This is a genomic window from Nocardioides sp. T2.26MG-1, assembly GCF_950101795.1.
Classification (GTDB): Bacteria; Actinomycetota; Actinomycetes; order Propionibacteriales; family Nocardioidaceae; genus Nocardioides.
Map to the genome: position 1 here is coordinate 1 of NZ_CATNLZ010000035.1, position 55,657 is coordinate 55,657.

Below are 55,657 nucleotides of genomic sequence, written 5' to 3' on the forward strand. Positions count from 1 at the left end.
GGATTGGAGAGGACGTCGGCCATGACGACCACGGTAAAGTGAGCAAATGCTCATGTTCTACTCGCGTTCTGGACGACGCTGATGGCCGACCGGCGCAGCCCGGTGCAGGTCCGCTCCCGGGCCATGGTCGACCGGATCCTCCAGGCGGCCACGCGGGTCCTCGCGGAGCGCGGGTACGCCGGCCTCAGCACCAACCGGGTCGCGGCCGTGGCCGGGGTCAGCGTGGGCTCGCTCTACCGCTACTTCGGCGACAAGGACGACCTGGTGCGCGAGCTCCGGGTCCGCAGCACCCAGGACATCCTCGGCGACCTCACCGCGGCGATGTCGGACGCGGTCACACTGCCCACCCGCGATGCGATCCGCCAGGTGCTCGCCACCCTGGTCGCGGCGCTCCAGCGGCATCACGCGCTCACCTCGGCGCTGGTCAACGAGGTGCCGCTCGGCGCCCAGAGCAATGTGCTGCCCGAGGTCGAGCAGCAGCTGGGGCAGTTCACCCGGATGTTCGTGGCGGTGCATGCCCCGCACCTGACCCCGGCGGAGGCCGAGGCGCGCATCTACCTGGCCCTCGGCGTCACGCTCAGCACCTGCCTGCGGATCGCGCTCGAGCCGCCGCCCGGCATCGCCGAGGAGCGCCTGGTCGACCTGACCGCCGACCTGCTGCACACGGGCCTCGTGCTGCCCTGACTGCTGGTCGGCGGCCCGATCTTGACCGAATCTTCATCGGGTGCACATCCCGTCCTCATCCTGTGCTGACGGGCCCGGCCGCAGCCGGGACCAACGGCCCGCGGGCGCGGGGAGATCGGCGCATCCGGCGCGGCGCGGCCGGCCCGCAGACTGCGAGTCGAGGCACAGGAGGCGCGCATGAGACTCGCAGTCGGCACGGCACTCGCCGCACTCGCCCTGGCGGTCGGCGGACCCAACGTGGCGTTCGCGGCCGACCCCCCGACTCCGGCCAGCGGAGGGCTCGCTCTCCACGAGTCGACGGCCCCGTCGCCGACCCCGGCGGATCCCCACTCGGGCCACGACATGTCGGACATGGGCATGTCGGACATGACCGAGGAGGAGATGGCGGAGATGGACGAGCCGGCCGGCCACGGCGGGCACGGAACGTCCGAGCATGCCGAGGACCCGGGCGACACCGTCTCCTCGGGGACCCGCGCGGTCGTGCTCGGCGGCTTCGCCGCGGTCAACGTCGGCGTCCTCGGCGGCGCGCTGGTGCTGCGCCGCCACGACCGCCGGCACCCCCGCCACGGCACCCGTGCCGGTCGGATCGCCCGATGAGCGCGCCGGTGCAGGAGCGCAACCTGCTCGACAACCGCGCGTTCTCGGCGTTCGTCCGCAGCCGGTGGTACCCGACGGTCTTCCAGGTGCCGGTCGCCGCGGTGTTCGGGTTCGTGGCCTACGAGCTGCTGACCGGCCCGAGTGCCGCGCACGACAACGCCGGCACCGCGCTGATGTGGGTGCTGTGGTGGCCGCTGGTGCCGATCACGTTCCTGCTGCTCGGCCGGTTCTGGTGCGCGGTGTGCCCCTTCGCCACGCTCTCCGACCTGGTGCAGCGCCTGGTCGGCGTCAACCGCCCGGCGCCGCGGTTCCTCAAGGCGTACGGCATCTGGCTGATCGACGCGTTCTTCATCGCGATCACCTGGGCCGACCACGTGTGGGGCATCGTCGAGTCGCCGTGGGGCTCGGGGATGCTGCTGCTCCTGCTGACCACGGCGGTCGTGGTCAGCGGGGCCTTCTTCCAGCGGCGTACCTTCTGCCGCTACCTCTGCTTCCTCGGCGGGCTGTCCGGCAACTACGCCCGGGCCGGCATGGTGCAGCTGCGCACCGACCCCGACATCTGCTCGACCTGCACGTCCAAGGCTGCCTGCTTCAACGGCACCGAGACGACGGCACCCTGCCCGCTGTTCAGCTTCCCCCGAACCATGGACAGCATGGCCAACTGCAACCTGTGCCTGAGCTGCGTGAAGTCCTGCCCGCACGACGCCATCCAGCTCACCGTGCGGCCGCCGGCCAAGGAGCTGTGGCTCGTGGGCCGGGCCCGGATCGAGGAGTCGTTCCTCGCGATGGCGATCATGGGCATCGTCCTGATCCAGAACCTCACGATGCTCGGGGTCTGGCAGGACCTCCTCGACTGGCTCCAGGTCCACACCGGCATCACGAGCTACCCGGTGATCTTCACGCTCGCGTTCGCGGTCGCCGTGGCCGCGCCGGTGGCCCTGCTCGCCGCCGCCTCCTGGGCCGCGGCACCGGCCAGCCGGGAGAGCGTCCGGCAGAACTTCGCCCGGTTCGGCTACGCGCTGATCCCGCTCGACGTGGCGGCGCACGTTGCACACAACCTGTTCCACCTGCTCGCCGAGGGCAGGTCCGTGCTGTTCACCGTCGGCCGGGTCTTCGGCGGGTCGGGTGAGGGCTCGTCCGCCGTCGTCGGCACCGGCACGATCCAGGTGCTCCAGTACGTCCTGCTCGCCGCGGGCGCGGCGCTCTCGGTCTACACGGCCCGCCGGATCGCCGTGGCCCGCCACGGCGAGACCCGGCGCGCCCGGGACGTGGCGACCCCGGTGATCGCGATCGTGCTGCTCTTCGCGGTGGTCAACGCGGTGCTGTTCGCCCTGCCGATGGCGCACCGGATGTAGCCGTCGTCGTGCTGGTCGGCCCCGCTCGCCGCGGCCGGGGCGGAACCGACATCATGGGGCTGGTCCGGACGACATCTGAGGGAGACCATGTCCCACGCACGAGTGCTCATCGACCCACGCTCCGCGGTGGGCCCCGTCGACCGCAGGCTGTTCGGCTCGTTCGTCGAGCACCTCGGCCGGTGCGTCTACGACGGGCTCTACGAGCCCGGTCACCCGACGGCCGACGAGCACGGCTTCCGGGCCGACGTGGTCGAGCTGGTCCGGGAGCTCGGCGTCAGCACGGTCCGCTACCCGGGCGGCAACTTCGTGTCGGGCTACCGCTGGGAGGACGGCGTCGGGCCGAAGGACGCGCGGCCGCGCCGCCGCGACCTGGCCTGGCACTCCACCGAGACCAACGAGGTGGGCCTGCACGAGTTCGCATCCTGGATCGAGACCGTCGGTGCCGAGCTGATGCTCGCGGTCAACCTCGGCACGCGCGGGGTCGCCGAGGCGCTCGACCTCCTCGAGTACACCAACCTCGGCGCCGGCAGCGCGCTCTCGGACCTGCGGGTCGCGCACGGGCGCACCGACCCGTTCGACGTACGCATGTGGTGCCTGGGCAACGAGATGGACGGGCCGTGGCAGCTCGGCCACTGCTCGGCCGAGGAGTACGGCCGGATCGCGTCCCGCACCGCGAAGGCAATGCGCCAGCTCGACCCGCGCCTCGAGCTCGTCGTGTGCGGCTCCTCCGGGTCGCAGATGCCGACGTTCGGCGAGTGGGAGCGGACCGTGCTCCTGCACACCTACGACGACGTCGACTACATCTCCTGCCACGCCTACTACGAGCAGCGCGAGGGCGACCTCGGGAGCTTCCTCGCGTCCGCCGTCGACATGGACCGGTTCATCGAGGACGTCGTGGCCACGGCCGACCACGTCCGGGCCGTCACGCGCAGCGACAAGACGATCGCGATCTCGTTCGACGAGTGGAACGTGTGGTACCAGACCCGGTTCGAGAACGAGGAGAAGATCCAGGGTCTCGACAACTGGCCGGTGGCGCCCCGGCTGCTCGAGAACGTCTACACCGCGGCAGACGCCGTCGTCGTCGGCAGCCTGCTGATCTCACTGCTCAACCACGCCGACCGGGTCACCAGCGCCTCGCTCGCGCAGCTGGTCAACGTGATCGCCCCGATCATGACCGAGCCGGGGGGACCCGCCTGGCGGCAGACGACCTTCCACCCGTTCGCGCTGACCTCGAGGTGGGCCCGCGGCCAGGCGCTGCGCGCCCAGGTCGCGTGCGACGACTACGACTGCGCGGCCTACGGCACGGTGCCGAGCCTCGACGCGGCCGCGTCGTACGACGAGGCCACCGGCCAGGCGGCGGTGTTCCTGGTGAACCGCTCGCAGGACGCGGCCACCGAGGTCGAGGTCGAGATGCCCGGTGTGGGCACCGGGGACGTCGCGGCCTGGACGGTCGGTGGGGCGGACCCGCAGCTGACCAACACGGCCCAGGCGCCGGACCGGGTGCGCCCGGTGCCCCTCCGCGCCGAGCGGCGTGACGACGGTGCGCTCACGCTCACCCTCCCGCCCGTCTCGTGGACGGTCGTCGCCGTCGGCACACCGGCCTGAGCTACCGCGAGGACCGGTTGCCGTCCTCCGGTGGTGTGTGCCGCGGCAGCGCGGCCGGCCCGGCGGTGCCCTCGTCGGGCTCGCCGCTCTCGCTCGTCGGGTAGCCGGCGGTCGCGTCCTCGGGTGAGATCGGCTCGGGGCCGTCCCCCATCCCGGACACCTCCGAGACCTCCCCGGAGTCGGCGCCGGAGTCGGCGTCGGGGGTCGTGGTCTCGGGCTCGGCAGGGGGCTCGTCGGGGCTCATGGCCACCCGGTATCCCGTCCTGCCCGATCGCACGCCCGGCGACGGCAGGGCGGGAGTAGGTTGCGAGACAGGCACCACGGGAAGGGGCATCCCCATGTTGATCGCCGTCCTCGGCACGGGCAGTGTCGGTCGCGCGCTCGCGGGCCGTCTCGACGAGCTCGGCCACACCGTCACCGTCGGCACCCGCGACCCCGAGGCCACCCGCACCCGCACCGACGACGACGGGCGCGCGACGTACGCCGAGTGGGCCGGCGCGCACCCGCACATCGGGCTGGAGCGGTTCGCGGCCGCCGCCGCGGGCGCGGAGCTGGTGGTCAACGCGACCGGCGGCGACGTGAGCCTCGACGTGCTGACCCTGGCCGGCGCGGACAACCTCGCGGGGAAGGTGCTGCTCGACGTCGCCAACCCGCTCGACCACTCGCACGGCTTCCCGCCGCGGCTGTTCGTCAAGGACGCCGACTCGCTCGCCGAGATGATCCAGCGCGCCTTCCCCGCGGCGCGGGTGGTGAAGTCGCTCAACACCATGAACGCCGACGTGATGGTCCGCCCGGCCGAGCTGCCCGGCCCGACCTCGGTGTTCGTCTCGGGCGACGACGCCGAGGCCAAGCAGCTGGTGACCGGCCTGCTCGTGGCGATGGGCCACACCGACGTCATCGACCTCGGCGGGCTGGCGACCGCGCGGGGCGCGGAGATGGTCCTGCCGCTGTGGATCAGCCTCCGGCTGCACCTGGGGACCAATGCGTTCAACTTCCACGTGGTCCGCTGATCCCGACCCGCGCAGAGGTTAACAACCGCTAACCGGACCGGTTAGGGTGACCGCCATGAGCGAGTCGACCTACGAGCTGTCCCGCGAGCACGAGGAGTTCCGCCGTACCGTCCGCGAGTTCGCGGAGGCCGAGATCGGCCCGCACGCGGCGCGGTGGGACCGCGAGCACCACTTCCCGGTCGACGTCGTGCGCAAGATGGGCGCGCTCGGCCTGTTCGGGCTCACCGCCCCCGAGGAGTACGGCGGCGCCGGCGAGGACGGTGACTTCACCAGCCTGTGTGTGGCGATCGAGGAGGTCGGCCGCGTCGACCAGTCGCTGGGCATCACGCTCGAGGCCGCGGTGGGTCTGGGCATCAACCCGATCCTCACCTACGGCACCGACGAGCAGCGCCGGACCTGGCTCCCCGACCTGGTGTCGGGGGACCGGCTCGCCGGCTTCGGCCTGACCGAGCCCGGTGCCGGCTCCGACGCGGGCGCCACCAAGACCCGCGCCGTCCTCGAGAACGGCGAGTGGGTGGTCAACGGCGCGAAGCAGTTCATCACCAACTCCGGCTCCGACCTGACCAGCGTGGTCACGGTGACCGCCCGCACCGGCACCCGTGAGAACGGCTCGGCGGAGATCAGCGCGATCCTCGTGCCGAGCGGCACCCCCGGCTTCACGGCCGAGAAGGCCTACGACAAGCTCGGCTGGCACGCCTCCGACACCCACCCGCTGAGCCTCCAGGACGTGCGCGTCCCCGAGGACCACCTGCTCGGCGAGCGTGGGCGCGGCTACGCCCAGTTCCTCGCGACCCTCGACGACGGCCGGGTCGCGATCGCGGCACTGGCGGTCGGGTGCATCCAGGCGTGCCTGGACCTGAGCCTGGAGTACGCCGGTGACCGGCAGACGTTCGGTGGGCCGATCGGCCGCAAGCAGGGCGTGGCGTTCCAGATCGCCGATCTCGAGGTGATGCTGCACGCGAGCCGCCTGCTGACCTACCGCGCCGCCGCGATGAAGGACAGCCAGCGCGGCGGCGGCGGGGCGTCGACGAAGGACTTCAAGCAGGCGGCGGCGGTCGCCAAGCTCTACGCCACCGAGTCGGCCGTCACCGCCACCCGGGTCGCCACCCAGGTCTTCGGCGGCTACGGCTTCATGGAGGAGTACCCGGTGGCGCGGTTCTACCGCGACGCCAAGGTGCTCGAGATCGGCGAGGGCACCTCCGAGGTCCAGCGGATGCTGATCGCCCGCGGCCTCGGCCTGCCGGTGGAGTGACGCACCCCGCGGGGGAGCGTCAGACATGCGGGGTGATTGGCTAGCCTGAGCGCATGGGTAGCCGGTGGCAACGCGTCTTCACCGAGGCGTACCGGTTCCTCGCGGTGGGCGGCATCGCGACGATCGTCGCCTTCGTGATCTTCAACTTCCTGGTGCACGGGTTCAACACCGAGCACCAGGCGCTGCTCGACGGGCACCCCTACCTCGGCTACGTCATCGCCAACACCGTCGGCATGGTGATCAGCTTCCGCGGCAGCAAGACCTGGGTGTTCAAGGACCGGCCGCCGCGCTCGGCGGACGGCGGTCGTACGGCGTTCATCGCGATCAACCTCGTCACGATGCTGATCCCGATCGCCTGCCTGTGGCTGAGCCGCAACGCCTTCGGGCTCGACGACCCCTGGTCGGACAACGTGTCGGCCAACATCATCGGGCTGTTCCTCGGCCTGGTGGCGCGCTTCTACCTGTTCCGCACCCTGGTGTTCAAGCGCCCCGTCCACCTGCCCGACCTGATGCACAACCCGTTGCAGGTCTTCGAGCTCAGCGAGCTCTCGGAGGGCGGGGTCACCTCGGTCGAGGTCGTCAACGAGGTCCCTGGTCGGCCCACAGAGCCGTCCAGGAGTGACCCAGCTCGACGACCAGCTCCCTGAGCAGCGGCAGGCTGACGCCGACCACGTTGTGGTGGTCGCCCTCGATGCCGGTCACGAACGCCCCGCCGAGCCCGTCGACGGTGAACGCCCCGGCGACGGCCAGCGGCTCGCCGGTGGCGACGTACGCCGTGATCTCCTCGTCGGTCAGCTCCGCGAAGTGGACCGTCGTCGCGGCGGTCGCCGCCGCGACCCGTCCCGAGGCGCTGTCGGTGAGGCAGTGCCCGGTGAGCAGGACGCCGGTGCGGCCGCGCATGCTCCGCCACCGCTCGACGGCCTCGTCGGCGCCGGCGGGCTTGCCCAGTGCCGCGCCGTCGAGCTCGAGCACGGAGTCGCAGCCCAGTACCAGTGCGCCGGCGGGCAGGTCGTCACGCGCGGCCACCGCCGCGGACTTCAGCTCGGCCAGCTGGAGGGCGAGCTCGGCCGGGGGCAGCCCGTCGAGCTGGGACTCGTCGACGCCAGAGACGATCACGACCGGCTCGACGCCCGCGCTGCGCAGCGTGGCGAGGCGGGCGGGGGAGGCGGAGGCGAGGACCAGGGGCGCGGGGGAGGTCACGCGGGGGATTCAAGCATCTCGAGGGCGTCACCGAACGCACAGGTCGTCAGCGCGGTGAGCGGGTCGCCCGGCGCCAGGTGCTCGGGCGCGCGCATCGAGAGCATCACGTTGAGCAGCATCCCGTAGGCGACGAAGTCGCGGGCGCGCTCGTCATCGCAGCCGGTGCGCTTGATGGTCGTGAACACCTCGCCCATGCACCGGCGCGCGGCCGAGGCGATCTCGTCGACGCCGCCGGCGGAGAAGCCGTGCATCATCACCTGCAGGAAGTCGCGGTCGGCGAGCAGCTCGCTGTAGGCCGCGCCCATCCGCGCCCAGTCGTCCTCGCTCTCGGGGTCGAAGGGCCCCGCGTCGAGCACGTCCTCGAACGCGGTGCGGATCCGCAGCACCGAGCGCTCGAACACCTCGAGGAACAGCTCGAGCTTGGTGCCGAAGATGCGCACGACGTACGGCTGGGAGACGCCGGCCTCCCGAGCGATCGCGTCGGTGCTGGTCCCGGCGTACCCGGACCTGGCGAACGCGCGGGTCGCGGCGGCGAGGACCAGCTCGCGCCGGTCCTCGGCGCTCATCCGGGTGCGGGCCGTGGTCGCGGGAGAGATCATGGTTGACAGGTTATCACTCGATTACTTACTGTCTCCGCACAAGTAATCATTCAATGCCTTCCAAGGCTGCACCGAGGAGCTTCTGATGACGACGACCGTCGAGACCCGGGTCGAGGACCCGCGATCAGGCCGGGCTCCCGCCCGGCACGTACCGGTGTGGCTCGCGATCGTCGCGGCCTCGCTGCCGATGTTCATGGCCACCCTGGACAACCTGGTGATGACCAGCGCCCTGCCGGTGATCCGCGCCGACCTCGGCGCCAGCGTCGGCCAGCTCTCGTGGTTCATGAACGCCTACACGCTCACCTTCGCCACGTTCATGCTGCCGGCCGCGACGCTCGGCGACCGGCTCGGCCGGCGCCGGGTGATGCTCGCGGGCCTGACCGTGTTCACGCTGGCCTCCATCGCCTCGGCGCTGAGCACGACGTCGGAGGCGCTGATCGCGGCGCGGGCGGTCCAGGGTCTCGGTGCGGCCGCGATCATGCCGCTCTCGCTGACCCTGCTCGCGGCTGCCGTGCCTCCGGCGATGCGGTCGGCCGCCATCGGGATCTGGGGCGGGGTGAGCGGCCTCGGGGTCGCCCTCGGCCCGGTCGTGGGCGGCGCGGTCGTGGAGGGCGTCAGCTGGCAGGCGATCTTCTGGCTGAACGTGCCGGTGGCCGCGGTGGCGGCGCCGCTGCTCGTGATCGCCGTCCGGGAGTCGCGGGGGGCGTGGCAGCGGCTCGACCTGCTCGGCGCGATCCTGCTCGGCGGCGCGGTGTTCCTCGGCATCTGGGGGATCGTGCACGGCAACGACGACGGCTGGTCCGACCCGCGGGTGCTCGGCCCGCTGGTGGTCGCGGTGCTGCTGGTGCCGGCGTACCTGCGCTGGGCGCGGGGCCGCTCCTACGCCGTGCTGCCGCTGCGCCTCTTCGCCGACCGCGGGTTCTCGGTCGCCAACGTGATCGCGCTGTTCTTCACGATCGGCATGTTCGGCACGGTCTTCCTGCTCGCGCAGTACCTCCAGGTCGTGCAGGGCTACACCCCGCTCGAGGCGGGGCTGCGGACGCTGCCGTGGACCGCGGCCCCGATGGTGGTCGCGCCGCTGGCCGGGCTGCTCGCGCCGCGCACCGGCCTGCGGGCGCTGCTGCTGGTCGGCCTGGTGCTGCAGACCGGCTCGCTGGTGTGGTTCGCCGTGCTGACCGAGTCGGCCGCGGGCTATTCGTCGTTCGTCCCCGCGCTGCTGATGGCCGGCGTCGGCATGGGGCTGACGTTCGCCCCGATGGCGACCGCGGTGCTCGAGGGGCTGCCGGAGGACGACTTCGCGATGGCCAGCTCGGCCAACTCCACGATCCGCGAGTTCGGGGTCGCGCTCGGCATCGCCCTGCTCACAGCGGTGTTCCTCGGCAACGGGGGAGCGATCTCCCCGGTCGGGTACGACGGTGCCATCGGCCCCGCGCTGCTCACCGGCGCCGCCGCGGTCGCGGTCGCGGGGCTGGCCGCGCTCCTCGCCCCCGGACGGCAGCGGGACGGGGCGCCTCGGGCATGATGGCGCGGTGCCCCGCCGCTCCGTCCTGGCTCCGCTCCTCGTCGCCCTGCTGGGCCTCGCGGGCTGCTCGGGAAGTGGCGGCGGGGAGCCGCACCCGCCGCCCGACGCCCAGGCCAGCAACCCGTACGCCGGGCGGCCGGCCTTCGCCGACCCGGGCTCGCGCACCGCACAGGCGGCCGCCCGCGCGAAGAGCGAGGGCGACGCCGAGGCCGAGCGGGTCTTCACCCGTCTCGCCGACACGCCGCAGGGCATCTGGCTGACGCCCGAGGAGTACCCACCCGGGGCGGTGGCGCCGTTCGTCTCGAAGATCACCGCGGCCGCGGGGCAGGCCGACCAGGTCCCGACGTTCGTCGTGTACGGCATCCCGGACCGCGACTGCACCGGCGGCTTCTCCGGTGGCGGCCTCACCGCCGATCAGTACGGGCCCTGGGTGCAGGAGCTCGCCGACGCCGTCACGGCGACGGAGATCTCGGTGCCCGTGGTCGCGGTCGTCGAGCCGGACGCGCTCGCCTCCGCCGTCGAGTGCGACCGGCGCGAGGAGCGGGTCCGGCTGATCAAGGACGCGGTGACCCGGCTGGTCGCCGCCGGGGTGACGACGTACGTCGACGGCGGCCACTCGCACTGGGTCGAGCCCGAGCAGCTCGCGCCGCTGCTGCGCCGGGCCGGGATCGACCGGGCCCGCGGCTTCGCCACGAACGTCTCCAACTACCAGACCGACGACGACGAGCAGGCGTACGCCGAGCAGCTCAGCGGGCTGCTCGACGGCGCGCACTACATCGTCGACACCGGCCGCAACGGCAACGGCTCGACCGAGGACTGGTGCAACCCCACCGGCCGGGCCTACGGCACCGATCCCGCACCCGCCCCGGAGGGCGCTCCCGAGCACCTCGACGCCTACCTGTGGGTCAAGCCCCCGGGCGAGAGCGACGGCGAGTGCGGCGGTGGCCCGGCGGCCGGCCGGTTCTGGCCTCAGCGGGCTCTGGAGATGTCCGTGTCGTCCGGTTGGTGACGAGCCAGGCACGATCCGGCGTCCCCGCCGCGCGGGGCCTCGGCCCTGCCGACCAGAACCCCCCGGCCGTTGTTAGCATTCGCCCCATGCAGCAGGGCAGCGAATGGGTGGCCGTCATCATCGAGGACGACCCCGACGTTCGCGATCTGATCGATATCGTGCTGACGCAGTCCGGCTTCCGGACCGTGGTCACCGAGAACGGACCGGACGGCGTCGAGGCGGTGCGCCTCCACAACCCGTTGATCACCACGCTCGACGTCAACATGCCGGGCATGGACGGGTTCGCCGTCGCCAAGCGGCTGCGCGAGTTCAGCAACACCTACCTGATCATGATCACCGCGCTCGCCGACGAGATCGACGTCGTCCAGGGGTTCGAGGCCGGCGCCGACGACTACCTCGTCAAGCCGTTCCGTCCCCGCGAGCTGCGCGCCCGGGCCGACTCGATGCTGCGGCGTCCGCGCACCCGCCTCGACACCCCCGGCGGTTGGGCCGGTGCCGACGAGCAGCCGCCCGCCGGGGAGCAGCCGCACGAGGAGTCGTGGGCGGCCGCGGCCGCGCGCGACCTCGCGGCCACCCAGCCGCTCCAGCCGCTCCACCACGAGCAGCCGCCGGCCCCGCAGGCTCCCGCCCCGCAGCCGCCCGTCGCGCCGCAGCCCGTTCCCCCGCCGCAGCAGTACCCGGACCCGGCGTACCAGCAGCCGCCGCCGCAGCAGTACCCGCCGGCGTACCAGCAGCCACCGGCGCCCCAGGCCTACCCGCCGCAGCAGCCCGCCGCCGCAGCGCCACCCCAGCAGCACCCCGCCGAGGCGCACGGCGCTCCCCAGCAGCAGGACGGCTGGGTCCGTTTCAACGGGCTCGCCCTCAACGGCGAGACCCGGGTCGTCACCGTCAACAACTCGGCGGTCGACCTCACCCGGACCGAGTTCGACCTGCTCGCCTCGCTGCTGAGCACCGGTCGTCGGGTGCGAAGCAAGGCCGACCTGGTGCTGACCATGCGCGGCCAGCAGTACGTCACGTCGTACTTCGTCAACGAGGCCGACAAGCGCTCGGTCGAGGTGCACATCGCCAACCTGCGCCGCAAGATCGGCGACGACGCCGCCACCCCGCGCTACATCGAGACGGTCCGGGGCGTCGGCTACCGTCTGGCCGAGGCCTCCTGACCCTGCGGGAGTCGCGACCACCGAGGAGCGCTCGTTGGTCGAGTAGCGAGCGCCAGCGAGCGTATCGAGACCGCCCTCTCGGAAGGGTCGGTTCGTTGTCGGACTGGTCTCGATACGGCGATCGCGGCTTCGTTCCTCAGCCGCGCGCCTACTCGACCTGGCTGCTGGGTCCGAGCCTTCGCGAGCTCAGGCTCGGGCAGCTCAGTTGGCGTCGACCGGGATCGACTGCACCTCGGTGGGCTTGTCACTCTCGAAGATCGCGATCGGCACCTTCTGCCGGATCACCTTCTTGTAGAACTTCGCCGAGCCGGGACGGTCCTGGATCCACACGGTCGCGGTGAACAGCAGGTCGATGCCCCTGGTGTCCAGGGAGGTGGGCCTGATCCGCTGGTTGCGCAGCTCGAACGCGCCCTTCGGGGAGGTGATGATCATCCCGTACTTGGTGGTCAGCGGCTCGGGGTCGAAGGTGACGTCCTTCGCGACCGCGTCCAGCTGGTAGGGGTGCTGCACCTGCCCGCCGTCGGAGGTCTTGGTCGTCGAGCTGACCGTGATGTGGTCGAGGTAGACCTTGCGCTTGGTGGCGTACTTGTCGCGCAGTGAGCGGTTCAGGTCGTAGGCCTGGAAGGTGAACGAGAAGAACTTGTTGCCCTTCGGGTACCACTCGTTGGTCCGCGGCGTGGACTTGGTCGGGTAGAGCGTGTAGACGAAGTCGACCCCGTTGACGTCGATGTGCGACTGGAACGTGCCGTCGCGGGTGAACTGCGAGTCGTACGGCGTCTCCGTCGCGGTCGGCGTCGCCGCGGGGGACTCGCCGGAGTCATCGGAGCTGGTGAGCCCGTCGAACGCGGAGCAGCCGCTGAGCAGCGCCGCGGCGGTGGCGAGAGCGGCCACGGCTGGGACCAGGCGCGAGCGGGTGCGGGACATCGGGTTCTCCTGGAGAGTCGGGGGAGGAGCGGAGGGGCGTCGCTCAGGCCTTGAAGCCGCGGTAGCGCTTCATGGACTTGATGATCATCCAGGCGGTCTGGAGGACGGTGATGAGGCCGAGGATCGGCCAGGCGACGGCGAGGATGTCGGACCGGAGCGGGATGGGGAGCAGCTGCGACCAGACCGCGAAGAACACGCCGAAGACGACGCCGAACGCGACGAACGGGTACAGCCAGGCGATGCCCTTGCCGCGCTCGGCCTTGGCCTGCGCGGCCCAGTTGTCGGTCTGCTGGCGGCTGAAGAACTTCAACCAGGCGCGGATGAAGTGCCCCATCCGGATCACCATGTAGATCTCGGCCGGGAAGACGAGCAGCGCGAACAGGTAGTCGCGCCGGTTGGCGAACGCCATCGACCGGGCGACCCGGAAGTTCAGCCAGACGGCGGCCAGCGGCGGGATCACCCACCAGGGGCTGAACACGAACGCCGAGATGTTGAGCGAGCCCGCGAGCAGCAGGATGAACAGCGTGCGGGTGGTGATGTTGATGATCATCGACATGTGCTCGAACCACCGCAGCCGCAGGTTGGGGTGGAACGGCTGGCCCTTGGTGTCGCCGCGCTGACCGGGCCACATCAGGTCGATGGCGCCGAAGTTCCACTTCACCTGCTGGGCGTCCAGCGAGCGCAGCGTCGTCATGCCGCCCACGTGGGCTCGGGCCCGCGAGCTGATCTTGGTGAGGTAGCCGGCGCTCTTGATCTGCAGCGAGAGCAGGGAGTCCTCGACCTCGCTGTCGTTGACCCACGGGGTGCGCTGGTGGCTGTCGCGCATCACGTCGCGCAGCGCCTGGGTGGAGAAGATCGAGAACTGGCCCCCGAGCACCGCCATGTTGCGGCCCTTGAGGAGGTTCTGCATGTTGAACGCGGAGAACTGGGCGCGCTGGCCGGCGATCAGGAACTTCGACATCCACCCGTCGAGCGCGCTGTCGTCGATGGAGTAGATCGCGGAGATGCCGCCGATCCGGTCGTCGCTGGCGATCTCGTCGACCAGGTGCTCGACGGCGTCGGGCTCGGGGGTCGTGTCGCCGTCGACGCCCAGGAGGTAGTCCATCGTCTCGACGAGGGAGTAGCCGTAGTTGAGTGCGCCGACCTTCTTGTCGGGGTTCTTGCCGATGTCGTGGACGTAGATGACCGTGCTCTGCTCGCCGTTGGCCGTCATCCGGGTCTGTGGCCCCGCGTAGTGGCTGGCGATCTCGACGGAGTCGTCGCTGGTGTTGTTGATGACCACGTGGATGGCGTCGGGGAGCCGGGTCTGCTGGAGGAGCGCGTCCAGCACGCCGGCGATGGTCTCGGCCTCGTTGTAGGCGGGGATGACGCAGCCGACCGTCGGACGGTACGTCGGCAGCTCCTCGACCTCGTCGAGGAACCGGCCCTCGTAGGCCGCGAGGCCGGGGTCGGCGGTGCGGACGTAGGGGTGCTCGAGGCTCCCCGCCGGGGGCAGCGGCGGACCGGCCTCCGGACCCAAGTTGCTCGCGCTCACGGCTTCGTCGTCTTCCGTCGGGTGCGGGTCGCGTCCGCGTCCCGCCGGTCATCTGGCCCCATCAGTCTCGGGAACGCACCTCAAGACGCCACACGGCAAACCTCAAAGATTGCCCCAATTCGTGGAGCGTAGTGGTCTGGACCACTCCCCATACGGTGATTCGGCAACTCCGCCCCTGAGGGCGGACGGGTCAGCGCGGCAGCGCGCTCGCGCGCCAACCACCCGGGCCGTGCGGGAGCGTGCGCCGCACCTTGCGGTACGGGGCCGCCCACGCGGGAGCCTGGCGCCGGGCGGGCGGCTCCGGCGCGCGCAGCGCGGCGAACACCGTCACCAGCGCGGCGACCTCCTCGGGCGTCGCGTCGCCACGGACCACGCGGAGGACGGGGCGGTCGGGGGTGATGTCGGTGGCTGGGGTTGGCGCGGATGTTGCGGCGGTCTCGTCCATCTCCTCGCTCACCGTCGTCTCTCGTCTTGTTGTTCGCTGTGGTGGCGATCCCGCTGCTCGGGGGGCGCTTCGCAGCCCCCGCTCACAGCGGGATGTTCCCGTGCTTCTTCGCGGGAAGGCTCTCCCGCTTCGAGCGCAGCAGGCGCAGCGCGCGGACGATCTCGAGGCGGGTCTCGTGCGGGGCGATGACCGCGTCGATGTAGCCCCGCTCGGCCGCGATGTAGGGGTTGGCCAGCGTCATCTCGTACTCGTCGATGAGCGCGGCGCGGCGAGCCTCCACGTCGCCGCCCTCGGCCTCGACGGCCGCGAGCTCCTTGCGGTAGACGATGTTGGCCGCACCCTGGGCGCCCATGACCGCGATCTGGGCCGTGGGCCAGGCGACGTTGATGTCGGCACCGAGGTGCTTGGAGCCCATCACGTCGTAGGCGCCGCCGTAGGCCTTGCGGGTGATGATCGTGACCAGCGGGACGGTGGCCTCGGCGTAGGCGTAGATCAGCTTCGCGCCGCGCCGGATGATGCCGTTCCACTCCTGGTCGGTGCCGGGCAGGAAGCCGGGGACGTCGACGAAGGTCAGCACCGGGATGTTGAACGCGTCGCAGAAGCGCACGAACCGCGCGGCCTTCTCGGAGGCGTCGATGTCGAGCGTGCCCGCGAACTGCATCGGCTGGTTGGCGACCACGCCGACCGAGTGGCCCTCGACCCGGCCGAAGCCGACGACGATGTTGGGGGCGAACAGCTCCTGGACCTCGAGGAACTCCTGGTCGTCGAGCGAGGCCCGGATGACGTCGTGCATGTCGTAGGGCTGGTTCGGCGAGTCCGGGATGATCGCGTCGAGGCTGCGGTCGAGCTCGGTGAACTCGGTGTCCGCCGCCTCGTCGTACGCCGGGACCTCGTCGAGGTTGTTCTGCGGCAGGTAGGACAGCAGCGCCTTGACGTACTCGATCGCGTCCTCCTCGTCCGAGCCGAGGTAGTGGGCGTTGCCGGACTTGGTGTTGTGGGTGCGCGCGCCACCCAGGTCCTCCATCGACACGTCCTCGCCGGTGACGGTCTTGATCACGTCGGGACCGGTGATGAACATGTTGGAGGTGCCGTCGACCATCACCGTGAAGTCGGTGACAGCGGGTGAGTAGACGTGACCGCCGGCGCAGGAGCCCATGATCAGGCTGATCTGCGGGATCACGCCCGAGGCGTGCACGTTGCGCCGGAAGATCTCGCCGTACAGGCCGAGCGAGACGACGCCCTCCTGGATGCGGGCCCCGGCGCCCTCGTTGATGCCGATGATCGGGCAGCCGGTCTTGATCGCGAGGTCCATGACCTTGGTGATCTTCTCGCCGTACACCTCGCCGAGCGAGCCGCCGAACACGGTGAAGTCCTGGGAGAACACGCACACCTGGCGGCCGTCGACGGTGCCGTAGCCGGTGATGACGCCGTCGCCGTAGGGCCGGTTCTTCTCCAGCCCGAACGCCGTCGACCGGTGCCGGGCCAGCTCGTCGAGCTCCACGAAGGACCCCTCGTCAAACAGCATGGCGATCCGCTCGCGGGCGGTCTTGCGGCCCTTCGCGTGCTGCTTCTCGACCGCCTTGGCCGACCCCGCGTGGACCGCCTCGTCGAGCCGCCGGTCGAGGTCGGCGATCTTGCCCGCGGTCGTGTGGATGTCGGGGGCTGCTCCTTCGCTGGTGGGCTCGCTGGCCGTCTCTGCCATCGGCTCTGCCATTTCTCCAGGGCTCCTCAGTGGCGGGTGGTTGGGACCGTGGGTCAATGTAGTGCCCGTGACCCCCGACTCGGTGAGACGCCCATCACTCGACCCAGCCCCGCTCGCGGAGCTCGCGCCCGATCTCGTCGTGGAGGTGCACGAGACCGCGACCTCCACCAACGCGGTCGCCGCCGAGCGCGCCCGGGAGGGCGCGGAGGAGGGCCTGGTCGTGGTCGCCGAGCACCAGACGGCGGGTCGCGGCCGCCTGGACCGCTCCTGGGAGACACCCGCGCGGTCCTCGTTGACCTTCTCGCTGCTGGTCCGCCCGACGGTGCCCGCGGCCGATTGGCCGTGGCTGCCGCTGCTCACCGGCTACACGGTCGCCAAGACCCTGCGCGCCGAGGGGTACGCCGCGGGCGTGAAGTGGCCCAACGACGTCCTGATCGGCGACCGCAAGTTGGTCGGCATCCTCGTCGAGCGGGTCGAGACCCCGGCCGGGCCGGCCGCGGTCCTCGGCGTCGGGCTGAACGTCACGCTCAACGAGGACGAGCTGCCCGTGCCCACCGCCACGTCGCTCGCGCTCGAGTCCGGGCAGGCGCCCGACCGCACCCACCTGCTGGTCGAGCTGCTCCGGTCGCTGCGCGAGGCGTACGACGCCTGGCAGGCGGGCGGCGAGGACGCCACCGGGCGGCTGCGCTCGTCGTACGCCGCGGCCTGCGTCACCGTGGGCCGCGACGTGCGGGTCGACCTGCCCGGAGGCCGGGTGCTCACCGGCCGCGCCACCGGCATCGACGACGCCGGCCGGCTCGTGGTGCGCTCCGAGGACGGTGAGAGCGTCGTGGTCGGCGCGGGTGACGTGATCCATGTGCGGGCCCATGTGCGCCCCGCCACTTCCGGGCCCGAAGAGTGACATGATCGGCGCGTGGCCATCTCCCGCAAGCTGCTGAACGAGGGTGAGACCGTTGTCGTCGACACCCGCACCCACGTCAAGGCGCTGATCCTCCCCCTGCTGGTCCTCGTCGTCCTGCTCGCCGCCGGCACGTTCGTCCAGGTCCAGTGGGACCAGACGCTCGCCTACGTCGTGTGGGCGGTCGTCGCGGTCGGCATCGTGTGGTTCGTGCTGCGGCCGGCGATCATCTGGGCGACCGCGAGCTACACGTTCACCAACCGCCGGCTGATCACCCGCAGCGGCGTGTTCGTGCGCCGCGGCCACGACATGCCGCTGGCGCGGATCAGCGACATCGCCTACGAGTTCGGGCTGATCGACCGGATGCTCGGCTGCGGCACGCTGATCATCTCCGACGCCAGCGAGCACGGGCAGATCCGGCTGCACGACATCCCGCGGGTCGAGGAGACCCAGCGCAAGGTCAACGCGATGCTCCAGAGCATCAACCACCCCACGGCGGGACATGACGACGGCACCTGACGGCCCCGGGCCCAGCTCTGAGGACCTGGAGCGGGCCATCCTCGGTGAGAACCCCGTCTTCAACGCCCAGGAGGTCGCGGCCCGCACCGGCGTGACGGTCGCGGAGGCGCGCCGGCTGTGGCGCGCCCTCGGCTTCCCCGAGCACGGCCTGGAGACCGCGTTCACCGACGCCGACGCCGACGCGCTCTCGACGCTGCTCGGCGTGGTCGCGTCCGGGGCCATCGACTTCGACATGGCGGTCAACCTCACCCGTGCCGTCGGGCAGACGATGGCCCGGCTCGCCGACTGGGAGGTCGCGACCCTCGTCCACCGGGTCGAGGAGCTCGAGGCCGGCGACGAGGCGACCGGCAGCCGGATCGGCTCCGCGATCCGCCTCATCGACGAGATCAACCTGCCCTTCGAGGAGCTGCTGGTCTACGTGTGGCGCCGCCACCTCGCCGCCGCCGTCGCGCGGGTCGAGGCGCTGCGCGCCAACGAGGAGGACCTCAACACCGTCCAGCTCACCGTCGGCTTCGCCGACATCGTCAGCTTCACCGCGCTCTCCAACCGGCTCAGCGAAGAGCGGATCGGCGACCTGGTCGAGCTCTTCGAGTCCCGGTGCAGCGACGTGGTCGCATCCCAGCGCGGCCGGGTGATCAAGAGCATCGGCGACTCGGTGCTGTTCGTGAACGACGACCCCGTCCGGGCCTACGACACGGCCGAGGGGATCATCAACGTGGTCGGGCGGGACTCCCGGATGCCCGACGTGCGGCTCGGCCTCGCCAGCGGCTCGGTCGTCATGCGGCTCGGCGACGTGTTCGGCCCGCCGGTCAACCTGGCCGCGCGGCTGACCGCGGTCGCCCGGCGCAACCGGATCATCATCGACTCCGCCACCGCGGAGCTCCTCCCGGCCGAGGAATTCGAGACCCGGACCCTGCCGGCCCGACCGGTGCGCGGCTTCGGCATCGTCGAGCCGGTGGCCGTCCGCCGCGCCTGAACGACCGCCCGTCGGGCCGTTCGCGCCGTCCACCGTCACCCGAAAGTAAAATTCCGCGATTAGCCCACCGGGGAGCCGGTGCGTTCCTACGGTGGGCAGATGATCGAGGTGCAGGACATCCGGCTCGATCCGGTCTCGCGGCGGACCTGGCGTGGGGACCAGGAGATCATGCTCTCCCGCAAGGAGTTCGACCTGGTGCACGCCCTGATGGAGCGCGCGGGGGACGTGGTCAGCCGGGACGACCTGATGCGCGAGGTCTGGCACACGACGTTCTGGACGTCCTCCAAGACCATCGACGTGCACCTGGGCTGGGTGCGCCGCAAGCTCGGCGACGACAGCCGGCACCCGCGCCTGATCACCACGATCCGCGGTGAGGGCCTGAGGTTCGAGACCGAGGACCACTCCCGCTGACAGCGGTCGTCTAGAGTTCCGGCGTGCCCAGCCCCGCTCCGACCCTCGCCGTGATCGGCGGCGGGCAGCTGGCCCGGATGATGGCCGCGCCCGCCAACGCGCTCGGCCTCCCGCTGCGCCTGCTCGCCGAGGGCGAGGGCGTCTCGGCCGCGCAGGTCATCCCCGACCACCTGGTCGGCGACTACCGCGACCTCGCCACCCTCCGCCAGGTCACCGACGGCTGCCCGGTGGTCACCTTCGACCACGAGCACGTCCCCACCGAGCACCTGCACGCGCTCGAGGAGCACGGCGTCGCGGTGCGGCCGGGCCCGCACGCGCTGGTGCACGCCCAGGACAAGGCGGTGATGCGCGAGCGGCTCGCCGAGCTCGACGTCCCGTGCCCGCGGAACGCCGTGGTCACGACCGTCGCCGACGTGGAGGCCTTCGGGTTCCCGTGCGTGCTGAAGACCTCCCGCGGCGGCTACGACGGCAAGGGCGTGTGGTTCGTGCGCTCCGCCGGCGACTGCGAGGAGCCGTTCCGGGCCGCGTCCGAGGCTGAGGTGCGCCTGCTCGCCGAGGAGCTGGTCGAGTTCCGCCGTGAGCTGTCCGCGCTCGTGGTGCGCGCGCCGAGCGGGCAGGCCGCGGCGTACCCGGTCGTCGCCTCCACCCAGGTCGACGGGATCTGCCGCGAGGTGATCGCCCCCGCTCCGGACCTGGACCCCGAGCTCGCCGGGCAGGCGCAGGAGATCGCGCTGCGCATCGCCGGTGCGCTCGACGTCACCGGCGTCCTCGCCGTGGAGCTGTTCGAGACCCGCGACGGGCGGGTGCTGGTCAACGAGCTCGCGATGCGCCCGCACAACACCGGCCACTGGACCCAGGACGGCGCGGTGACCTCGCAGTTCGAGAACCACCTGCGTGCGGTGATGGACCTGCCGCTGGGGTCGCCGGCGCCCCGGGCGCGCTGGACGGTGATGGTGAACATCCTCGGCAGCGACGACACCACGATCGGCCGGCTGTACGACGGCTACCCGCACGCGCTCGCCCGCGACCCGCTGCTGCGGGTGCACCTGTACGGCAAGGAGCTGCGCCCGGGCCGCAAGGTCGGCCACGTCAACGCCTACGGCGACGATCTCGACGACTGTCTCGAGCGCGCGCGGCACGCCGCCGCGTGGTTCCGCGGAGACCTCGGCAACGAGAGTGAGATACCCGGGGGCTCCGCCCCCGTGGACCCCCGACTGGGGGCTAGGCCCCCAGACCCCCGGAAGGACGGCTGATGAACCCTCAGGTCGGGATCGTGATGGGGTCGGACTCCGACTGGCCGGTGATGAAGGCGGCCGCGGAGGCGCTCGCGGAGTTCGACATCGCCTACGAGGCCGACGTCGTCTCGGCGCACCGGATGCCGGAGGAGATGCTGGCCTACGGGCGCGAGGCCGCGGGCCGCGGCCTCGCGGTGATCATCGCGGGCGCCGGGGGCGCCGCGCACCTGCCGGGCATGCTCGCCTCGGTGACCCCGCTGCCGGTGATCGGCGTACCGGTGCCGCTGAAGAACCTCGACGGTCTCGACTCGCTGCTCTCGATCGTGCAGATGCCTGCCGGCGTGCCGGTCGCGACCGTTGCTGTCGGCGGGGCGCGCAACGCCGGCCTGCTCGCCGTCCGCATCCTCGCCGCCGCCGACCCCGGGCTGCAGGAGCGGATGCGGGCGTTCCAGGCCGAGCTGCGTGCGACGGCCCAACAGAAGGGCGAGGCGGTCCGCAGCGACCGCCCCGGCCGGCGCCTCGGGTTCTAGCGGTCCTCCACCTGACCGTCGCCCCAGACCCGAGCACCGCCGAGCCGCAGCGTCGCGTCGGTCAGGAGGCCGTTCCTCCCGGGGGGTCCTCGAGTCGCTCGAGCACCCGGTCCTCGAGGCCGGTCGGGTCGACCCGGTCCTTGGTGATGAACTCGGTCCGGCCCAGCGTCAGCAGGGGACGGTCGGCCGGCTCCACCTCGGCTGCGCTGTAGACGATGAGGTCGACGGCGGCGGTGCGCGGATCGCGGCGCAGCTCGCTCACCACGGCGTACCCGCTGCCGCTCGAGGGCCCGAGATCGAGGTCGAGCAGGACCACCCGGGGGTGCACCTCGCGCGCCAGGCGGACGGCGTCGCCGGCCCCCACGGCGCGGACGACGGGCACGGCGTGCCCGGTCAGCAGGGTGGTGAGAACGTCGGCCACCTCGTCGTCGTCCGTGACGAGGAGCACGGTGCCCCGCCCGGCCCGACCGCCGGCGGGCCGGTGGCGCGATGTGGCGTGGTGGCCGGGACCCCTCCGGCTCGCCGCCGGGAGGGTGAACGTGACGGTCGTGCCGGAGCCCGGCGCGCTCTCGGCCCAGATCCGGCCGCCGTGGCCCTCCACGATCCCGCGGCAGATCGCCAGACCGAGACCGGTGCCGCCCTTCTGACGCGCGTCGGAGGAGTCGACCTGGTCGAACCGCTGGAAGACCGACTCCACCTGGTCCGCGGGGATGCCTCGTCCCTGGTCGCGGACCCGGAAGACGACCTGGCCGTCCTCGGCGGCCGCGTCGAGGACGACGGTCTGCCCCTCGGTGGAGAACGTGATCGCGTTGCTGAGCAGGTTGGTGAGCGTCTGCACGATGCGGTCGGCGTCGACCAGCACCCGGCCGGCGCTCGGCGCCACCCGGAGTCGGACTCCGGTCGAGAGGGCCTGGCCGGCCATCTCGGTCACCGCGCGGGACAGCAGCTCCTCGGCGGCGATCGACGCGATGTCCATCGGCTGATGGCCCGCCTCGATCCGCTCGAGGTCCAAGAAGTCGTTGATCAGGCGGGTCAGCCGTTCGCTGCTCTCCAGGGCGATCCTGGTCATCGAGCGGGCCCGGGGTGAGAGCTCGCCGAGCACGCCGCTCGCCAGCAGTCCCAGGGAGCCGCGGATCGAGGTGAGCGGGGTGCGCAGCTCGTGGCTGACCACGGAGATGAACTCGTTCTTCATCCGATCGACGTCGCGCCGCTCGGTGACGTCGCGGAACACGACCACGGCGCCGCGCACGACCTGGTCGTCGGGGGGACCCTCGAGCTGTGGGCTCGCGGTGATCTCGACCGGGAAGCTCGAGCCGTCACACCGGACGTACACGTCCTCCTCCGCGAACGTGTTGATACCGGAGCCGATGGCCTCGGCGATGTAGCAGCCCTCGTAGGGGTAGGCGAGGCCGTCCTCCGCAGGGGCGTGGAAGACGTCGTGCGCCGAGCGGCCGAGAAGGTCCTCCGCGGCGTACCCGAGAGCGTCCGCGCCGGACGGGTTGACGAACGTGATCAGGCCCGCGGCGTCCACGCCGTAGATGCCGTCGCCCACGGACGTGAGCAGCACCTCGGTCTGCCGGGCCAGCCGCCGCAGGTCGGCGGTCTGCTCGCTCACCCGCTGCTCCAGCCCGCGCCGCAGCGCGTTGTTGTCCCGGGTCAGCACGATCTGGCGGCCGGCGGCGGCGATCGCGACCAGCATCCACAGCACCGCGGTGGAGGGGCTCAGTCGCTCCTGGCTGCCGGAGACCACCTGGATGCCGGCGGCGACCAGCAGCACGAGGTAGACGAACGCGGTGTCGCGCACGTCGGTGGCGGTCCCCGAGCCGTGCGGGACATCGACCTCCGTGCTGGGGTACCACGCCGCGAGGGCGAGCAGTGCGTAGCCGACCATCCAGCCGAGGTCGAGCGGCGTCCCGAACTCGAAGTCCTCCTGCGCGACGAGCACCGCGAAGGGGAGGTCGGCGAGGGCGTAGGCGAGGAAGCCCAGCGCGAGCAGCGCCAGCGCCTGACGGTCCGAGCCGCGGGCCCGCAGGAGGAGCAGGATGCCGACCACGACCAGCACCACGTCGAGCACCGGGATCAGCAGCGTCGTGAGCTGGGAGGCGAGCCCGCCCCTGGTCTGCTCGAGCAGCTCGTCGTAGACCAGCGTGGAGGCGATGATCAGCACGGCGCCGCCGACCACCAGCCCGTCGAGGCTGATCACGACCAGGTCGACGCCGCGGCGGCGCACGCTCGGGAAACCGAGCACGCCGGCGATGCACAGGCCGAGAGCGGCGGTGATGGCGAGGTCGCTGAAGGCGCTCGGCGAGGTGACCGGGTCGGACCCGGTCGCGGTGGCCCACACGTTGCCGGTGATCGCGACCAGCGCGCCCGTCATGATCAGCAGCCAGGACCGTCGCCGCCGGCCGACGGTCTGCCGGGCGCGCAGCCAGCACGAGACCGCGAGGAAGGCCCCGCTGGCGACCAGGCCGAGCCCGCTCGTGAGCTCCCGCGCGTCCTGACCGACCAGTGCGGGCTGGAGCAGCGCGGCGAGCACGGCGAGCACCGCCACGATGAGCGGCAGCACGGCGAGGAACTGCCGTTGCTGCCGCTCGAGCGATTGCTGCATGTGGGCCCCGAGAGATTCGTCGAAACCGGGATCGGTCCCGACCCCGGCCCTCATTGTCGCCTAGGAGACGGCTCCCGGTTCGGTCCCCGGGTCCGCGGCCGGCCCGACCAGCCCGTGCTCGTGGGCGAACACCACGATCTGCACGCGGTCGCGCAGGCCGAGCTTGCGCAGGATCGCGCCCACGTGCGTCTTGACCGTCGACTCGCTGGCGAACACCTGGCCGGCGATCTCGGTGTTCGACAGGCCGTGGGCGACCGCGGCGAAGACCTCGCGCTCCTTGTCGGTCAGGCCCAGGTACGCCGGCGGCGTGGGCGTTCGGCTGCGGAACTGCCCGTCGAGCAGCGTCGAGAGGTCCTGGGGCGCGAGCACCGCGTTGCCGGCGTACACCGTGCGGATCGCGTCGGCCAGCATCACTGGGGTGGTGCCCTTGAGCAGGAAGCCGCTCGCGCCGTAGCGGATCGCGGTCGCGGCCCGGTCGTCGAGGTTGAAGGTCGTGAGCACGACCACGCGCACCGGCCGATCGCGTCGCGCGGCGCGGTCGGGCAGGAAGATCTGGCGGGTCGCCTCGACCCCGTCCATCTCCGGCATCCGGATGTCCATCAGCACCACGTCTGGCTCGAGCTCCTCGACGAGTGCCACGGCCTCCAGCCCGTCGGCCGCGGCACCGACGACCTCCATGCCGTCCTGGGCGTCGACGATCACCCGCACGCCCTCGCGGAACAGCTCCTGATCGTCGACGAGCAGCACCCGGATCGCGGGTGCCGACTCCGGCTCCGGTGCGGTCACCGGCTGCGCACCGGCAGCCACGCGGTGGCGGTGAACGTCGGCGGGTCGCTGCGTCGGCGTACGTCGAGACGGCCGCCGACCGACTCGAGCCGGCGCCGCATCCCCTCCAGGCCCTGCCCCCCCGTCGTGGGCACCGCCACCACGAGGGGCTGGGTCTCCTCGGTCCCCTGCTCGACCACGTTCTGCACCTCGATCCTCAGCTCTCCCTCCCAGTGTCGCTCCACCTGCACCGGCTCGCCGCGCCGCCCGTGCTTGAGTGCGTTGGTGAGCATCTCCTGCAGCACCCGGAACGCCACGGTGGCCAGCTCGGGCGGCAGCGGCTGCGGCGTCCCGAACTCGGTGGACCGCACCTCGTGGCCGCTGGCCCGCACCCCGGCGACCAGGCTGTCGAGGTCGGTGCTGCCGGTACGCGGTCCGGCGGCGCCGCTGGTGGAGGCCAGCACCTGCCGGATGTCGTCGAGGGAGCTGCGTGCCGTGGTCGCGATGTTGTCCATCGTCTGCTTGAGGACCTCGGTGTCGGCGTCCTTGCGGTACTGCGCGGACTCCGCCTGGGCGAGGATGACCGCGAGCGAGTGGCCGACGACGTCGTGCACGTCCCGGGCCAGCTTGGCCTGCTCGTCGCGGAGCCGGGCGATCTCCTCGGCCTGGTCGCGCTCGGCCTCGGCGACCACCTGGGACGCCCGGGACTGCTGGGCCCGGGTGGAGAACCGCAGCGCGAGACCGGCCAGCCAGGGCACCCCGAGCACCGACATGCCGAGCACCGCCGCGGTCACCTGCCACCGGTCGCTCCACCGGGCGGTCTGCTGGACCAGCGACTCGAACCCGGCCGTCGCGAGCGCGGAGTAGAACACGCTGGGGTCGATCCAGAGCACGGTGATCACGGCGGCCACCGGGATCGAGAACGCGCTCGCCACGACCGTCGCCGCGCTGCCCCAGCGGGCGGTGCCGAACGCGACGATGCCGATCGCCAGCTCGATCATCAGCAGCTGGGTGCCGGTCATCACCTGCAGCACGCAGATCGCCCACACCAGTCCGAGTGCCAGCGCGGGCAGCCAGCGGGCGAGCGCTGCGGCGGTGGCGATCCCGACGACGAGGAGCGCGAGCGCCGGGCGGGGGTCGTCGACGTAGTAGGGGTGGTCGACCCCGAGCACCTCGTACAGGCCGACGATCAGGACGGCCAGGCCGACCGCCGCGTCGGGCGCCCAGGTGCGCCAGCCGGTCATGCGTGCTCCCTGTGAGGTCGGTGGCTGTCGCGGCAAGCGAACCACACGGGCCGCGCTGCTCACCGGTGGGCGCCACGCACCAGCTCGTCGAGCAGGTCCGCGTAGGCGAGGCCCGCCGCCGCGAACATCCGCGGCACCTGCGAGTGCTCGGTCATGCCGGGCACGGTGTTGACCTCGTTGAGCACCGGGCCGTCCTCGGTGAGGAAGAAGTCGACCCGCGCGACCCCGGCGCAGCCGAGGGCGTCGTACGCCGCCACCGCGGCGTCGGCGAGCGCCTTCGCCTCGACGTCCGCGAGCTCGGCCGGGACCCGCAGGTCGGCGTGGCCGCCGTACTTGGCGTCGTAGTCGAACAGCCCGTCGCCCACGATCTCGAGGGCGGGCGAGGCGACGACGGTCCCGTCCGCGCGGCGGAGCACGGCGACGTCGATCTCCCGTCCGGCCACGACGTCCTCGACGAGCGCGCGGTCGTCGAGCGCTAGTGCCGCCTCGAGGGCGCTGCGCAGGTGGCCGGGCTCGCGGACCAGGCTCACGCCCCGGCTGGAGCCCGCGGCCACCGGCTTGACCACCACGGGGTGGGACCAGACCTCCTCGGCGGCGGTCGCCGTGGTGACCAGGCGACCGGGCGCGGTCGCGATGCCGAGCGCCGCGGCGACCAGCTTGGTGGCCCACTTGTCCATCGCGAGCGCGCCCGCGCCGACCCCGGACCCGACGTAGGGGAGGCCGGCGAGCTCGCACAATGCGGCGAGTGCGCCGTCCTCCCCGCGGGGACCGTGCACCATCGGGAACACCACGTCGCAGGTGGCCAGCAGCCGGGCGGCGCCGGACAGGCCGACCGGCAGCCCCTCGTCGTCGCGCCAGGTGCCGTCGGGACCGATCGTGAGCGCGATCACCTCGTAGGCGCGGGCGTCCAGCCCGGCCGCCACCGACGCGGCGGAGGCCAGGGACACCTCGTGCTCGCAGTTCCGGCCGCCGCCGATCACCGCGACCCTGGTCCTCACGACAGGCTCCGCAGGTGCGTCGGCCGGCGCACGGTCCGCGAGACCCGGGCGCCGATGCCGGTGACGATCTCGTGCTCGATGGTGCCGGCCCACGCCGCCCACTCCGCGACGGTGGGCTCGCCGGCGTCACCCGGGCCGAAGACCGTCACGGTCTCCCCGAGGTCGACCGCGCGCTCGCCGAGGTCGACGACGGCCTGGTCCATCGAGATCCGGCCGACGACCGGCCGGCGGCGGCCGCGGACCAGCACCTCCGCGCGGCCCGCGGTGATGCGGGGCAGCCCGTCGGCGTAGCCCAGGGGCACCAGCCCGAGGTGCGTCGCCGCGGGCGTCCGGTAGGCATGGCCGTACCCGACCGGCGTGCCGGCGCGGACGCGGCGTACCTGCACGACGGGGGCGGTGAGCGTCATCGCCGGCCGCAGCCGGGTCGTCTGCGAGGGGTCGATGCCGACCAGACCGGCCCCCACCCGGCTCATCGTGTGGTGGCTGCGCGGGTCGGTCAGGGTCGCCGAGGTGGCCGCGAGGTGCCGGTGCGCGGGCCGGAGCCCGGCCGCGCGCGCGGTTTCGAGCGCCCACGCGAAGCGGGTCCGCGCGAGCGCGTTGCAGTCGTCGGCCGGGTCGTCGGCGCAGCCGAGGTGGCCCATCACCCCGACCACCTCGACCTCGCCGCGCTGCTCGGCCCGGCGCGCGGACCGGCACAGCTGGGCCCAGGTGTCCGGAGCCGCACCGTCGCGGGCCATGCCGGCGTCGACGTGGAGGTGCACCCGCGCACGGCGGCCGGCGGAGGTGACGGCCGCCAGGTGCGCCAGGCTCGGTACGGCGACGTCGACGCCCTCGCGGACGGCCCGGGCGAAGTCCGCGTCCACCGGGTTGAGCCAACTGAGCAGCGGCGCGTCCAGCCCGGTCGCACGGAGAGCGAACGCCTCCTCGAGGCTGGTGACGCCGAGCCAGGTGGCGCCGTTCGCGAGCGCCGTCCGTGCCACGTCGGCGGCGCCGTGGCCGAACCCGTCGGCCTTGACCACGGCCATCAGCTCCCCGGTCGCCCGGCCGGTCAGCAGCCGGGTGTTGTGGGCGATCGCCGCGAGGTCGACGTCGAGCCGTGCGCCGGAGCCGGTGCCGGGGCGGGCGGCGGCGGCCAGGCCGGTCATGCCGCGACCTCCGCGGCCAGCGGGCCGTAGAGCGCGTGCCCGCTGCCGGTCATCAGGGCCCAGTAGCGGTCGCCGAAGGTCCAGTGCCACCACTCGGTCGGATAGTTGACGAGCCCCTGCGCGGTCAGCACGCCGGCGAGCAGGTCGCGGTGCGCGCGGGCATCGGCGCCGATCCCATCGGCCGCGAAGTAGCAGCGCCCGTCGCTCTCCTCCGGCGTCGCGTCGATCGCCGTGCCGAGGTCCAGCTGGTCACCGCAGACGTCGACCAGCGTCAGGTCGACGGCCGCCCCCGCCACGTGCGGCGCCACGTCCACCGGGCTGACGAAGCGGCTGGTCAGCACCTCCAGCTCGGCGGCGTCGGCGTGCGGGTGGTGGGCACGCACCTCGGCGGCGTACGACGCGATGATCGCGCGCTGCACGTCCAGCGGGCGGTAGCCCTCGATCACCCGCAGCCGGATGCCCCGCGGCAGGGCCGCGTCCGCCGCCCGGAGCCGGTCGGCGAGGCTCGAGCGCACCAGCGCACCGAAGGGGGAGAGGTCGCCCTCGAGGAGGACCAGCGGCTCGCCGGTCTCCGCGACCGGCACGGCACGGACCCGCGGGTCCGACAGCAGGATCGTCATGGTGTCGACGCTAGGAAGTCCTGGGGTCCCCTCGCCTCCACCTCAGGTGCCGGGGTGCTGGCCCCTGGTACCGCGCTCGGTGGTCGTTCGGTGGAGCGGCAGCACCGAGCCGATCAGCCGTTGCCACGATCCGCGGTGAGCGCGCGCACCCCGGGCAGCATCGCGAGCCCGTTCACGACGACCGAGAACACCAGCAGCGCCACCGCCCAGGCGTGGTGGTCGAGGTCCCACAGGGCGAGGCAGGCGAGCCCGAACACCAGCACCTTGGCGACCGGCCGGACGACGGTGCCGCCGTACGGCGCCTTCGGTGAGGCGAACCAGTACCACGTCGAGGCGGCGGCCACCGGCAGCAGCCACACCAGCACCCAGCCGGGGACGCCGAGCACCGAGGACTCCCACCCCCAGACGCCGAACGCCGCGACCGCGGCGATCTCGTCGACGAACACCAGGAACAGCACCAGCCAGCCGAAGACCACCATGCGGTGATCATCCCGCGCCGAGCGGGCGCGTCAGTAGGGTGCCGCCATGCTCTATCCCGAGACCCTGCGCGCCGTCGAGGCAGCAGCCGGGGAGACGCCGGTCTGGGCCGACGGGTTCGACATCGCCGCGTCCCGCGCCCAGGCCCGGGAGGCGGCCGCGGCGGAGCCCCGCGAGGACGTCGCCGAGGTCGCCGACGTCGACGCCGACGGCGTCCCGGCGCGGCTCTACCGGCCGGAGCGGGCGGCGGCCGGGGTGGTGCTGCACCTGCACGGCGGCGGGTTCGTCTTCAACGACGTCGACGTGCACGACCCGGGCGCCCGCAGGCTGGCGAACCGCAGCGGCCTCAGCGTGCTCAGCGTCGACTACCGCCGTCCGCCGGAGCACCGGTTCCCGGCGGCGCCGGACGACGTCTCGACGGCGTCTGCGTGGGCGCAGCGACACCTGGGCGGACCGCTGTTCGCGCACGGCGACAGCGCCGGCGGCAACCTCGCGCTGGTCGCGGCGCTGCGCCACCCCGGGAGGTTCGCCGCGATCGCGCTGCTCTACCCGTTCCTCGACCCGACCGCCGGCTTCGAGTCCTACCGGACCGCGGCCGACGGGTTCGACGGGCGGGAGGCGGCGTGGTACTGGCAGCAGTACGCCGCGTCCCCGGCCGACCTCACGCACCCCGACCTCGCGCCGCTCCTCTCGGGCCGGCTCGGCACGCTCCCGCCGACCCTCGTGGTCACCTGCGAGCACGACCCGCTGCGCGACGAGGGGGAGGAGCTGGCCCGGCGGCTCGCGGTCGCCGGGGTCGAGGTGACCGCCACCCGCTACCTCGGCCAGGTCCACGGGTTCTGGCGCCACCACGCCGTGTTCACCGCCTCCGAGCCGCTGCTTCGGCAGGTGGCGGGCTTCCTCCGCCAGCACGACTGACAGGATGGGCGCCATGCGTGTGCACCTGGGCTGCGACCATGCCGGACTCGACCTCAAGGACCACCTCAGCCGCTGGCTCACCGAGCACGACTACGAGCCGGTCGACCACGGGCCCTTCGAGTACGACTCGCTCGACGACTACCCGGTCTTCTGCCTGCGCGCGGCCGAGGCGGTCGCCCAGGAGCGGGCCGCCGGGGCCGACAGCCTCGGGGTCGTGATCGGCGGGTCCGGCAACGGCGAGCAGATGGCCGCCAACAAGGTGGCGGGCATCCGGTGCGCGCTGGTCTGGTCGGAGGAGACCGCCGTACTCGCGCGCCAGCACAACGACGCCAACGTCATGTCCGTCGGCGGCCGGATGCACTCGCTGGGCCATATGACCCGCTTCGTCGAGGTGTTCCTCGCCGAGCCGTTCAGCGGCGACGAGCGGCACGTGCGCCGGATCGGCCAGATGGCGGCCTACGAGGCCACCGGCGAGCTGCCGCCGCTGCCCGGCGATGCCTGAGGGGCACACCCTCCATCGCCTGGCCGACCAGGTCACGGCGACGTTCGCCGGCCGGGTGGTGCGCGCCGCCAGCCCGCAGGGCCGGTTCGCGGGCTCGGCCGCCCTCGTCGACGGTCAGGTGCTGGTCGGCGCCGAGGCATGGGGCAAGCACCTGTTCATCGCATTTCCCGACGACCGGTTCGTGCACATCCACCTCGGCCTGTACGGCAAGCTCGACGTCGCGACCGGCGAGGCGGTCCCACCCGCGATCGGGCAGGTGCGCCTGCGCCTGGTCGCCGCCGACCGTGACTGGCAGGCGTGGGCCGACCTGCGTGGGGCCACGACCTGTGAGCTGGTGACCCGCGAGCAGCGGGACGCGGTGGTGGCCCGGTCCGGGCCCGACCCCCTGCGTGGGGACGCCGACCCCGACCGCGCCTGGGCGCGGATCCGGCGCAGCAAGGCGCCGATCGGGGGACTGCTCATGGATCAAGCCGTGCTCGCCGGCGTCGGCAACGTCTACCGGGCCGAGCTGCTGTTCCGCCACCGGGTCGACCCGCTCCGGCCGGGGAGCACCCTGCGCGTGGGGCAGTGGCACGCGATGTGGGAGGACCTGGTGGCGCTGATGCGCGAGGGGGTCCGGACCGGCCGGATCGACACCGTCCGTCCCGAGCACACCCCCGAGGCGATGGGGCGCCCGCCGCGCCGCGACGACCACGGCGGCGAGGTCTACGTCTACCGTCGTACGGGTCAGCCGTGCCACGTGTGCGGCGTGGCGGTCCGCACGGCCGAGCTCCAGGGCAGGAACCTGTTCTGGTGTCCCCGATGCCAACGCAGGTTCCGGTCGCGAGCACTACAGTGAGCACCCCCGAGCACGAGGACCGCCGACCATGACCGAACGCCGCGACGCGGCCCGGCCCGCCCGGGCCCGGCGTCGCCGGCATCTCGTGTCGCAGGTCCTGGGCCGCGGGGTGTCGCCGCACAACCGCATCCTGGTGGCCCTGGTCGCGCTGACCGTCCTCGCGACCGCGGTGGCCGTGACGTGGTCGACGAACGTGCCACTGACGGTGCTGATGGTGCCGCTCCTGCTCGGCAGCCTGCTGCTCGGCCCGCGGCACCTGCCGTGGTTCGTGGTGTTCCTCATGGTGATGCTGATGGTCGCCGTCAGCGCTCAGGAACAGATCACGCTGCGGATCGTGATGTCGATCGCGATCGTGTTCCTGCTCTGCTTCATCGTGCTGGTCACGTCGTTCCGCCGGTCCCGGCTGGGGGTCGCCGGCGTGCTCGGCGAGTCGATGCTGGTCGACCTGCGCGACCGGATCCTCAACCAGGGCGGTGTTCCGCCGCTCGGGGACGACTGGCTGGTCGAGACCGCGCTCCGCTCGGCCGGCGGTACGCCGTTCGCGGGCGACTTCGTGGTCGCCACCCGGCCCCGGGGCAGCAGCCGGGTCGAGCTCGCCGTGGTGGACGTGTCCGGCAAGGGCGAACAGGCCGGAACCCGGGCGCTGCTGCTCTCCGGCGCCTTCGGCGGCCTGCTCGGCGCGCTGCCGCCGGCGGAGTTCCTCGAGGCCGCCAACGACTACCTCCTGCGACAGGACTGGGAGGAGGGCTTCGCGACCGCCGTCCACCTCTCGCTGGACACCGACACCGGGGCCTTCGAGGTGCGGACGGCGGGGCATCCGCCGGCCGCCCAGCTCGATGCCGGGTCGGGCCGGTGGACGGTCCACCAGGGCGACGGACCCGTGCTGGGCCTGATCGAGAACGCCGAGTTCGCGGTGGTGCACGGCCAGCTGCGCTCCGGTGACGCGCTGCTGCTCTACACCGACGGCCTGGTCGAGACCCCGCGCCGCGACATCGGCATGGGCATCGACCGGATGCTCGGCCACGCCGAACGGCTGCTGCGCGGCGGACTCGAGGGCGGCGCCGACCGGCTCGTGGAGTCTCTCGGCTCCGACAACGACGACCGCGCTCTGGTGCTGCTCCACCGTCGCTGACCCGATCTCGCGCGGCGCCCTCGGTTGGGTGGCGCACGCTCTGGTGTGGCAGGATTCGGGGGTTCCCGGGGGCGTGCCCTCGGGGGTGCGGATGTAGCTCAATGGTAGAGCCCCAGTCTTCCAAACTGGCTACGCGGGTTCGATTCCCGTCATCCGCTCCAAGCAGGGACCGACCGCACCAGTTGTGGATCGGGAGCCCACTTGGCGGGGCGTAGCGTAGTGGCTAGCGCGCCTGCTTTGGGAGCAGGAGATCGCAGGTTCGAGTCCTGTCGCCCCGACACCCACCCAATGAGAAGCATGAGGAGAAGACCTGTGAAGAGCGCCGTCGAGACCTTGAGCCCGACCCGGGCCAAGCTGACCGTCGAGGTGCCCTTCGAGGAGCTCAAGCCGAGCCTCGACGCGGCGTACAAGAAGATTGCCCAGCAGATCAACGTCCCAGGCTTCCGGCGCGGCAAGGTCCCGCCGATGGTCATCGACCGTCAGGTCGGGCGTGGCGCGGTGCTCGACGAGGCGATCAACGAGGTGGTGCCGCAGAAGTACGTCGAGGCGCTGCAGGCCAACTCCCTCCAGCCGCTGGCGCAGCCGGAGATCGAGGTCACGAAGTTCGAGGACAACGAGACCCTGGAGTTCACCGCCGAGGTCGACATCCGTCCCGAGATCGCGCTGCCGAACTACGACGGTGTCGAGGCCGAGGTCGAGGACATCGAGCTGACCGACGCCGACGTCGACGAGCAGGTCGAGGCGCTCCGTGAGCGCTTCGCGACCCTGATCGACGTCGAGCGCCCGGCCGTCGAGGGTGACTTCGTGGTCATGGACCTCGTGGCGACCCACGAGGGTGAGCCGATCGAGGGCGCCGAGGTGTCCGGCATGTCCTACCGCGTCGGCCGCGGCGGCATGCTCGACGGCCTCGACGAGGCGCTGACCGGCATGGCCGCCGGCGACGAGAAGGTCTTCCAGTCCGAGCTGGTCGGAGGTGACCTGGTCGGCCAGCCCGTCGACGTCACCGTCAAGGTCAGCCAGGTCCAGGAGCAGGAGCTCCCCGAGCTCGACGACGAGTTCGCCCAGATGGCCTCCGAGTTCGACACCGTCGACGAGCTCCGCGAGGACGTCCGCGAGCGGCTCGGCCGCGGCCGCCGCCTCGAGCAGGCCGCCGCCGCCCGCGACGCCGTGCTCGAGCAGCTGCTCGACCGGGTCGAGGTGCCGCTGCCCGAGGTCGTCGTCACCGATGAGCTCAACGCCCGCCGCCAGAACGTCGAGCAGCAGCTCGCCTACTCCGGTGTCTCCATGGAGAAGTACCTCGAGGACGAGGGCCAGACCCTGGAGGAGTTCGAGGCCGACCTGGACCGCCGGGTCCGCGACGCGGTCGCCGCCCAGTTCCTCCTCGACGAGATCGCGAAGAAGGAGGAGTTCGGCATCGACCAGAGCGAGCTCTCCGAGCACCTCGTCCGTCGCGCCCAGCAGTCCGGCCAGGACCCGCAGGAGTTCGCGAACCACATGTTCGAGCACAACCACATCCCCGAGCTCGTGCAGGAGATCCTGCGCGGCAAGGCGCTCGCCCGGGTCGTGGAGTCGGCGGTCGTCAAGGACGCCTCCGGCAACGTGGTCGAGCTGAAGAACCTGCGCCCCGACGGCACCATCGGCGAGCCGGAGTCCGAGGGCGACGCGCCCGAGGCCACCGCCGAGGAGCCGGCTGCGGAGGAGACCGCCACCCAGGAGTGAGCCGGGCCGTTGCCGGGCAGGACCCCGGCGCGCCGAGCGGAGACAGATGAGTGCACAGCCGTGCACTCGGTGGCTATCCTGCCGCGGGTGAGCACCCACCACCCCGGCGCCGGCACCGCCCCGACCTACCTCGACGCGTTCGCGCTGCTGACGGAGGTCGTCGACGAGCTGGTGGTGCGCAGCGTGCACGACACCCACGACGCCTGGGCCGAGCGGTTCGGCGGCTACCCGGGCAGCGCCATCGCCGGCGCCGTGTTCGGCGGGCTCGGCGCCGGCCTCCGCGCGGCGTCCGCCGGTCTCGGCAAGGTCGCCGCGACCGGGGTCGGGCCGCGCCTCGAGGAGGGGCCACGCGGTCGGTTCGTCAGCTCGGCCGTCAACGGCCTGATCGGGGACCGGCTCGTGGCGGAGAGGCCGCGGCTCGCGATCCCGATGGCGGTCCGGTCCGAGGGCCGCGACGTGCCGCCCGCGACCGACCACCTCGCCGCGGCCTTCCCCGACGCCGCCGGGCGGGTCGTGGTGTTCGTGCACGGCCTCTGCGAGAACGAGTCCTACTGGAACCGGTGGCGCGAGCGGACCGGCACGACGTACGGCGAGACCGTCACGGACGCGGGCTGGACGCCGGTCTTCCTGCGTGCCAACACCGGTCTCGGCCTGCGCGAGAACGGCGTCGCGCTGGCCGCCCTGCTGCAGCGGCTGGTCGAGGAGTGGCCGGTGCCGCTGCAGCGGATCGCGCTGGTGGGGCACTCGATGGGCGGGCTGATCGTGCGGGCCGCGGGAGCGGTGGTGCACCTCGCCGAGCACCAGGCGGAGCGGCACTGGGCCGACCTCGTCTCGGACGTGGTCACCCTCGGCACGCCGCACCTCGGCGCCCCGATCGCGCGCGGCATCGGCCACGGCAGCCGCGGTCTGGGCCGACGCCGCGAGACCGCGGCGTTCGGCCGGATCCTCGACCAGCGCTCGGTCGGGGTGCACGACCTGGTGAGCGGGCTCGCCGAGGACGTGCCGCCTCTGCCGCACGCGCGCTACCGGCTCGTCGCGGCGACGGTGACCGCCCGCCAGCGCCACCCCGTCGGCCACGTCGTGGGCGACCTGCTGGTGCGGGTGCCCTCGGCGTACGGCCGCGACCGGCACGGCCGCCACCTGTTCCCGGGCGCCGACGTGCTGCACCTGGGACGCACCGACCACTTCGGCCTGCTCAACCACCCCGAGGTCCACCGCGCTCTGCGAGAGTGGCTCGCATGAGCGGACCCGCCGATCGTGAGCTGCGTGCCGAGGCCGTCGTCGAGGCGCCCCCCGAGCGGGTCTGGGCGCTGCTGACGGACTTCTCCCGGATGCCCGAATGGAGCCCCGAGCTGGTCCGGATGGTCCCGCTCAAGCCCGGAGATCTCCGGATCGGCCAGTGGTACCTCGGCATCAACCGCCGCAAGGCCGCCGTCTGGCCGACCCGCAGCGTGGTCACGGCGCTCGAGCCGGGCCGCACGATCGCGTGGGACACCACGTCCAGCGGCGCCCGGTGGATCTGGGAACTGAGCCCGGCCGGACCCGACGACGCCTTCACCCGGGTCGTGCACCGCCGGCCGGTGCCGCACGGCGTCACCGCGATGTCCAAGGTCTTCGCGCCACTGTTCCTGGGTGGGAACGAGGGCCACGCGGACGAGCTCGAGCACGGCATGGCCCGGACCGTGGCCCGGCTGAAGGCGGCGGCGGAGGCCTGACCTGAGCGCCGTACGGTCCGCGGGCTTATCTGCTGTCGGCGAACAGCGGGGGATTGGCCGTGGAACTGTCGAGGCTTCCGGCTAGGGTCGCTCTCGTGACCCAGAACTCCAGCCCACAGCTCAACGGCGGCGCGGGCATGAACGTCCTCGACGACCACATCTACCAGCGCCTGCTGCGCGAGCGGATCGTCTTCCTCGGCTCCGAGGTGCGCGACCAGAACGCCAACGCGATCTGCGCCCAGCTGCTGCTGCTCTCGGCGGAGGACCCCGAGGCCGACATCTTCCTCCACATCAACTCGCCGGGTGGCTCCGTCGACGCCGGCATGGCGATCTACGACACCATGAACTACATCCCCAACGACGTGGCGACGGTCGGCATGGGCCTGGCCGCCTCGATGGGCCAGTTCCTGCTCTGCGCCGGCACCAAGGGCAAGCGCTACGCGCTCCCGCACGCGCGGATCATGATGCACCAGCCCTCCTCGGGCATGGGCGGCTCGGCCTCGGACATCAAGATCCAGGCCCAGCAGTCGCTCCACATCAAGAAGGTGCTGCTCGAGCTCATCGCCGAGCACACCGGCCAGACCGTCGAGCAGATCGAGATGGACGCCGACCGCGACCGCTGGTTCACCGCCGACCAGGCGCTCGAGTACGGCCTGGTCGACCAGGTCATCAAGAGTGCCCGCGAAGCCGCAGACGACGGGCGTCCGGCCCGCAAGAAGGACTGACATGAACTACTACATCCCGCAGTGGGAAGAGCGCACGTCCTACGGCTTCCGCCGCATCGACCCCTACGCCAAGCTGTTCGAGGACCGCATCATCTACCTCGGCACCCCGATCTCCGACGACGTCGCCAACGCGGTGATCGCCCAGCTGCTCTGCCTGCAATCGATGAACCCCGACCAGGACATCAGCATCTACATCAACAGCCCCGGCGGCTCCTTCACCGCGCTGACGGCGATCTACGACACGATGAAGTTCATCAAGCCCGACGTGCAGACGGTGTGCATCGGGCAGGCCGCCTCGGCGGCCGCGATCCTGCTCGCCGCCGGCACGCCGGGCAAGCGCCTGGCGCTCCCGAACAGCCGGATCCTCATCCACCAGCCCTACACCGAGGGCACCTTCGGCCAGACCTCCGACATCGAGATCCAGGCCAACGAGATCCTGCGCATGCGCGAGCTGCTGGAGAAGATGATCAGCGACCACAGCGGCCGCGACCTCGAGCAGGTCAGCCGCGACATCGAGCGCGACAAGATCCTGACCGCCGAGGGCGCGGTCGAGTACGGCCTGATCGACGCCGTGCTGCAGTCACTGAAGGGCACCCCCGCGGTGACCGGCTGACCGGGCGGCAGTTCCTCCTGGTTCCTCGTGTCCGCACCCCAACCGGGGGCGGCACGGGGTACCGTCGGAGGCGTCGCGCACGACCTGCGCACCACCCTCGTACCACCAGATCGCAGCAACACTCGGCACCAGGCTCGACCCCGCAGAGCTCGACAACCCGGAGGATGACCACCCGTGGCACGTATCGGTGACGGCGGCGACCTGCTCAAATGCTCCTTCTGTGGAAAGAGCCAGAAGCAGGTCAAGAAGCTGATCGCGGGTCCTGGCGTCTACATCTGCGACGAGTGCATCGACCTGTGCAACGAGATCATCGAGGAGGAGCTCAGCGAGGGCGCCGAGGTCAGCCTCGACGAGCTGCCCAAGCCCAAGGAGATCTTCGAGTTCCTCAACTCCTACGTGATCGGGCAGGAGCACGCCAAGAAGTCCCTCGCGGTGGCGGTCTACAACCACTACAAGCGGGTGCAGGCCGGGCTCCAGCCCGGCGGTGGCTCCGGCCCGGGCAAGCACAGCAAGGACGAGGTCGTCGAGGTTGCCAAGTCCAACATCCTGGTGATCGGCCCGACCGGCTGCGGCAAGACCTACCTCGCCCAGACGCTCGCGCGGATGCTGAACGTGCCGTTCGCGATCGCGGACGCGACCGCCCTCACCGAGGCGGGCTACGTCGGCGAGGACGTCGAGAACATCCTGCTCAAGCTGATCCAGGCCGCCGACTACGACGTCAAGAAGGCCGAGACCGGCATCATCTACATCGACGAGATCGACAAGGTGGCCCGCAAGGCGGAGAACCCGTCGATCACGCGCGACGTCTCCGGTGAGGGCGTGCAGCAGGCGCTGCTGAAGATCATCGAGGGCACCACCGCCTCAGTGCCGCCGCAGGGTGGTCGCAAGCACCCCCACCAGGAGTTCATCCAGATCGACACCACTAACATCCTGTTCGTGGTGGGCGGCGCGTTCGCCGGGCTCGAGCACATCATCGAGCAGCGGGTCGGCAAGAAGACCCTCGGCTTCACCGCCGAGGTGCGGGGCAAGGCCGAGAAGGAGGCCGAGGACCTGCTGTCGCTCGTGCGTCCCGAGGACCTCACCAAGTTCGGCCTGATCCCCGAGTTCATCGGCCGTCTCCCGCTGATCGCGAGCGTGACCAAGCTCGACCAGGAGGCCCTGGTCCAGATCCTCACCGAGCCGCGCAACGCGCTCGTCAAGCAGTACCAGAAGCTCTTCGAGCTCGACGGCGTCGAGCTGGAGTTCACCCCCGAGGCCATCCAGGCGATCGCCGACAACGCGCTCGAGCGCGGCACCGGCGCCCGTGGCCTGCGCGCGATCATCGAGGAGGTCCTCCTCCACGTGATGTACGACGTGCCCTCCCGCGGCGACATCGCCCGGGTCATCGTGACCCGCGAGGTCGTCACCGACGGCGTCTCCCCGACGCTGATCCCGCGCGAGTCCGAGGCCAAGAAGAAGAAGTCCGCCTGACCGTCGCGGCTCCGGCAGCAGCCGGCAGACGTCCCGCGCGTGACGGGCCTCACACGGCCCGTGGCTCACGATGACTAGCCGGACTAGTCCATTCGGGTCATATCGTGCCCAGAGAGGCTCGTTCGCTTGGAGTGACGGGTGCCGGACCGGAAGACTGGGCACCGATGAACGCCACCCGCAGGACCCGCCTCTTCCTCGACCACAAGCCACCCCTGGTGGCCTTTGCGGTCGTGTCGATCGCGTGCGCCCTGATGATGGTGCACGTGGCCCGCAGCGAGGCGGCCCCAGGCTGGCTGCGCGCCGGCCTGAGCGGCATCGTGGCACAGCACGTCATCGAGGCCACCGTGCTCGAGCCCGACCCGGCGCCCGCACGGACCACCGAGGCGGCGGGCCCGCTCCCGACCGCTGACGGCCCGGTCGGGTCCCCGTCAGGTGACGGGGACGGTTCGGGCACCGACGCCGGCTCGCCCCCGGCCGACTCGGCAGTCACGGGCGGGACGTCGCACCTCGCCGGCGCTCAGGTCGGGGTCGTCGACGCCGGCGATGCCACCGACCCCTTCACGGGGATCGACGACGACCCGGCCGGCTCCGCTGACGCCGACGGCGACCAGGGCCCGGGCAAGGGTCATCAGGGCAAGGGCCAAGGCCAGAGCAAGGGCGACGACGAGCAGGTGGACGCCGGCATCCCCGCTCCGGGCACCTCCGCGGGTCCAGACCCCCGCGACTGGCGTGACGACTGGGTGGGTGACCACGGCAAGGGCGGTCACGGCAAGGGTGACCACGCGAAGGGTGACCACGCGAAGGGCGACCACGCGAAGGGCGACCACGCCAAGGGCGACCACGCCAAGGGCGACCACGCCAAGGGCGACCACGCCAAGGGCGACCACGGCAACGGTGGGCATGGTCATGCGAACCAGGGCGACCACGGCAACGGTGGGCACGGCCACGCGGACCACGGCGAGCACGGTCACGGCCAGGGGCACCGGGCGCGCTGAGCGCACCCGGCCCGCCTGCCGCCTCGCCGGCTGACTACTCGGTCGCGGCCAGCTCCGCGTCGACGCCGAGCTCGGTGGCCGTGTCGTCGACGGTGAACACCACGTCTCCGGTGACCTTGCCGGTCTTGCGCAGGTCGTCGGCGGCCAGCTCCGCGGCGGCGACCAGCGCCTGCGGGCCGCGGATCTCCACCCGGGACAGCTCGGCGCGCATCGAGACCTTCGCGTTGGACTTCGCGCCGCGGATGCCGATCAGTGCCGCCGCGACCGCGTCGAGGGTCGAGGGGTCGGCGGCCGCGGCCGAGCCCAGCTCGACGACGGTGGGCCAGGTCGCCCGGTGGATCGAGCCCTCGCTCGAGCGCCACCACGACCAGACCTCCTCGGTCACGTAGGGCAGGAACGGCGCGAGCATCCGGAGCTGGACGTCGAGCGCGATCGCGAGCGCGGCCTTGGCCGACGCGGTGGGAGCGCCGCCGTCCTCGGCGTACGCCCGCTCCTTGACCAGCTCGAGGTAGTCGTCGCAGAACTCCCAGAAGAACTTCTCGACGGTCTCCAGCGCGGTCGTGTAGTCGTAGGCCTCGAACGCGTCGGTGGCCTTGGTGATCACCTGACCGAGGCGGGCGAGCAGCGCGCAGTCGACCGGCTCGGACACCTCGAACGCGTTCACGCTGGTGGCGCCGACGCCACCGAGCACGAACTTGGACGCGTTCAGCACCTTCATCGCAAGCCGGCGGCCGACCTTCATCTGGGTCTCGTCGAACGGCGAGTCCAGGCCCGGCCGGGCCATCGCGGCACGCCAGCGGACCGCGTCGGCGCCGAACTTCTCCAGGACGTCGGTGGGGACCACGACGTTGCCCTTGGACTTGGACATCTTCTTGCGGTCCGGGTCGAGGATGAAGCCCGAGACCAGCGCGTGCGACCACGGCGCGGCGTGGTTCTCGAAGTGCGCGCGGACCACCCGGGAGAACAGCCAGGTGCGGATGATGTCGTGCGCCTGGGTGCACAGGTCCATCGGGAAGACCCGCTGCCACAGGTCGGGGTCGGACTCCCAGCCGCCGGCGATCTGCGGGGTCAGCGACGACGTCGCCCAGGTGTCCATCACGTCGGGGTCGCCGACGAAGCCGCCCGGCTTGCCGCGCTGGTCCTCGGCGTACCCCTGCGGGACCATCGTCGAGGGGTCGACCGGCAGCTCGTCCTCGCGGGGCAGCAGCGGGTGCTCGTAGTCGGGCTCTCCGTCCGCGTCGAGTGGGTACCAGACCGGGAACGGGATCCCGAAGAACCGCTGACGGGAGATCAGCCAGTCGCCGTTGAGGCCGCCGACCCAGTTGTCGTAGCGGTGCTTCATGTGGGCCGGGACCCACTCGATCTCGGCGCCGCGCGCGATCATCTCGTCGCGGACGTCCGTGTCGCGGCCGCCGTTGCGGATGTACCACTGGCGGGTGGCGACGATCTCGAGGGGCTTGTCGCCCTTCTCGTAGAAGTTCGTCATCCGCTGGGTGGGCTTGGGCTCGCCGTCGAGGTCTCCGGCCTCCCGCAGCTTGGCCACGACGGCCTCGCGTGCGGAGAACGCGGTCTTGCCCTTGAGGTCCTCGTACGCCGACGCCGCGGGCTCGTGGGCCAGCCACTCGGGCGTCTCGCGCGACATCCGGCCGTCGCGGCCGATCACCGTGCGGACCGGGAGGTTGAGCTCGCGCCACCACGTGACGTCGGTCAGGTCGCCGAACGTGCAGCACATCGCGATGCCCGCGCCCTTGTCCATCTCCGCCAGCGGGTGGGCGAGCACCGGGATCTCGACTCCGAACACCGGGCTGGTGACGGTGGTGCCGAACAGCGGCTGGTAGCGCTCGTCGTCGGGGTGCGCGATCAGCGCGACCACCGAGGGGATCAGCTCCGGCCGGGTGGTCTCGATGAACAGGGGCTCGCGGTCCGGCTTGTGGAACGCGACCCGGTGGTAGGCGCCGGCGTAGTCACGCGCCTCGAGCTCGGCCTGGGCCACCGCGGTCTGGAACGTGACGTCCCACAGCGTGGGCGCCTCCTGCAGGTAGGCCTCGCCGCGGGCGAAGTTGCGCAGGAACGCGCGCTGGCTGACCGTGCGGGCCTTGGTGCCGATCGTCGTGTAGTGCTGGCTCCAGTCGACGGAGAGCCCCAGGGTGCGCCACAGCTGCTCGAAGACCTGCTCGTCCTGCTGGACGAGCTCCTCGCAGAGCGCGATGAAGTTGGGCCGGCTGATCGGCACCTGCTTCTTCGGGTCGGGCTTCTCGGGCGGGGTGAAGTCGGGGTCGTAGGGCAGCGACGGGTCGCAGCGGACGCCGTAGTAGTTCTGGACCCGGCGCTCGGTCGGCAGGCCGTTGTCGTCCCAGCCCATCGGGTAGAACACGGACTTGCCGCGCATCCGCTGGAAGCGCGCGACCAGGTCGGTGTGGGTGTAGGAGAACACGTGCCCGACGTGCAGGCTGCCGCTCACGGTCGGCGGCGGCGTGTCGATCGAGTAGACGTTCTCGCGCGGCTGGGTGCGGTCGAAGGCGTAGGTGTCCTCGGCCCGCCAGCGCTCGCTCCAGGTGGCCTCGAGACCCTCCAGCGCAGGCTTGTCGGGTACGGCGACGACGGGCCGCTCGGCGGTCTGCGTCGTCTCCACCGTCTCCGGTGCCTGGTCAGCCTGCGTGTCGGTCATGGCGAAATCCTAGGGTCAGACGTCCGCGGCGGAGAAACCGGTTGTGACGACGGGCACCGGGCTGGCTCACTTCCCTCCATGGACCACCGCCTCGAGATCATCGACGACCCTGTCGCGTTCCTCGCCGCCGCGGGCGAGCACCTCGCCGCCGACCCGGTGGTGACGACGGTGATCGCCTCGGTGACCGAGCGCCTGGCGCTGGCCGACGAGCGGGGGCTCCCGCCGGGCGAGCACCCCCGCTGGTGGGCGCTGGTGCGCGACGACGCGGGCACCGTGTCCGGGGTCGCGATGCGGACCGCGCCGTTCGAGCCGCACCCGCTGTACGTGCTGCCGATGCCCGACGACGCCGCGGTCGACCTGGCCCGCCTGGTGCACGAGCGCGGCGAGGCGGTCGGCGGCGTGAACGGTGCCCTGCCCGCCGCCCGTCTGGTCGCCGAGGAGACCGCCCGCCTGGCCGGGGGAGAGGTCCGGGTGCACGAGCACCTGCGGCTCTTCGAGCTGGGCGATCTGGTGGTGCCACCCAGCCCACCCGGCCGGCTGCGCCTGGCGACGCCCGACGATGCGGAGCTCGCGCTCGCATGGTTCCGCGCGTTCGGGATGGCTGCCGCGGAGCAGGCCGGCCGCGACGAGCCGCACCAGGGCCCGCTCGAGACGTTCACGATCGACGACATGCTGCTGCGCATCGAGCAGGAGGTGGTGTGGCTCTGGGAGGACGAGCGCGGCGAGCGGGTGCACCTCACCGGCGCGAACCCGCCGGCCAACGGCGTCACCCGGATCGGCCCCGTCTACACGCCGATCGAGCAGCGCGGACACGGCTACGCGAGCGCCGCGGTCGCCGAGGTGTCGCGGCAGTACGTCGAGCAGGGCGTGCGCTGCTGCCTGTTCACCGACCAGGCCAACCCCACGTCGAACAGGATCTACCAGGCGCTGGGCTACGTGCCGGTCGTCGACATGGTCAACCTGGTGATCACCAGACCAGGACCGGCTTGACGACCCTCCCGGCCACCACGTCGGCGATCGCGGCGCTGATCTCGGTGAACGGGTACGTCGTCACCAGGTCGTCGACGGGGAACTTGCCCTCGGCGTTGAGCCGCAGCATCCGCGGAACCATCTCGCGGGGGTCGGAGTCGCCCTCGACCGAGCCGCGCAGGATCTTGCCGTTCTGCAGCAGGTCGATGGCGTCGACCGGGAACTCCGGACGGCTCATGTCGAGACCGAGCACGACCAGCGTGCCCTGGACACCGAGCGATTGGGCGGCCTCCTTGAGCACGGAGGGCACCGCGGTGGTCTCGATGCCGTACGTCGCCCCGCCGCCGGTGAGCTCCTTGACCTTGTCGACCACGGTGGTCTCGCCGAGCCCGGCCGGGTCGACCCCGATCGCCCCGAGCTTCTCTGCCGCCTCGAGCCGGCTCGGCTGCAGGTCGACGGCGACGACGGTCTCCACGCCGCTGGCCCGCGCGGCCGCGACCGCGGCCAGGCCGACCGCGCCCACGCCGTACACCACGACGCTGTCGTCGGGCTGCGGCTGGGCGACGTTGAGCACCGAGCCGGAACCGGCCATGAAGCCGCAGCCGTAGGGCGCGATCCGGGTCAGGTCGAGGCTCGGGTCGACGACGATGACGCTGGAGGCGAGCACGACCGCGTGCTGGGCGAACGACGACTGCCCGAAGAAGTGGCCGTAGACCGGCCCGGCCTCGCGGGAGTAGGACGTCGAGCCGTCCATCCGGAAGCCCATGTAGTTGAGCATCAGCGTCTGCTCGCAGTAGCCCGCCCGGCCGTCCCGGCAGCGCGCGCACTCGCGGCAGGACGCGAGGCTGAGCACGACATGGTCGCCCACGCTGACACCGGTCACCTCCACGCCGACCTCCTCCACGACCCCCGCGCCCTCGTGGCCGAAGACCCGCGGGAACATCTCGGCCGGGAGCGTGTCGCGCAGCGAGAGGTCGGTGTGGCACAGCCCCGTCGCGACGATGCGCACCAGCACCTCGTCGGGGCGGGGGCCGTCGACCTCCACCTCCTCGAGCACGAACTCCTCGCCGGGACCGTTGACGACCGCCACCGTGGTTCTCATGACGAGCAACCTAGAACCTGTTCCATTTCCTGTCACCCGTTCGGTCACTCCTAGACTCGGGGCACCATGACGGACACCCCCCGCAGCACGCCCGAGACACCCCGACTCGCCGAGACCTTCGCGGAGGTCGAGGACGCGCTGCTGTCCCGGTGGCCCGAGACCCGGCTGGAGCCGTCCCTCGACCGGATCCGCGCGCTGACCGAGGTGCTCGGCGACCCGCAGTCCGGCTACCCCGTCATCCACCTGACCGGCACCAACGGCAAGACCTCCACGTCGCGGATGATCGACACGCTGCTGCGCGCGCTCGACCTGCGCACCGGCCGGTTCACCAGCCCGCACGTGGAGCGGATGTCGGAGCGGATCTCGGTCGACGGCGAGCCCCTGGGCGACGAGGAGTTCGTGCGCGCGTTCAACGACGTCGCGCCGTACCTCCAGATCATCGACGACGACCAGGAGCACCCGCTGTCGTTCTTCGAGACCGTCGTCGCGATGGGGTACGCCGCGTTCGCGGACGCGCCCGTCGACGTCGCCGTCGTCGAGGTGGGCATGGGCGGGTCCTGGGACGCGACCAACGTCGTCGACGCCGCGGTCGCGGTCGTGCTGCCGGTCGCGGTCGACCACGCGGCCTACCTGGGCACGACCGCCGGCGAGATCGCGGTCGAGAAGGCCGGGATCATCAAGCCCGGATCCATCGCGGTGCTCGCCGAGCAGTCGCCCGAGGTCGCCGAGGTGCTCCTCGAGCGGGTGGCCGAGGTCGGCGCGAGCGTCGTCCGGGAGGGGCTGGACTTCGGCGTCGCCTCGCGGGTGCCGGCGGTCGGCGGCCAGATGCTGACGCTCCGGGGCCTCCGCGCCAGCTACGAGGACGTCTTCCTGCCGCTGTACGGCGCCCACCAGGCGCAGAACGCCGCGATCGCGCTGGCGGCGGTCGAGGCGTTCGTCGCCAGCAGCGAGCAGAGCCAGGTGCTGGACGCCGAGGTCGTGCGCGCGGCGTTCGCCGAGGTGACCTCGCCGGGACGCCTCGAGATCGTGCGCCGCAGCCCCACCGTCGTGCTCGACGCCGCGCACAACCCGCACGGCGCCGAGGCGCTCGGTGCGGCTCTCGAGGACTCGTTCACCTTCCACCCGCTGATCGGGGTGATCGGGGTGATGGACGACAAGGACCACGAGGGGCTGCTGGCCGCTCTCGAGCCGCACCTCGCCCACGTCGTGTGCACCCAGAACTCCACCGACCGGGCGCTGCCGGCCGAGCGGCTCGCCGTCGTGGCCCGCGAGGTCTTCGGCGAGGACCGGGTCTCGGTCGAGTCCTCCCTCGGCAACGCCATCGAGGCCGCGGCGACGCTGGCCGAGGCGGGCGCGGCGTACGGCGAGGGCCTCGGGTCCGGCGCCGTGCTGGTCACCGGGTCGGTGGTGACCGTGGGGGAGGCGCGCTCGCTGCTGGTCCGGCAGGAGAAGCGGGCATGAGCGGACCCGAGCGGTCGCCGCGCCGCGGCATGTGCGCCGCGATCCTGTCGCTCGAGGCGATCGCGCTCGGCCTGACCACCCCGGTGATGATCTCGATCGCCGACGTCGACACCGCCACGGCGGTCGGCGTCGGGCTCGGGCTCGCGGTCGCGTGCCTGCTGCTCGCCGGGATGCTCCGGGCGGAGTGGGCCTACAGCCTCGGCTGGGTCGTGCAGGGCGCCGCGGTCGGCCTGGGCTTCGTGATCCCGCTGATGTTCCTGCTCGGCGGCATCTTCGCCCTGCTGTGGGGCACGGCGTACTTCCTCGGCGTCAAGATCGAGCGCGAGCGGGCGGCGGCCTACGCCGCGCTCGACGACACGGCGGCGGAGCCCCCGGCGTCAGAGGGCTGAGACCAGCGCCACGAGGGCCCGGTCCAGCTCGTCGTCCGTGACCCCGCCGAACCCGACGACCAGCCCCGTGAGCGTCGCGGTGCGGCAGTAGTCCGCGAGCAGGTTCACCTCGAAGCCGGCCCGGCGCGCGGCGTCGCGGGCGCGGACGGCGTCGGCGGCGGGCAGCAGCCAGGTCGAGTACATCCCGGCGAGCGGGCCCGCGAGCTCGGCGTACGGCGAGAGTGCGGCCGCGACCCGCGGCGCCCTCTCGGCGTAGACCCGGCGGGCGGTGCGCACGACCTTGTCGACGTAGCCGTCCCGGAGCAGCGCCAGGTAGGCGCGCTGCACCGGCCACGGGGCGCCCTCGTGGGTGACGAGCCGCCGCGCGTTGACCCGGTCGGCCAGCTCGGGCGGCGCGACCAGCCAGCCGAGCCGCAGCGACGGCGCGACGGACTTGGCGGCGGTGCCGAGGTAGGCGACCCGGCCGCGGTCCAGGCTGGCCAGGGCGGGCACCGGTGCGACGTCGTAGCGGAACTCCGAGTCGTAGTCGTCCTCCACCACGAGCGCGTCCGCCGCGCGGGCCGCGTCGAGCAGCGCCACCCGGTCGGCGCCCGGCATCACCCGGCCGAGCGGGTGCTGGTGAGCCGGGGTGACGTACGCCGCGGCCACGCCGGCCAGGTCGCGCACCGGGGCCAGCGCCGGCAGGTCGCGCACCTCGCGGCCGACGCCCCGGGCCGTCTCGACGGCGGCGCGGTAGCCCGGGTCCTCCATCGCCACCGGCCCCGGCGGCAGCACGGTCAGCAGGTGGCGCAGCCCGTCGGTGGTGCCGTTGACGACGATGACCTCATCGGCGTCCACGCTCAGGCCTCGGGTCCGCGCCAGCCGGTCGGCGAGCGCCGCGCGCAGCTCGGGGAGCCCGCGCGGGTCGTCGTACCCCCGCGGCGGCCGGGCCGCCGACACCTCGCGCCACGCCCGGCGCCAGCCCGCGGCGTGCCGCGGGTCGATCCAGGGCGTGCCGGCGTCGAGACGGACCAGGTCGGCGGCCGGCTGCACGACGCGCCGGCGGGGTGCTGCGCCGGGGCCCGCGACGCCCGGCGCGACGGTCGAGGCCACGAACGTCCCCGACCCGCGGCGGGCCGCCAGCCAGCCCTCGGCGAGCAGCTGCTCGTAGGCCTGCTCGGTCACCGTCCGGCTGACCCCCAGCTCGGCGGCCAGTGCGCGGCTGCTCGGCAGCCGGTCGCCGCGGGCGAGGGTCCCGGCGACCACCAGGTCGCGGATCCGGGAGGAGAGCTGCGCCCCGAGCGGTCCGGGCGCGTCCCGGTCGAGCCGCAGGGGCAGCGTCGTCATCGTGGCCATCGGAAGTGTCCTGTCGAAGTCGTGCGGGATTGGCCCGTGCGTGCAGGCCACTTCTCGCGGATCGTAGACCCGTGACCACCGCGCCCGCATCGCTCGCCCCGCTCTCGCCCACCCCGCGCACCACCGTCGGGCGCGGCCGCAACCGCGCGGTCGACGACCGCGCCGACCTGCACCGGCTGCTCGAGGATGCCCTGGTCGCGCACCTCGGCGTCGCCGTCGGCGACCACCCGCTGGTGCTCCCGACGGCGTTCGCGGTCGACCTCGACGGCCCGGACGCCGGTGGCAGCCTCTACGTGCACGGGTCGGTCGCCGCCGGCTGGGTGCACGCGGCGGCCGGCGCCACGGTCTGCGTCACGATCACCGAGCTCGACGGCCTGGTGGCCGGACGCTCGGCGTTCCACCACTCGATGAACTACCGCTCCGCGGTCGTCATCGGCGAGGCCCGCCTGGTGGCAGATCCCACGGAGCGCGAGCGGGCGCTCGCCCTGATCGTCGACCACATGATCCCGGGCCGCGCGGCGACGCTGCGGCCCTCGACCCGCAAGGAGCTGGCCGCGACCGCGGTGCTCGCCGTACCCCTCCACGAGGCGTCGATGAAGGCCCGCGCCGGCGGCCCGGTCGACGAGCCCGAGGACGTCGCCGCCGGCGTGTGGGGCGGGCACATCCCGCTGCGCCGGGTCCCCGCCGCTCCGGTGCCCGACGAGGACGCGGTCGTCCCGGTGCCCCGCGACGTCCTGGCCCGGGCGGTGTCCCGGGGATGAGTGGCCGAAGGGCCTGCCCCTGAGCGCCGAAGGGCCCTCGCCCCACCCCCCGGACCGCTCAGTAGGGTGCGGACCATGAGTCTGCGCACCCTCGTCCTCCTCAAGCCCGACGCCGTCCGACGGGGGCTCGTCGGAGCGATCCTGTCCCGCTACGAGGCCAAGGGCCTGACCATCGTCGCGATGGAGCAGCGCACGATCGACGCGGCCGTCGCGGACCGGCACTACGCCGAGCACGTGGAGAAGGCCTTCTACCCGCCGCTGCGCGACTTCGTGACCAGCGGCCCGCTCGTGGCGCTGGTGCTCGAGGGCGACGAGGCCGTCGAGATCGTCCGTGCCCTCAATGGCGCGACCGACGGGCGCAAGGCCGCCCCCGGCACCATCCGCGGCGACTACTCCATCTCCAACCAGCAGAACCTGGTCCACGGCTCGGACTCCCCGGAGTCGGCCGAGCGCGAGATCGCGATCTGGTTCCCGGGTCTCTGACCTGACGTCGCCCAGCGCCCCGCGGCGGCGATTACTGCCCGACGGGGCCCGCGTGTCCTCCCGGGCGGCAGCGTTCAGCCTTCGTAGCCTGTAGTCACACCTTCCCCATCTGCATCACCGCTCCCAGCGGTGGCGCACCACCGACAGGGCGACGACGCATGGCGAACAGCTTCATCGGCCGCGACATGGCCGTGGACCTCGGGACCGCCAACACGCTGGTGTACGTCCGCGGCAAGGGCGTGCTGCTCGACGAGCCCAGCGTGGTCGCCCTCAACGACACCACCGGCGAGATCCTCGCGGTGGGCCACGAGGCCAAGCGGATGATCGGGCGCACGCCCGACAACATCACCGCGATCCGGCCGCTCAAGGACGGCGTGATCGCCGACTTCGAGGCGACCGAGCAGATGCTGCGCTACTTCATCCAGCAGGTGCACCGGCGCCGCTACTTCGCCAAGCCGCGGATGGTGATCTGCGTGCCCAGCGGCATCACCGCGGTCGAGCAGCGCGCGGTCAAGGAGGCCGGCTACCAGGCCGGTGCCCGCCGCGTCTACATCGTCGAGGAGCCGATGGCCGCCGCGATCGGCGCCGGTCTGCCCGTGCACCAGGCCACCGGCAACATGGTCGTAGACGTCGGCGGCGGCACCACCGAGGTCGCCGTGATCTCGCTGGGCGGCATCGTCACCAGCCTCTCGATCCGCACCGCGGGCGACGACCTCGACCAGGCGATCGTCGCCTGGATGAAGAAGGAGCACTCGCTCATGCTCGGCGAGCGCACCGCCGAGGAGGTCAAGATGACCATCGGCTCGGCGTTCCCGATGTCCGAGGAGCCCGAGGCCGAGATCCGGGGCCGCGACATGGTCTCCGGCCTCCCGCGCACGGTCGTGGTCTCCAGTGCCGACGTCCGCCACGCCCTCGAGGAGCCGGTGCACGCGATCGTCGACGCCGTCCGCAGCACGCTCGACCAGACCCCGCCCGAGCTGGCCGGCGACATCATGGACCGCGGCATCGTGCTCACCGGCGGGGGTGCGCTGCTGCGCGGCCTCGACGAGCGGCTGCGCCACGAGACCGGGATGCCCGTGCACGTCGCCGAGGACCCGCTCAGCTCCGTCGCCCTGGGCGCCGGCAAGTGTGTCGAGGAGTTCGAGGCCCTCCAGCAGGTGCTGGTCAGCGACCAGAGGCGCCGCTGATGCGCTCCCCCGACTGGCGGCGGGACCGGCGCCACGACCGGCTCCGCGCCACCCGCGAGCGACGCTGGCGCACCCCGGGGGAGGGGCCGCAGCCGTCGCCCGCGCTGCTGGTCGCCCTGGTGCTCGCCTGCCTGACGCTGATGACCCTCGACCAGGCCGGCGACGGCTCGCCGCTCGACCCCGCCCGGCGCGCCGCCGGCGAGGTCTTCGGGCCGGTCGAGGTCGCGGCCGACACCGCGGTCCGGCCGTTCACCGAGGTCTCCGGCTGGTTCCGCTCGCGCAACTCCATGCAGGACGACCTGATCGCGCTCCAGGCCGAGAACTCCCGGCTCAAGTCCGACCTCGCGACCCAGGGCTACAACCGCAACCGCCTCGAGGAGTACGACGGCCTCACCGCGGCCGCCCGCAGCCTGGGCTACGACCTGGTCCCGGCCCGCGTCGTCGGGCTCGGCCCGTCGCAGTCCTTCTCGAGCACCGTCACCATCGACGCCGGCTCGGACGCCGGCATCCACCCCGACCTCACCGTGGTCAACAACGACGGGCTGGTCGGGCGCGTGCTGCGGGTGACCCGCTCCACCGCCACCGTGCTGCTGATCGTCGACGCCGACTCCGTCGTCGGCGGCCGGGTCGGGGAGAGCATGGAGGTCGGCTTCCTGCACGGCCGCGGCGTCCTCGGCAACGACGGCCGCCTCGACCTCGAGCTGGTCGACCAGACCGCGGTCCCCGCCAAGCACGACGCGGTCGTCACCTGGGGCAGCGAGGCCGGCGGCCCGTACGTCTCGGGCGTGCCGGTCGGCCGGGTCACCAGCGTCTACAGCAGCCTGCGCGAGTCCTCGCAGCGCGCGGTGATCGACCCGTTCGTCGACTTCGGCACCCTCGACCTGGTCGGCGTGGTGGTGCCCTCCGGCACCCCCAGCGACCGCGCGGTCATCGAGTCGAGCGGGGGCCTGAGGTGAACGTCGTCCGCGCCGCCGCGGCCGCGGCCGCCGTGGGGATCGCGGTCGTGCTCCAGGTCTCGGTCTTCCCGCACCTCGCCTGGGACGGCATCGTGCCCGACCTGTGCCTGCTCGTCGTGGTCGGCGCGGCCCTGACCCGGGGCGCCCAGTTCGCGGTGGTGCTCGGCTTCGGCGCCGGAGTCGTGCTCGACCTCGCGCCGCCGGCCGACCACGTCGCCGGCCGCTGGGCGCTCGCGCTCGTGCTGGTCGGGTACGTCGCCGGCCGGGTGCGTCAGGAGGCGCGCCCGTCGGCGGGCACCGTGGTCGCGACCGTCGCCGCCTCGTCGTTCGTCGGCACCTCGGTGTTCGCGCTCAGCGGTCTGCTGCTCGACGACCCGGCCCTCGGCGTCCCCCAGCTGCTCGAGGTGATCGTGGTCGCGCTGCTGTGGGACCTCCTGCTCACGCCGCTCGTGCTGCCCGCCGTGATGGCGGTCTTCCGGCGGCTCGAGCCCGACCGCTCGCTCGCCTAGGGGGTGGCGGCGGTGTCCTCCACGGGTTCTCGAGGGTCCGGCCGGCTGCGGCTGGTCGTGATCCAGGCGCTGGTCTTCGCGCTGTTCGCGACGCTGTTCGCGCGGCTCTACTACCTGCAGGTCGTCGGCGGCGACGAGTACCACGCCCAGGCCGCGTCCCAGTCGGTGCGCGAGATCGTCGTCCAGCCCCAGCGCGGGCTGATCGTCGACGACCTGGGCCGCCCGCTCGTCACCAACCGCACCTCGTGGGTGGTGTCGATCGACCGCACCATGCTGGGCAAGATGACCGAGCACCAGCAGGACGTGCTGATCGCGCGGGTGGCCGGCGTCGTCGACGTCCCGGAGCGCGCCATCCACCGGGCCCTGGTCACCTGCGGCGACGACGGCAGCGTGGTCGGCAGCTGCTGGAACGGCTCGCCGTACCAGCCGGTGCCCGTCGCCACCGACGTCAAGCAGGCCGTGGCGCTGCGCATCCTCGAGCAGCCCGAGGACTACCCCGGCGTGCTCGCCGAGCAGCAGAGCGTGCGCGCCTACCCGCGGCCGTACGGCGTGAACCTCGCCCACGTGCTCGGCTACCTCAGCCCGATCACCGAGGACGAGCTCGACCGCGCCCAGGAGAGCGACGACCAGTCGGTCAACGGGGCCTCGTCGGTGGGCCGTGCCGGCGTCGAGAAGGAGTACGACCGCTGGCTGCGCGGCATGCCCGGCTACAAGAGCGTCGCGGTCGACTCGATGGGCCGCGTGCTCGGCGACGACGGCGAGGTCGACAGCCAGCCGGGCAGCACCCTGGTCACCTCGATCGACGCCAAGGTGCAGGGCGTCGTCGAGCGGCAGCTCGCCGAGACGATCCGCACCGCGCGCCAGACCTACGACGAGGTCACCCACCGCAACTACCGCGCCGACTCCGGCGCCGTGGTCGTGATGGAGGCCGGGACCGGCCGGATCGTGGCGATGGCCAGCCAGCCGACGTACGACCCGGGGGTGTGGGTCGGCGGCATCACCAAGAAGCAGCTCGCGCGGCTCTACTCCGAGGACGCCGGCAACCCCCTGCTCGGCCGCGCCACCCAGGGCCAGTTCGCGCCCGGCTCGACGTGGAAGCCGATCATGACCGTCGGCGCGCTCAACAACGGCTTCTCCACCGACACCCGCCTGGACTGCTCCTCCGGGCTCCAGGTCGGCAACCGCTGGTTCAAGAACTACGAGTCGGCGTCCAAGGGATTCATCGGCTTCGACCAGGCGCTGCAGTACTCCTGCGACACCTTCTTCTACCGCGTCGGCCTGCACTACTGGAACAAGTACGGCTCGGACCCGACGAACGTCGACGCCTTGGACCCGCTGGTCCAGGAGGCGAAGGACTTCGGCTTCGGCAGCGAGACCGGGGTCGACCTCCCCGGTGAGGCCAGCGGCCGGATCGCCGACCGGCACTGGAAGCTCGCCTACTGGAAGGCGATGAAGGGCTACTACTGCAAGATCGACCGCGACGGCAGCGCGAAGAGCAGCTTCCTGCGGGTCTTCGCCCACGAGTTCTGCCTCGAGGGCAGCTACTACCGCGCCGGCGACGCGGTGAACTACTCGATCGGCCAGGGCGACACGATGGTCACCCCGCTGCAGCTCGCGCGGGCCTACAGCGCCCTGTCGAACGGCGGCACGCTCTACTCGCCCCGCGTGGCCAAGGCGATCGTCAGCCCCGACGGCACCGTGCTCAAGCGCTTCAAGCCGGTCGTGGAGGGCAAGGTCGACGCCTCGGCGGCGAGCCTGCGCTACGTCGACCGGGCGCTCCAGGGCACGCCCAAGGTCGGCACGCTCGCCTGGAAGTTCGGTGACTTCCCGCTCGACACCGTGCACATCCGCGGCAAGACCGGCTCCGCCGAGGTCTACGGCAAGCAGTCGACGTCGTGGGTCGCGTCGTACGACGAGAACTACGTCGTGGTGATGATGGTCAGCCAGGCCGGCACTGGCTCGGGCACCTCCGGCCCGGCGGTCCGCAAGATCTGGGAGACGCTGTACGGCATCGACGGGATGGACGTGAACCCGTCGAAGGCCGCGATCCCGGGGGTGACGCCGCCGCACGCGCTGCCGACGTTCATGGACGACGGCACGATCCTGCCGCCGGCCCGGGACGAGCACGGCCAGGACGAGGAGGACTGAGTGGCGACCACCCGACCCGCGTTCCGGGCCCCCGGGCTCGACTGGGTGCTGATGCTGGCCGTGCTCGGCCTGGTCACGCTCGGCAGCCTGCTGGTGTGGTCCGCGACCACCCACCGCGAGGACCTCACCGGGGGCGACCCCACGGCGTACCTGAAGAAGCAGATCGTCAACGTGCTCATCGGCCTGGTGCTGATGGTCGTCGTGCTGGCCACCGACCACCGGTGGGTGCGGATCGTCGCGCCGCTGGTCTACGTCGCCTCGCTCGCGGGTCTCGCGCTGGTGCTGGCCATGGGCAGCACGATCAACGGCTCCCGCTCCTGGCTCGAGCTCGGCGGCATGTCCATCCAGCCCTCGGAGTTCGCCAAGCTCGCCGTCGTCATCGGCATGGCGCTCTGGGTCGCCGAGCGCGCCGACGTCCGCCGGGGCCGTCCCGGCGGCGCCCACGCGGACGTCACCGGCATGCTCCTGATCGCGGGCCTCCCGGCGGCGCTGATCATGCTCCAGCCCGACCTCGGCACGATGCTCGTGCTCTCGGCGACCGTGTTCGGCGTGCTCGCGGTCTCGGGCGCGCCGCGCCGGTGGCTGGCGCTGCTCGCCGCCGGCGGCGTCACCGCGGCCGCGGCGGCGGTCGCGGGCGGCTTCCTCAAGCAGTACCAGGTCGACCGGTTCCTCGCGTTCACCGACCCCGACCTCGACCCGCGCGGCGCCGGCTACAACGTCGAGCAGGCGCGGATCGCCGTCGGCAACGGCGGGCTGTTCGGCCAGGGTCTCTTCGACGGGTCCCAGACCCGGGCCGGGTTCGTGCCCGAGCAGCACACCGACTTCGTGTTCACGGTCGCGGGGGAGGAGCTCGGCCTGCTCGGCGCGGGCGTGCTGATCGCGCTGCTGGGCGTGGTGATCTGGCGGGCGCTGCGGATCTCCGCGCAGACCGACGACCTGTTCGGGCGGCTGGCCGCGGCCGGCATCGCCTGCTGGTTCGGCTTCCAAGCGTTCCAGAACGTCGGGATGTGCCTGGGCATCATGCCGGTCACCGGCGTACCCCTGCCGTTCGTGTCGTACGGCGGCAGCTCGATGTTCGCGGGCATGCTCGCGATCGGCCTGCTGCAGAACATCCACCTGCGCTCGACCGCCACGGTCCCGTCCCGCTACACGATGCCGGAGCGCGTCCTCGTCCGGGGGTGACCCGCCGAGATCGCGGTCCCAGGGCTGGCGGCGCCCGCTAACCTCGTTGCCGATGACAACCAACGACGGCGAGCTGACGGACAGCACCGCCCACACCGGGGAGTACACGCACCGCCAGGTCCTCACGATCCTCTCGGGCCTGATGCTCGGGATGTTCCTCGGCGCGCTCGACCAGACGATCGTCAGCACCTCGATCCGCACGATCGCCGACGACCTCCACGGCCTCTCGGTGCAGGCGTGGGTGACCACGGCGTACCTGATCACCGGGACGATCACCACGCCGATCTACGGCAAGCTCGGCGACCTCTACGGCCGCAAGAAGCTGTTCATGTTCGCGATCACGGTGTTCGTCGTCGGCTCGGCGCTGTGCTCGTTCGCGGACTCGATGGTCCAGCTGGCGGCGTTCCGCGCGTTCCAGGGGCTGGGTGCCGGCGGTCTGTTCACGCTGGTGCTGGCGATCATCGGCGACATCGTGTCCCCGCGCGAGCGGGCCCGCTACACCGGCTACTTCATGGCGATGTTCGGCACCTCGAGCGTGCTCGGTCCGCTGATCGGCGGGTTCTTCGCCGGCCGGTCCACGATCCTCTCGATCGACGGGTGGCGGTGGGTGTTCCTCGTCAACGTCCCGATCGGCATCGCGGCCCTGTTCGTGGTCTCCGCGACCCTGCACGTCCATCACGTCCGTCGCCAGGTGCGCATCGACTGGTGGGGCGCGGCGGCGCTGGCCGTCGGGCTCGTCCCGTTGCTGGCCGTGGCCGAGCAGGGCCGCGACTGGGGCTGGGGCTCGTCCCGGTCGCTCACGGCGTACGCCGTCGGGGCGGTCGGCCTGGGCGGCTTCTACCTGGCCGAGCGGGCG

General features: G+C 72.2%; 55 protein-coding genes and 2 tRNA genes (1 of these 57 cut by a window edge). 40 read left to right on the top strand and 17 right to left on the bottom strand.

What is annotated here, in order from left to right; all coding sequences use genetic code 11:
- Positions 1 to 81: 81 nt before the first annotated feature.
- The 4 genes from QQZ14_RS21895 (at position 82) to arfA (ending at position 4,241) form a co-directional block, all read left to right on the top strand.
- Positions 82 to 684 carry a TetR/AcrR family transcriptional regulator gene (locus tag QQZ14_RS21895; RefSeq protein ID WP_284536546.1) on the top strand — a complete coding sequence of 201 codons (603 nt, stop codon included), beginning with the start codon at positions 82 to 84 and terminating at the stop codon, positions 682 to 684.
- A 177-nt stretch (positions 685 to 861) separates the two neighbouring features.
- Entirely contained in the window at positions 862 to 1,281 is a 420-nt protein-coding gene (locus QQZ14_RS21900; protein ID WP_284536547.1) for a hypothetical protein, read from the top strand.
- Complete coding sequence (locus tag QQZ14_RS21905) at positions 1,278 to 2,636, top strand: 4Fe-4S binding protein (RefSeq protein ID WP_284536548.1); 1,359 nt, start codon at positions 1,278 to 1,280, stop codon at positions 2,634 to 2,636. The genes QQZ14_RS21900 and QQZ14_RS21905 overlap by 4 nt, the downstream gene beginning before the upstream one ends.
- A gap of 87 nt (positions 2,637 to 2,723) precedes the next feature.
- Positions 2,724 to 4,241 carry an arabinosylfuranosidase ArfA gene (arfA, locus tag QQZ14_RS21910; RefSeq protein WP_284536549.1) on the top strand — a complete coding sequence of 506 codons (1,518 nt, stop codon included), beginning with the start codon at positions 2,724 to 2,726 and terminating at the stop codon, positions 4,239 to 4,241.
- 1 nt (position 4,242) lies between these two features.
- On the opposite strand, the gene QQZ14_RS21915 is transcribed toward arfA, so the two are convergent.
- Positions 4,243 to 4,485 carry a hypothetical protein gene (locus QQZ14_RS21915; RefSeq protein ID WP_284536550.1) on the bottom strand — a complete coding sequence of 81 codons (243 nt, stop codon included), beginning with the start codon at positions 4,483 to 4,485 and terminating at the stop codon, positions 4,243 to 4,245.
- Positions 4,486 to 4,579: 94 nt separating this feature from the next.
- On the opposite strand from QQZ14_RS21915, the gene QQZ14_RS21920 reads away from it, so the two are divergent.
- Genes QQZ14_RS21920 through QQZ14_RS21930 form a run of 3 tightly spaced genes read left to right on the top strand, consistent with a single transcriptional unit; the run spans position 4,580 to position 7,150 of the window.
- Positions 4,580 to 5,251: an NADPH-dependent F420 reductase gene (locus QQZ14_RS21920; protein ID WP_284536551.1), complete on the top strand. Its 672-nt coding sequence runs from the start codon at positions 4,580 to 4,582 to the stop codon at positions 5,249 to 5,251.
- Positions 5,252 to 5,306: 55 nt separating this feature from the next.
- On the top strand, positions 5,307 to 6,503 hold the full coding sequence (locus QQZ14_RS21925) for an acyl-CoA dehydrogenase family protein (protein ID WP_284536552.1): 1,197 nt from the start codon (positions 5,307 to 5,309) through the stop codon (positions 6,501 to 6,503).
- 53 nt (positions 6,504 to 6,556) lie between these two features.
- Entirely contained in the window at positions 6,557 to 7,150 is a 594-nt protein-coding gene (locus QQZ14_RS21930) for a GtrA family protein (RefSeq protein WP_284536553.1), read from the top strand.
- Here the strand turns inward: QQZ14_RS21930 and QQZ14_RS21935 are convergent.
- A complete protein-coding gene (locus QQZ14_RS21935) occupies positions 7,083 to 7,703 on the bottom strand; it encodes a Maf family protein (protein WP_284536554.1) in 621 nt (206 codons plus the stop codon). The genes QQZ14_RS21930 and QQZ14_RS21935 overlap by 68 nt on opposite strands.
- On the bottom strand, positions 7,700 to 8,302 hold the full coding sequence (locus tag QQZ14_RS21940; protein ID WP_284536555.1) for a TetR/AcrR family transcriptional regulator: 603 nt from the start codon (positions 8,300 to 8,302) through the stop codon (positions 7,700 to 7,702). Before QQZ14_RS21940 ends, QQZ14_RS21935 begins: the two co-directional genes overlap by 4 nt.
- An 85-nt stretch (positions 8,303 to 8,387) precedes the next feature.
- Here QQZ14_RS21940 and QQZ14_RS21945 point away from each other — a divergent pair, with 85 nt between their 5' ends.
- The 3 genes from QQZ14_RS21945 to QQZ14_RS21955 all read left to right on the top strand — a co-directional run bounded on the left by QQZ14_RS21945 (position 8,388) and on the right by QQZ14_RS21955 (position 11,993).
- On the top strand, positions 8,388 to 9,824 hold the full coding sequence (locus QQZ14_RS21945; protein WP_284536556.1) for a DHA2 family efflux MFS transporter permease subunit: 1,437 nt from the start codon (positions 8,388 to 8,390) through the stop codon (positions 9,822 to 9,824).
- Positions 9,825 to 9,831: 7 nt separating this feature from the next.
- A complete protein-coding gene (locus QQZ14_RS21950) occupies positions 9,832 to 10,833 on the top strand; it encodes a glycoside hydrolase family 6 protein (RefSeq protein ID WP_284536557.1) in 1,002 nt (333 codons plus the stop codon).
- An 86-nt stretch (positions 10,834 to 10,919) separates the two neighbouring features.
- On the top strand, positions 10,920 to 11,993 hold the full coding sequence (locus tag QQZ14_RS21955; protein ID WP_284536559.1) for a response regulator transcription factor: 1,074 nt from the start codon (positions 10,920 to 10,922) through the stop codon (positions 11,991 to 11,993).
- Positions 11,994 to 12,194: 201 nt separating this feature from the next.
- Here the strand turns inward: QQZ14_RS21955 and QQZ14_RS21960 are convergent, their stop codons facing one another.
- From QQZ14_RS21960 to QQZ14_RS21975, 4 genes are all read right to left on the bottom strand, one after another.
- A complete protein-coding gene (locus QQZ14_RS21960) occupies positions 12,195 to 12,917 on the bottom strand; it encodes a hypothetical protein (RefSeq protein WP_284536560.1) in 723 nt (240 codons plus the stop codon).
- A gap of 43 nt (positions 12,918 to 12,960) precedes the next feature.
- The gene (locus tag QQZ14_RS21965) at positions 12,961 to 14,451 is read right to left on the bottom strand and encodes a glycosyltransferase family 2 protein (RefSeq protein WP_284536561.1); all 1,491 of its coding nucleotides are present in this window, start codon (positions 14,449 to 14,451) and stop codon (positions 12,961 to 12,963) included.
- Positions 14,452 to 14,641: 190 nt separating this feature from the next.
- Positions 14,642 to 14,908, bottom strand: coding sequence for an acyl-CoA carboxylase subunit epsilon (locus tag QQZ14_RS21970; RefSeq protein ID WP_284536562.1), 267 nt, complete (start codon positions 14,906 to 14,908; stop codon positions 14,642 to 14,644).
- A 70-nt stretch (positions 14,909 to 14,978) separates the two neighbouring features.
- Positions 14,979 to 16,610 (bottom strand): acyl-CoA carboxylase subunit beta, encoded by a 1,632-nt coding sequence (locus QQZ14_RS21975; RefSeq protein WP_446740515.1) that lies wholly within the window; start codon positions 16,608 to 16,610, stop codon positions 14,979 to 14,981.
- Positions 16,611 to 16,680: 70 nt separating this feature from the next.
- On the opposite strand from QQZ14_RS21975, the gene QQZ14_RS21980 reads away from it, so the two are divergent.
- From QQZ14_RS21980 to purE, 6 genes are all read left to right on the top strand, one after another.
- Complete coding sequence (locus tag QQZ14_RS21980; RefSeq protein ID WP_284536563.1) at positions 16,681 to 17,499, top strand: biotin--[acetyl-CoA-carboxylase] ligase; 819 nt, start codon at positions 16,681 to 16,683, stop codon at positions 17,497 to 17,499.
- 12 nt (positions 17,500 to 17,511) lie between these two features.
- On the top strand, positions 17,512 to 18,015 hold the full coding sequence (locus tag QQZ14_RS21985) for a PH domain-containing protein (protein WP_284536565.1): 504 nt from the start codon (positions 17,512 to 17,514) through the stop codon (positions 18,013 to 18,015).
- Positions 17,999 to 18,991 carry an adenylate/guanylate cyclase domain-containing protein gene (locus tag QQZ14_RS21990; protein ID WP_284536567.1) on the top strand — a complete coding sequence of 331 codons (993 nt, stop codon included), beginning with the start codon at positions 17,999 to 18,001 and terminating at the stop codon, positions 18,989 to 18,991. The genes QQZ14_RS21985 and QQZ14_RS21990 overlap by 17 nt, the downstream gene beginning before the upstream one ends.
- A gap of 99 nt (positions 18,992 to 19,090) precedes the next feature.
- Positions 19,091 to 19,402, top strand: coding sequence for a winged helix-turn-helix domain-containing protein (locus QQZ14_RS21995; RefSeq protein ID WP_284536568.1), 312 nt, complete (start codon positions 19,091 to 19,093; stop codon positions 19,400 to 19,402).
- 23 nt (positions 19,403 to 19,425) lie between these two features.
- Positions 19,426 to 20,655: a 5-(carboxyamino)imidazole ribonucleotide synthase gene (locus tag QQZ14_RS22000; protein ID WP_284536569.1), complete on the top strand. Its 1,230-nt coding sequence runs from the start codon at positions 19,426 to 19,428 to the stop codon at positions 20,653 to 20,655.
- Complete coding sequence (gene purE, locus QQZ14_RS22005; protein ID WP_284536570.1) at positions 20,655 to 21,167, top strand: 5-(carboxyamino)imidazole ribonucleotide mutase; 513 nt, start codon at positions 20,655 to 20,657, stop codon at positions 21,165 to 21,167. Before QQZ14_RS22000 ends, purE begins: the two co-directional genes overlap by 1 nt.
- Positions 21,168 to 21,228: 61 nt before the next feature.
- On the opposite strand, the gene QQZ14_RS22010 is transcribed toward purE, so the two are convergent.
- From QQZ14_RS22010 to QQZ14_RS22040, 7 genes are all read right to left on the bottom strand, one after another.
- Positions 21,229 to 23,775, bottom strand: coding sequence for an ATP-binding protein (locus tag QQZ14_RS22010; RefSeq protein WP_284536571.1), 2,547 nt, complete (start codon positions 23,773 to 23,775; stop codon positions 21,229 to 21,231).
- Between the two features lie 60 nt (positions 23,776 to 23,835).
- Positions 23,836 to 24,582, bottom strand: a complete 747-nt coding sequence (locus QQZ14_RS22015) for a response regulator (protein WP_284536572.1) — start codon at positions 24,580 to 24,582, stop codon at positions 23,836 to 23,838.
- Entirely contained in the window at positions 24,558 to 25,784 is a 1,227-nt protein-coding gene (locus QQZ14_RS22020; protein WP_284536573.1) for a sensor histidine kinase, read from the bottom strand. Before QQZ14_RS22020 ends, QQZ14_RS22015 begins: the two co-directional genes overlap by 25 nt.
- A gap of 59 nt (positions 25,785 to 25,843) precedes the next feature.
- Positions 25,844 to 26,782 carry a D-alanine--D-alanine ligase family protein gene (locus QQZ14_RS22025; protein WP_284536574.1) on the bottom strand — a complete coding sequence of 313 codons (939 nt, stop codon included), beginning with the start codon at positions 26,780 to 26,782 and terminating at the stop codon, positions 25,844 to 25,846.
- Positions 26,779 to 27,927, bottom strand: coding sequence for an alanine racemase (alr, locus tag QQZ14_RS22030; protein WP_284536575.1), 1,149 nt, complete (start codon positions 27,925 to 27,927; stop codon positions 26,779 to 26,781). The genes QQZ14_RS22025 and alr overlap by 4 nt, the downstream gene beginning before the upstream one ends.
- The gene (locus QQZ14_RS22035) at positions 27,924 to 28,547 is read right to left on the bottom strand and encodes a M15 family metallopeptidase (protein ID WP_284536576.1); all 624 of its coding nucleotides are present in this window, start codon (positions 28,545 to 28,547) and stop codon (positions 27,924 to 27,926) included. Before QQZ14_RS22035 ends, alr begins: the two co-directional genes overlap by 4 nt.
- Positions 28,548 to 28,660: 113 nt before the next feature.
- Positions 28,661 to 29,026: a YrdB family protein gene (locus tag QQZ14_RS22040; protein ID WP_284536577.1), complete on the bottom strand. Its 366-nt coding sequence runs from the start codon at positions 29,024 to 29,026 to the stop codon at positions 28,661 to 28,663.
- Between the two features lie 46 nt (positions 29,027 to 29,072).
- On the opposite strand from QQZ14_RS22040, the gene QQZ14_RS22045 reads away from it, so the two are divergent.
- The 13 genes from QQZ14_RS22045 (at position 29,073) to QQZ14_RS22105 (ending at position 39,651) form a co-directional block, all read left to right on the top strand.
- Positions 29,073 to 29,942 carry an alpha/beta hydrolase gene (locus QQZ14_RS22045; protein ID WP_284536578.1) on the top strand — a complete coding sequence of 290 codons (870 nt, stop codon included), beginning with the start codon at positions 29,073 to 29,075 and terminating at the stop codon, positions 29,940 to 29,942.
- A 13-nt stretch (positions 29,943 to 29,955) separates the two neighbouring features.
- A complete protein-coding gene (locus QQZ14_RS22050) occupies positions 29,956 to 30,444 on the top strand; it encodes a ribose-5-phosphate isomerase (RefSeq protein WP_284536579.1) in 489 nt (162 codons plus the stop codon).
- The gene (locus QQZ14_RS22055; RefSeq protein ID WP_284536580.1) at positions 30,437 to 31,282 is read left to right on the top strand and encodes an Fpg/Nei family DNA glycosylase; all 846 of its coding nucleotides are present in this window, start codon (positions 30,437 to 30,439) and stop codon (positions 31,280 to 31,282) included. Before QQZ14_RS22050 ends, QQZ14_RS22055 begins: the two co-directional genes overlap by 8 nt.
- A 28-nt stretch (positions 31,283 to 31,310) precedes the next feature.
- The gene (locus QQZ14_RS22060; RefSeq protein ID WP_284536581.1) at positions 31,311 to 32,414 is read left to right on the top strand and encodes a PP2C family protein-serine/threonine phosphatase; all 1,104 of its coding nucleotides are present in this window, start codon (positions 31,311 to 31,313) and stop codon (positions 32,412 to 32,414) included.
- An 87-nt stretch (positions 32,415 to 32,501) separates the two neighbouring features.
- Positions 32,502 to 32,575, top strand: a tRNA-Gly gene (locus tag QQZ14_RS22065).
- A 44-nt stretch (positions 32,576 to 32,619) separates the two neighbouring features.
- Positions 32,620 to 32,692: transfer RNA gene (locus tag QQZ14_RS22070), tRNA-Pro, on the top strand.
- 34 nt (positions 32,693 to 32,726) lie between these two features.
- Positions 32,727 to 34,133, top strand: coding sequence for a trigger factor (gene tig / locus QQZ14_RS22075; protein WP_284536582.1), 1,407 nt, complete (start codon positions 32,727 to 32,729; stop codon positions 34,131 to 34,133).
- An 87-nt stretch (positions 34,134 to 34,220) separates the two neighbouring features.
- On the top strand, positions 34,221 to 35,375 hold the full coding sequence (locus QQZ14_RS22080; RefSeq protein ID WP_284536583.1) for a lipase family alpha/beta hydrolase: 1,155 nt from the start codon (positions 34,221 to 34,223) through the stop codon (positions 35,373 to 35,375).
- A complete protein-coding gene (locus QQZ14_RS22085; protein WP_284536584.1) occupies positions 35,372 to 35,848 on the top strand; it encodes an SRPBCC family protein in 477 nt (158 codons plus the stop codon). The genes QQZ14_RS22080 and QQZ14_RS22085 overlap by 4 nt, the downstream gene beginning before the upstream one ends.
- 137 nt (positions 35,849 to 35,985) lie before the next feature.
- Positions 35,986 to 36,573 (top strand): ATP-dependent Clp protease proteolytic subunit, encoded by a 588-nt coding sequence (locus QQZ14_RS22090; RefSeq protein WP_284536803.1) that lies wholly within the window; start codon positions 35,986 to 35,988, stop codon positions 36,571 to 36,573.
- Between the two features lies 1 nt (position 36,574).
- Complete coding sequence (locus QQZ14_RS22095) at positions 36,575 to 37,186, top strand: ATP-dependent Clp protease proteolytic subunit (protein WP_284536585.1); 612 nt, start codon at positions 36,575 to 36,577, stop codon at positions 37,184 to 37,186.
- A 174-nt stretch (positions 37,187 to 37,360) separates the two neighbouring features.
- Positions 37,361 to 38,656 (top strand): ATP-dependent Clp protease ATP-binding subunit ClpX, encoded by a 1,296-nt coding sequence (gene clpX / locus QQZ14_RS22100; RefSeq protein WP_284536586.1) that lies wholly within the window; start codon positions 37,361 to 37,363, stop codon positions 38,654 to 38,656.
- Between the two features lie 164 nt (positions 38,657 to 38,820).
- Positions 38,821 to 39,651 (top strand): hypothetical protein, encoded by an 831-nt coding sequence (locus QQZ14_RS22105; protein ID WP_284536587.1) that lies wholly within the window; start codon positions 38,821 to 38,823, stop codon positions 39,649 to 39,651.
- A gap of 34 nt (positions 39,652 to 39,685) precedes the next feature.
- Here the strand turns inward: QQZ14_RS22105 and valS are convergent, their stop codons facing one another.
- On the bottom strand, positions 39,686 to 42,319 hold the full coding sequence (gene valS / locus QQZ14_RS22110) for a valine--tRNA ligase (protein ID WP_284536588.1): 2,634 nt from the start codon (positions 42,317 to 42,319) through the stop codon (positions 39,686 to 39,688).
- 78 nt (positions 42,320 to 42,397) lie between these two features.
- On the opposite strand from valS, the gene QQZ14_RS22115 reads away from it, so the two are divergent.
- The gene (locus QQZ14_RS22115) at positions 42,398 to 43,309 is read left to right on the top strand and encodes a GNAT family N-acetyltransferase (RefSeq protein WP_284536589.1); all 912 of its coding nucleotides are present in this window, start codon (positions 42,398 to 42,400) and stop codon (positions 43,307 to 43,309) included.
- On the opposite strand, the gene QQZ14_RS22120 is transcribed toward QQZ14_RS22115, so the two are convergent.
- Positions 43,287 to 44,390 (bottom strand): alcohol dehydrogenase catalytic domain-containing protein, encoded by a 1,104-nt coding sequence (locus QQZ14_RS22120; protein WP_284536590.1) that lies wholly within the window; start codon positions 44,388 to 44,390, stop codon positions 43,287 to 43,289. The genes QQZ14_RS22115 and QQZ14_RS22120 overlap by 23 nt on opposite strands.
- A gap of 66 nt (positions 44,391 to 44,456) precedes the next feature.
- Here QQZ14_RS22120 and folC point away from each other — a divergent pair, with 66 nt between their 5' ends.
- Together folC and QQZ14_RS22130 are read left to right on the top strand one after the other, a co-directional pair.
- The gene (gene folC, locus QQZ14_RS22125) at positions 44,457 to 45,851 is read left to right on the top strand and encodes a bifunctional tetrahydrofolate synthase/dihydrofolate synthase (protein ID WP_284536591.1); all 1,395 of its coding nucleotides are present in this window, start codon (positions 44,457 to 44,459) and stop codon (positions 45,849 to 45,851) included.
- On the top strand, positions 45,848 to 46,240 hold the full coding sequence (locus tag QQZ14_RS22130; protein WP_284536592.1) for a DUF4233 domain-containing protein: 393 nt from the start codon (positions 45,848 to 45,850) through the stop codon (positions 46,238 to 46,240). Before folC ends, QQZ14_RS22130 begins: the two co-directional genes overlap by 4 nt.
- On the opposite strand, the gene pdxR is transcribed toward QQZ14_RS22130, so the two are convergent.
- Positions 46,229 to 47,575, bottom strand: coding sequence for a MocR-like pyridoxine biosynthesis transcription factor PdxR (gene pdxR, locus QQZ14_RS22135; protein ID WP_284536593.1), 1,347 nt, complete (start codon positions 47,573 to 47,575; stop codon positions 46,229 to 46,231). The two genes, QQZ14_RS22130 and pdxR, sit on opposite strands and share 12 nt — an antisense overlap.
- A 71-nt stretch (positions 47,576 to 47,646) precedes the next feature.
- Between pdxR and QQZ14_RS22140 the strand changes: the two genes are divergently transcribed.
- From QQZ14_RS22140 to QQZ14_RS22175, 8 genes are all read left to right on the top strand, one after another.
- On the top strand, positions 47,647 to 48,336 hold the full coding sequence (locus tag QQZ14_RS22140) for a pyridoxamine 5'-phosphate oxidase family protein (protein ID WP_284536594.1): 690 nt from the start codon (positions 47,647 to 47,649) through the stop codon (positions 48,334 to 48,336).
- A 75-nt stretch (positions 48,337 to 48,411) separates the two neighbouring features.
- A complete protein-coding gene (gene ndk / locus QQZ14_RS22145; RefSeq protein ID WP_284536595.1) occupies positions 48,412 to 48,819 on the top strand; it encodes a nucleoside-diphosphate kinase in 408 nt (135 codons plus the stop codon).
- A 158-nt stretch (positions 48,820 to 48,977) separates the two neighbouring features.
- Positions 48,978 to 50,006: a rod shape-determining protein gene (locus QQZ14_RS22150; RefSeq protein ID WP_284536596.1), complete on the top strand. Its 1,029-nt coding sequence runs from the start codon at positions 48,978 to 48,980 to the stop codon at positions 50,004 to 50,006.
- Complete coding sequence (mreC, locus tag QQZ14_RS22155) at positions 50,006 to 50,962, top strand: rod shape-determining protein MreC (protein WP_284536597.1); 957 nt, start codon at positions 50,006 to 50,008, stop codon at positions 50,960 to 50,962. Before QQZ14_RS22150 ends, mreC begins: the two co-directional genes overlap by 1 nt.
- Positions 50,959 to 51,471, top strand: coding sequence for a rod shape-determining protein MreD (gene mreD / locus QQZ14_RS22160; protein WP_284536598.1), 513 nt, complete (start codon positions 50,959 to 50,961; stop codon positions 51,469 to 51,471). The genes mreC and mreD overlap by 4 nt, the downstream gene beginning before the upstream one ends.
- A 12-nt stretch (positions 51,472 to 51,483) precedes the next feature.
- A complete protein-coding gene (gene mrdA, locus QQZ14_RS22165; protein WP_284536599.1) occupies positions 51,484 to 53,619 on the top strand; it encodes a penicillin-binding protein 2 in 2,136 nt (711 codons plus the stop codon).
- Positions 53,620 to 54,801, top strand: coding sequence for a rod shape-determining protein RodA (gene rodA / locus QQZ14_RS22170; protein ID WP_284536600.1), 1,182 nt, complete (start codon positions 53,620 to 53,622; stop codon positions 54,799 to 54,801).
- 52 nt (positions 54,802 to 54,853) lie between these two features.
- Positions 54,854 to 55,657, top strand: the beginning of a protein-coding gene (locus tag QQZ14_RS22175) for an MDR family MFS transporter (RefSeq protein ID WP_284536601.1). Its footprint extends 834 nt past the window's final position; only the first 804 of its 1,638 coding nucleotides appear in the window; it begins with the start codon at positions 54,854 to 54,856; its stop codon lies beyond the right edge, outside the window.

Coding starts and splice junctions, on each gene's coding strand:
- QQZ14_RS21895 (WP_284536546.1), top strand. CDS start 82: ATGGCCGACCGGCGCAGCCCGGTGCAGGTCCGCTCCCGGGCCATGGTC.
- QQZ14_RS21900 (WP_284536547.1), top strand. CDS start 862: ATGAGACTCGCAGTCGGCACGGCACTCGCCGCACTCGCCCTGGCGGTC.
- QQZ14_RS21905 (WP_284536548.1), top strand. CDS start 1,278: ATGAGCGCGCCGGTGCAGGAGCGCAACCTGCTCGACAACCGCGCGTTC.
- arfA (WP_284536549.1), top strand. CDS start 2,724: ATGTCCCACGCACGAGTGCTCATCGACCCACGCTCCGCGGTGGGCCCC.
- QQZ14_RS21915 (WP_284536550.1), bottom strand. CDS start 4,485: ATGAGCCCCGACGAGCCCCCTGCCGAGCCCGAGACCACGACCCCCGAC.
- QQZ14_RS21920 (WP_284536551.1), top strand. CDS start 4,580: ATGTTGATCGCCGTCCTCGGCACGGGCAGTGTCGGTCGCGCGCTCGCG.
- QQZ14_RS21925 (WP_284536552.1), top strand. CDS start 5,307: ATGAGCGAGTCGACCTACGAGCTGTCCCGCGAGCACGAGGAGTTCCGC.
- QQZ14_RS21930 (WP_284536553.1), top strand. CDS start 6,557: ATGGGTAGCCGGTGGCAACGCGTCTTCACCGAGGCGTACCGGTTCCTC.
- QQZ14_RS21940 (WP_284536555.1), bottom strand. CDS start 8,302: ATGATCTCTCCCGCGACCACGGCCCGCACCCGGATGAGCGCCGAGGAC.
- QQZ14_RS21945 (WP_284536556.1), top strand. CDS start 8,388: ATGACGACGACCGTCGAGACCCGGGTCGAGGACCCGCGATCAGGCCGG.
- QQZ14_RS21955 (WP_284536559.1), top strand. CDS start 10,920: ATGCAGCAGGGCAGCGAATGGGTGGCCGTCATCATCGAGGACGACCCC.
- QQZ14_RS21960 (WP_284536560.1), bottom strand. CDS start 12,917: ATGTCCCGCACCCGCTCGCGCCTGGTCCCAGCCGTGGCCGCTCTCGCC.
- QQZ14_RS21975 (WP_446740515.1), bottom strand. CDS start 16,610: ATGGCAGAGCCGATGGCAGAGACGGCCAGCGAGCCCACCAGCGAAGGA.
- QQZ14_RS21990 (WP_284536567.1), top strand. CDS start 17,999: ATGACGACGGCACCTGACGGCCCCGGGCCCAGCTCTGAGGACCTGGAG.
- QQZ14_RS21995 (WP_284536568.1), top strand. CDS start 19,091: ATGATCGAGGTGCAGGACATCCGGCTCGATCCGGTCTCGCGGCGGACC.
- purE (WP_284536570.1), top strand. CDS start 20,655: ATGAACCCTCAGGTCGGGATCGTGATGGGGTCGGACTCCGACTGGCCG.
- QQZ14_RS22010 (WP_284536571.1), bottom strand. CDS start 23,775: ATGCAGCAATCGCTCGAGCGGCAGCAACGGCAGTTCCTCGCCGTGCTG.
- QQZ14_RS22020 (WP_284536573.1), bottom strand. CDS start 25,784: ATGACCGGCTGGCGCACCTGGGCGCCCGACGCGGCGGTCGGCCTGGCC.
- alr (WP_284536575.1), bottom strand. CDS start 27,927: ATGACCGGCCTGGCCGCCGCCGCCCGCCCCGGCACCGGCTCCGGCGCA.
- QQZ14_RS22035 (WP_284536576.1), bottom strand. CDS start 28,547: ATGACGATCCTGCTGTCGGACCCGCGGGTCCGTGCCGTGCCGGTCGCG.
- QQZ14_RS22040 (WP_284536577.1), bottom strand. CDS start 29,026: ATGGTGGTCTTCGGCTGGCTGGTGCTGTTCCTGGTGTTCGTCGACGAG.
- QQZ14_RS22045 (WP_284536578.1), top strand. CDS start 29,073: ATGCTCTATCCCGAGACCCTGCGCGCCGTCGAGGCAGCAGCCGGGGAG.
- QQZ14_RS22050 (WP_284536579.1), top strand. CDS start 29,956: ATGCGTGTGCACCTGGGCTGCGACCATGCCGGACTCGACCTCAAGGAC.
- QQZ14_RS22055 (WP_284536580.1), top strand. CDS start 30,437: ATGCCTGAGGGGCACACCCTCCATCGCCTGGCCGACCAGGTCACGGCG.
- QQZ14_RS22060 (WP_284536581.1), top strand. CDS start 31,311: ATGACCGAACGCCGCGACGCGGCCCGGCCCGCCCGGGCCCGGCGTCGC.
- QQZ14_RS22085 (WP_284536584.1), top strand. CDS start 35,372: ATGAGCGGACCCGCCGATCGTGAGCTGCGTGCCGAGGCCGTCGTCGAG.
- QQZ14_RS22090 (WP_284536803.1), top strand. CDS start 35,986: ATGAACGTCCTCGACGACCACATCTACCAGCGCCTGCTGCGCGAGCGG.
- QQZ14_RS22095 (WP_284536585.1), top strand. CDS start 36,575: ATGAACTACTACATCCCGCAGTGGGAAGAGCGCACGTCCTACGGCTTC.
- QQZ14_RS22105 (WP_284536587.1), top strand. CDS start 38,821: ATGAACGCCACCCGCAGGACCCGCCTCTTCCTCGACCACAAGCCACCC.
- valS (WP_284536588.1), bottom strand. CDS start 42,319: ATGACCGACACGCAGGCTGACCAGGCACCGGAGACGGTGGAGACGACG.
- QQZ14_RS22115 (WP_284536589.1), top strand. CDS start 42,398: ATGGACCACCGCCTCGAGATCATCGACGACCCTGTCGCGTTCCTCGCC.
- QQZ14_RS22120 (WP_284536590.1), bottom strand. CDS start 44,390: ATGAGAACCACGGTGGCGGTCGTCAACGGTCCCGGCGAGGAGTTCGTG.
- folC (WP_284536591.1), top strand. CDS start 44,457: ATGACGGACACCCCCCGCAGCACGCCCGAGACACCCCGACTCGCCGAG.
- QQZ14_RS22130 (WP_284536592.1), top strand. CDS start 45,848: ATGAGCGGACCCGAGCGGTCGCCGCGCCGCGGCATGTGCGCCGCGATC.
- pdxR (WP_284536593.1), bottom strand. CDS start 47,575: ATGGCCACGATGACGACGCTGCCCCTGCGGCTCGACCGGGACGCGCCC.
- ndk (WP_284536595.1), top strand. CDS start 48,412: ATGAGTCTGCGCACCCTCGTCCTCCTCAAGCCCGACGCCGTCCGACGG.
- QQZ14_RS22150 (WP_284536596.1), top strand. CDS start 48,978: ATGGCGAACAGCTTCATCGGCCGCGACATGGCCGTGGACCTCGGGACC.
- mreC (WP_284536597.1), top strand. CDS start 50,006: ATGCGCTCCCCCGACTGGCGGCGGGACCGGCGCCACGACCGGCTCCGC.